We start from the raw sequence: 57671 nt of genomic DNA, 5'->3' as shown, positions 1-57671 counted from the left end.
AAAGCCAGGGCCGCATCGGGTGCGGTTTGGCGGATTTCCCTGAGATAAGCCTTCCGCTGCTCCCAGGTCCCTGTCTCCCATACCTGGTCCTCTGCCGGTGCGTTCAGGTGCTGCCACTGCGGGTTGATGCCAGCCAGCCAGGCTCCCCGGGTGCCGCAGGCCTGCAGTGTTTGCGTACGTTTCTGTTTTTTATCCGCGGCCCTGGCGAGCAGCTCCGGAAGCAGGGCAGGGAGCACCACCTTGTTTTGAGTGTTGCAGCGGTGAATAAAGTAGTCAATCAGGACTTCTTCTTTGGCCCGTAAAAACTGCTGCAAGAGGGCAGCTGCCGTTGCAGGGACAAAAGGTCTTGTTTCGGAAGGAGCAGGAGGAAGGGTTCCATGGCTTTGGGGCAACGTTTTGCCCGCCTCCTCCATGAGCAGGTAGGCGGCTGTCAGCTTGAGAAACGCATCTTCGCGGTTTTCGCTGGTGGCTTGCATGCGCTCATGCGCCTCTTGCAGCACAGCAGGGATGGCAGTGGGAACATACTTGCTGTTCCCGATCATGGCGGATTTTATGAGTTCCTGTAGCATGCTCAGGTCAGTGTGTAAAATTGATTATCAAACCAAAAGGCAAGGAGCCGTACGCCTGCGGGCTCATAGAGCAGAAAGGCAGTGCAGGGAGCTCCTCCTGTTATGGCCAGTGTCCGCCATCCATCTGTATCCGCGTTCAGCAAGGGCAGGCAGTTGGATGCTGCATCTGTCAGTTGCCACGACTGGTTTTGATAAAGGATGCGGACCGTACTTCCCATAAAAGGATGCTGTGTGGCAAAGGGCTGCACGGCCAACGTTTGGGTTACCTTGGTAAGCAGGGATGTAAAGGGCCCGGCATCAGGTAAGGGCACGGCTTTGCTGGCAGCTCCCTGCTGCCGGATCAGCGCGCGCAGCGGACTGGCAGAAGGGTAGAACACGAGCTCAGCTTCGAGCAAGGTGCCTGGCACCAGGTTATGCTGCGGGGCCTGCCCCGGACCGTAAAAGTTAAGGAGCAGGGCAAAGCGCTGATGCTGGTAACCGTAAAGCCACACCTGCTCGACGCTAAGGCGCTCTTCCGTTTCGTATATTTTTGCCAACACGGCCCATTGGTCCAGAACCCCATCGCGCAGCAAGACCTGCTCCTTGGGAATATTCCACCCAATCAGCGTCCGGACATCAGCCTGCAGGGCTTCATCCAGGGAAGGGAGCCGCTGGTATGCTTCACTTAGCAGGTAAAGTGAGGATATGCTGTGTAGGAAAGGTTTTTGCCAGCCATCCTGGTAATAGTTCAAATCGCTGAGGCGGCGCAGGTTGCCTGCCACGGCCGGGGCCTGAGCGTCCACCATGCGGGCTACAATATTTTTGTTGAAGGTGTAAGCCTCCGCCGGAACGTGGCTGATTCCATGGCGCACGAGGTCTTTGAGCCAGGTGCGGAGCTCCTCCATACCGGCTGCTACTTTCCTGTCGCGCCCTTCAGCCCGTTTTTCCTGTGCCTTCGTGTCAACAGGTTTACCGTTCTTGTCTGCTTTGGGTGCCTTTGCGGTAGCTTGATTTTCCCGTTTGTGCAACCATTCTGCTACCTGCGGTTCCAGGGTTTCTGCACTGGTAAATATCCCAGGCTGCCTGGCATAGAGAAAGAGCAGGCCGAGTCCGTGTTTGCAAGGGAATTTACGGCTGGGGCAGGAGCACTTGAAGGCAATTTGCTGCAGGTCCACCATGGTTCTGTAGGGGTTTTTCCCGCTGCCCTGACAGTCACCCCACATCGCCTGTTCGTGTACATAGCGGGAGACCCACTTAGCCTGGTTAGCCAATTGCTGGCCCGCCTTGACAGAGGCATTGTCGGGGGCAAGCTGTATAATCTGATCTTCGGTAAGCGTCATGAGTACTGTTGTGCTTCTTACCACGGCTATTCAAAGTGCCTGTGGCTACAGGAGCTGTGCTGAATGAATTAGTGGCTTTAAAGTACAATTTTTTCAGTACAGTAGGTAGCAGCCTGATCATTTTTCGCTTACTTTACTTGCCCTATCCCTGCTGCCCGGCCCAAGCTGGTGTGTAACATATTGGAAAGTAATATCCCCTCAGCAACCTGGAGCAAGTAGGGTTCTCTTATAATCGTATTCATTTATCCTGGTCTATGCCCGTAAACCGCAACGCCCTGATTCGTTACCGCACGCTCGACAACTGCCTGCGCAACAAGTACAGAAAGTGGACGCTGGAGGATTTGATTGATGCCTGCTCGGAAGCCCTGTACGAGTACGAGGGCATTGACAAGGGCGTGAGCCGGCGCACAGTGCAGATGGACCTGCAGATGATGCGCTCGGATAAGCTGGGCTACAATGCGCCCATCATTGTGATTGACAAGAAGTACTATGCCTATGAGGACCCAGAGTACTCCATCACGAACATTCCGCTCACGGAGCAGGACCTGGGCAAGCTGACCGAGGTAGCCGGTATCCTGCGGCAGTTCAAGGGCTTTACGCACTTCCACGAACTCAACGGCATGGTGCAGCGCCTGGAGGACCGCATCCATACGGCCAAGACGAAGCAGGCACCCGTCATTGATCTGGAGAAAAACGAGCACCTGAAGGGGCTGGAGCACATCGATGCCCTGTACCAGTCTATCATCAAAAAGCGGACGGTCCTGCTGACGTACCAGTCTTTCAAGGCAAAGGAGTCGCAGGCGTTCACGTTTCACCCGTACTTCCTGAAAGAGTACCGCAACCGCTGGTTTGTGCTGGGAATCAGGAAGCGAAGTCAGCCGGTGCTGCTCCTGGCTCTGGACCGTATCCTGGAAGTGGGGGAGTCGCACGAACCTTACCTGGAGAATGAGGGGCTCAGCCTGTCGGAGTACTTTCAGCACGTAGTGGGCGTGTCAGTCAATCCGAATGACGGGCCTGAGGAGGTGGAGCTGTTTGTGAACCGGGAGAACGCGCCCTATGTGCTCACCAAACCCCTGCACCACTCCCAGCAGCTGGTAGAGCAGGTGGGCAACGGCATTATCATCCGCCTGCAGGTGCAGCTTAACTTCGAGCTGGAACGGGAGATTCTTGGCTTCGGGGACTGTGTGAAAGTGCTTAAGCCATACAAGCTTAAGCGCCGGATACACGAGAAGATGCGCAATGCCGCCGAGCAGTACGACAAGGAGCTAAACCTGTCGGAGCTGGAGCATAGCATCACGAAAGTGAAACGCCGCGGCTATGCCGTGCTGGAGAATATCTATACCACGAAAGAAGTGGGTAGGATTCTTTCCACCATTACCAGGGCAACTGAAAGCGAGGAACGCTTCAGAAGGTCGGAGGATGTGTTTGCCATCCGGGGGCTCCTGCAGGAGGTACCGAACCTGAGGCAGCTGCTCTTCAACTCGAACCTGTGCACGCTCATTCGCGAAGGGTTCGGTGCTGATTATTTCCTGACCAAGGCAATTTATTTTGATAAGCCTCCCAAATCGAACTGGTATGTGACCTGGCACCAGGACGTGCCTATTAATGTGAAGGAAAAAGTGGAGGCAGCAGGCTTTAGTGGATGGACCAACAAGGCGGGGCTGGTGAGTGTGCGCCCGCCGCTGGAGTACCTGCAGAGTGCCTTTACCGTGCGCATTCATTTGGATGATACTGATGAGGAGAACGGGGCGCTGCGGATAATACCCAAGACAAACTTTGGTATCCTCACGGATGGGGAGATCGCTGAGCTGCGGGAAACGGCGGAAAGCAAGTGTTGCAAGGTCCGGAAGGGCGGCGTGCACCTGATGAAGCCCCTGACCCTGCATGCCTCCTCCAAGACGGAGAACAACAAGCACCGCCGGGTAATACACCTGGAGTTCAACAACCGGGAACTCCCCGAGGGGCTGGAGTGGCTGGAACTGGAGGCGGTGCCTGGAAATTCTCTATTCGCGAATCATGTATTGGATGAAACAACCAGGGGCTAACCCTGTAACAGAAAACCTGATTCAGGGATATAGAACAACTGATTGGATGAAGCCAAGTGTTGCCTGTTCCTGTCGGTGGCGTGCTGTTTTCCTGGCGTTGTCAAAGTCTTCAAGAGAACAAGAAGGGGAGTTAAACGCCAAGTTCTTTTAGCTTTTGGTTTAGCTGTTGCACTGATTGCTCCAGTATGGCCAGGCGTTCCTCCACCATTACGGGCGGCTTTAGGTAAGTGCTGTATACCCCAACTGACTCCCATAGCTCCAGTATGTCCTCTATTGGCACATCCACCGGGCTATACGCCGGATTATCAGCTCTGAACCGAAGTACAGTCGATGTTACAATGCCCGCAAACCTTCTAATTAATATTTCAGAGCGGGTGACGACTACGTACGGCTGCCCAGTCTGCAGGGAATCAGCCGCTTTTTTATCCGCAGCGGCACATAAAAGGATGTCACCAGGGTAAATTCCGCTTTGCTGGCACAGCATTTCGCTGCCTGTTACTTCAAAGGCACGGGTGTTTCTTTTCCCCTGGGCAGGCAGCTGGATGGTCTGCAAGTGCTGCTGCTGCGCAGGGCGTTGGTGATTTGCAATGTACTTAAGGAACTGACTGCCTTGCACAAGAAGGGTCGCCACTTCCGGGGAAGTTTCCGGGGTTGCTATCTTTTTGAGCAATTCCTCTCTTGAGTAGTCCCTTTTAAAAATATCAAAACCATAGAGGTCATTTATGGTAAGCTCCTTGGTCAGGAGCATGTCGATAGATATTCCGAAGTGCTTAGAGATCTGTACTAGAGTGTCAATTTTAGGCTCTGAACGCCCTTCTTCATATGCTCCGACACTTGGCCTGGCTAGATCGAAAAGCTCCGCAAAGGCAGCCTGGCTAAGCTTTCTGACGGTTCTAATCTTCTTGATGTTTTTCCCGATATACGACATAATAAAAAAATAACCTGCTAATATTTTGAGCGTATTTCTTTTTATAGTATTATTACATCAGCAAATAAAGCCGATTAAGTGGAATAAACCTAATGTGTTGCTATAAACATGAGCATACGCGCTGAAGGGTGATTATTCTTGATAAGATTGGCTTTTTAGAGGCTAAATAACTAACATTATCGCACCAAACAGCACCCTGTCTGGTGTTGCAGAAATTCTCGCGGCAGCCATCCACATCTTGTTTTTTGCAGCCGGTTACTAACCTGATTTTACAAAGCAAAGGAAGTTCCTGACCCTCCCTTGGGCCCGGTGTTTACAGCTATATCATCAGGTGCAAGTATGCCTTTTCAAGCTATACCCAAAGGGTTAAAAACGAACTTTAAAGAAACAACCATTCTTACTCAGCCTAAAATTAATCTATGGTAAACAACTACTTTCAAAAGGTGAGAAGTTTTCTGCTGGAGCTGGACTTTCAGATAATGCACGAAGACGAGCAGGAGCGTGTGTTCGTGGTGGAGAAAGAGAGCCTGGGCATCAAGAATCTGGTGATTGGCTGCACAGACCCGCTGCTGATCATAGAGCAGTACCTGCTGGAATTGCCTACGCAGACCACCGAGATATACCGCAGCCTGTTGCAGAAGAACCGGGACATCATCCATGGCGCCTTTGTGCTGGATGACACCGGGCGCCGCGTGATCTTCCGGGACACGCTTCAGATGGAAACGCTGGATCTTTGTGAAATTGAGGCCACCTTCAATTCCCTGGCGCTACTGCTGAGCGAATACTCCGATCAACTGATTCAATTCTCCAAAAACTAAATACAGAAGCATCATGAACATATTCAGACGCATATTCAAAATCGGGCAGGCAGAGGCACACGCTGCTGTTGATCAACTGGAAGACCCGATCAAAATGACGGAACAGGGCATTCGGGACATGAAAGAGGATCTCGATAAGAGTCTGCGTGCACTGGCCGAGGTGAAAGCCATGGCGATCCGTTCCAGAAACGATGTGGAAAATTACCATTCCAAAGCCCAGGAGTATGAGGGGAAGGCCGTGCAGTTGCTGCAGCGTGCCCATAAGGGGGACCTGAACCCGGCAGAGGCCGACCGTCTGGCGGGAGAGGCCTTGCTGAAGAAGGAGGAGAACGTGCAGCTGGCTACGCAGGCACAGCAGGATCGGCAGAAGTTTGAGGCCTCCGTTGCCCAGCTGGACCAGAACATCAAGCAGCTGCGATCCACCATCAGCAAGTGGGAAAATGAGCTGAAAACGCTTAAGTCCAGGGTAACGGTGAGTAACGCAACCAAAACCATCAACAAACAGCTGGCCCAGATCGACTCGCATAGCACCGTGGCCTTGCTGGAACGCATGAAGGAGAAGGTGGCTGTGGAAGAGGCGCTGGCAGAGTCCTACGGCGAGATCGCCCAGGAAAGCAGGTCGATCGACGCGGAGATAGACAAAGCCCTGCAGGGGAGTGACGCCAGAAAGGCTGCAGAAGATGTGGCTGCCCTGAAGGCAAAGCTAGGCCTAAGTACGGGCACCGCAGGGGAGCCCCAGGCCTGAGTGAATGCTGCATGCAGCCGGTGAAAACCTATGCATGACACGGGGGACGGCCTGTTAGCTGTTGCCGTCCCGTTACCTTTATCGTTTCAATTTTAATAAAAGTGTATGGCGGAACTTCTACAAGCCGCTTTTTCAGGTGTCAATCTCCTTCCAACCGCCTTCCTCGTGTTTGTGCTGCTCTATTGGGTGGCTGTGATTTTTGGATTGCTAGATCTTGAGTTCTTTAACATAGAGCTAGAGGCTAAAGTAGATGCAGACGGTGTTTCGTCTGTTACCTGGCTGAATTCCGCCCTGGCTTTCTTTAACTTGGGGAAAGTGCCCCTGATGGTGTTTCTGACCTTCTGGGCCTTGCCCTGCTGGGTACTCTCGATTCTTGCCAACCATTACCTGAACAACGATTACCAACTGCTGGGGCTGTTGTACCTGATTCCGTCCTTCATCGCGGGCTTGTTTGTCGCGAAGCTCCTGACAGCCCCTTTTGTAAAGCTGTTCGCTGCGCTTGAAAAGGAGCACGAGTCCAGCACAACAGTCATTGGGCAGGTGTGCACTGTCCTGCTTCCCGCAAGTGCCACTGAACTGGGGCAGGCTGCGGTAAAAACATCCGGCGCCCCGCTTTTACTTCATGTAAAGACGACCTCTGCTAACAGCATCAGAAAGGGTGACACCGCGCTGATCATAGATTATAATGCTGAAAACAAATTTTACCTGATAGAACCTTACGAAACAATTTAACACAAATGATTACAACCTTATCCTGGACTGTCGTCGTTGTCATGGCGGTAGTTGTACTTGGCCTCATAGCCATTGTTATCAAAATGTACCAGAAAGCCATACAGGGCGAAGCGCTGGTGCGAACCGGTTTGGGCGATACGAAAGTGTCTTTCTCCGGCATCTTTGTGATTCCGATCATCCACAAGCTGGAGGTGATGGATATCACCCTGAAAACGATTGTGATCTCCAGAACCGGTTCTGAAGGCCTGATCTGTAAGGACAACCTGAGAGCTGATATCAAGGTGAACTTCTTCCTGCGCGTGAACAAAACGCCGGAGGACGTGATCCAGGTGGCGCAGTCTATCGGCTGCAAGCGTGCCTCCGACCACTCGGCCCTGGAGAGCCTGTTTGATGCTAAGTTTTCCGAAGCACTCAAAACGGTAGGCAAGCACTTTGACTTCGTGGACCTCTACCAGAGCCGCGATGATTTCAAGCGCCAGATCCTGCAGACCATCGGCACCGACCTGAACGGCTACATTCTGGACGACTGCGCCATCGATTACCTGGAGCAGACCCCCATCACGAACCTCAACGAGAACAACATCCTCGATGCAGAGGGTATCAAGAAAATCATTGACCTGACGGCGCGCCAGAAAGTGCAGGCGAACCTGATTGAGCGCGAGAAGGAAAAGACGATTAAAAAGCAGAACGTGGAGGCCCAGGAAACCATCCTGGAACTGGAGAAGCAACTGGCTGAAAACGAGGAAAAGCAGAAGCGCGAAATTGCCAACATCAAGGCCCGCGAGTTTGCTGAGATGGAGAAAGTGCGCCAGGAAGAGCGTCTGAAGGCAGAGAAAGCCCGCATAGCCACTGATGAGGAAGTAAAGATTGCGGAGCAGAACAGGGACCGCCAGATCCTGGTGGCAGAACGCAGCAAGGAGCGCACCGACGCCATCGAGACCGAGCGTGTGGAGCAGGCCCGTTTGCTGGAGGCTAACGAGAAAGAGCGTATCGTGGCGCTGGCGCAGATAGAGAAAGAGAAAGCCATTGAGGAAGAGCGCAAGAACATCCAGGGCATTATCCGGGAGCGTGTGACGGTGGAGAAAGCCGTGGTGGAGGAAGAAGAGAAGATCAAGGACACGAAGGCAATTGCCGAGGCGGACCGTCTGAAACTAGTGGCCATTAAGAATGCGGAGAAAGAGGCGGAAGAGGCGCTGGTGAAAGAAATCAAGAGTGCGGAGGCGGCGCGTCAGGCAGCAGAGTACCGTGCCAAGCAGATGCTCATCGACGCTGAGGCAGAGCAAGTGTCGGCCAACAACCGGGCACAGGCCATCAAGACGATGGCCGAGGCCGAGGCGGCACAGGCGGCGGCCGTTGGTTTGTCAGAGGCGCAGGTGATGGAGGCCAAAGCCCATGCCCGTCAGAAAGAAGGAGAGGCTGAGGCGCTGGTCATCAAGGCCAAGGCTAACGCGCAAGCTGAAGCTGACGAGAAACTGGGCATGGTAACGGCCAAAGTGACCAAAGAGAAAGGTATAGCCGAGGCAGCTGTTGTAGAAAACCTGGCAGCGGCAGAAGAGAAACGCGGGCTGGCCGAGGCCCGTGTGATCGGTGAGAAGTTTACTGTGGATGCCAAAGGAATAGAGGAGAAAGCCGAGGCCATGCGCAAGCTCGATGGCGTGGGCAAAGAGCATGAGGAGTTCAAGCTGCGCCTGGAGAAAGACAAGGCCATCGAGCTGGCTCACATCAACATTCAGAAAGACATTGCCGCATCACAGGCCGAAGTAATCGCCGAGGCCCTGAAAGCAGCGAAGATCGACATTGTGGGTGGCGAGACCATGTTCTTCGACCAGATTGTGGGCTCCATCACCAAGGGCAAGCAGGTAGACCGACTGGTAGGCAACAGCGAAGTGCTGCACACTGTGAAGGAAACCTTCTTCCAGCCCAATGGTAACGGCCACGTGGACTTCCGTGAGAACCTGCAGCGTTTTGTGAATCAGTTCGGCATGAACACGGAGGATGTTCGCAACCTAAGCGTGTCAGCCCTGTTGCTGAAGATGATGCAAAGCAGCGCAGACGAGAGTACGCTCAACACACTGAAGCAGCTGACCACTGCGGCCACCGCCATGGGAATAGCTGATAAGCCTTACATTTCATTGAACTAACATTCCATCAAGCCCCCTCGCTAAGAAAAAGGGAGGGGGCTTCCTTTACCTGTGGCAGCCATTAGTACAAAATATTGCTATGAGAATAACTAAGGTTGTAGAGGCGCACTAAATAATGTTTCAAAAATATCTTTGAAAGCAATAGGAGCTATAATGCTTATGATAGCGGGATTATCATCTCTGTTTGGTTACAACGGGCAAGCACGTGAGGAGCAGCGGGATTCGGAAATGGATGCCATGAACAAATTTGCAGAAGCTTTTCAAAATAGGCCTATCTATAAGAGACTGACAGCTGAAATACTGCAAGCTGTGCCAGATGATCAGCTGGAGCAGACGGTTTTTGATAATATCTATGAAATTATCGGGGAGGACTATGAGAACGAACTCCAGAACGTCCAAAGGTTAACCAAGGGGCAGCAGGCCATCTTCTCTACCTGGATAGTGGAGGGAGAAGTCAATAATGGAGGTTTCAACCAGTTCTACTTCAACTCCAGCGGGCAGTACGCAAATATGGCTGTTGAAGGATTTGAAACTGTTGGGGCTATAAAGTTTGCTCACCTTATGAAAGAAGCAAACAAGTTGTATGCCTCTATTAGTGGAGACCTTGAAAAATTTGATGACGGCACCCTGGAGAGCTTCAGTGAGTCCTACAATGAAAATCCCTTGAATGAGCTGGATGATAAATTTTACGACCTGGATGAAGCAGAGCCGTTGTGGAAGTCAAGAGTGAGATACATCAGGGCGCATATCGATCAGTTTGTTTCATCTGAGGCTCATCCGGCTAAATAGGCACAGCCCTCAGCGTGACTGCGCCCCGCTTATCAGGTACATGTGCGCCATTTTCCTATCTTGAATTTTTAATCCTCCACCCACATGGAAGATACCAATACCACCGCCTCTTCAGTTGCCGGGAACGTGCAGTTGGAGGGGGGAACCTATGAAATCCTACGAAATCGCCTGCAGAAAAGCGGTGCCGAATTACGTGCGCAGCTGGAGCAGCTGAACCAGGAGCGGAAGAGCGTCTTTGGGGCGATCGAGACGAAGCTGATTACGACCGAGCGCATCACCACCGAGAACAACTGCGTGCCTTCGGACATGGTGCCGGTGGGCTATACGCTGCTGTTTGGCTACAATGTATACCTCGGCCTGAAGTCGGAGGTGGAGCTGTCGGATGTGTTCGGCGTCTATACCTACGAGGACCACAGCTTCCACCAGCAGCCACTCGATCTGCTGCAGGACAAGGTTTTCCTGGACGACTTTCAGAAGCTCTACAAGTACTACAAGCATACCCAGTTCGTTAAGTTTGCCGTCATCGGGAATTACCTGTACATGGTGTTCCGGGTGGGCAAGGGCCTTAACGACATTAAGACCTTTAAGTGGCTGCTCAAAGGCGACACGGTTACCTACATCGACAACCGCAGCGACCACGAGTATGTGTTCCCGAACCAGCACGACTTCAGCTGGAGGCGGGTGACGCGCGAGGCGCATCGTAAAGGCAAGTTCCCGCACGTGTCCATCGAAGACAAGGTGTTTGTGGAGACTGTCGGCGGCGACTTGACCATTAAGGTAGAAGACAACACCGACTCGGGCCACGGCATTTATTCCGAGGAGGTGGAGGAAAAGGACCAGACACTGGACGATTCGGAAATCTACTACGCCGTTCTGGGTAATATTATCCTTTTAAAAATCAGGCCCTACCGGGAGAACCACTACCGCTTCATCGTCTTCAACTCCAAGCTCAAAGAGGCGCGCCGCATCGACGCGCTGGAGCACAGTTGCGTGTTGTTGCCGGATGGGCAGGGCGTCATGTATGCCTATGGTTATTACCTGCAGACGGGCGAGTTCAAGCAATTTGACAACAACCTGCAGGACATGCTTTTCGAGAAGCGCATTGCTTCCCCGAACGGTGAGGATTTCCTGTACGTGTTCTATAATAAGGAGCAGAGCATCTACCTGTTGCTGTCCTATAACCTGATCACGCAGCAGATCGAGACACCGATCATCTGCCACGGCTACGCCATCTACGAGAACGGGGAGCTGTGCTATTTCCGGGCCGATGAAGAAGCGCAGAAACACCACGCCATTCAGATCTGGCAGACACCGTACATCGGGCCGAACTACACCATACCGGTTACGCAGGAGTCCTACCTCTACAAGATTGGCAATAAGGATATAGTGCGGGCGATGGCCGAGGGTAACGAGGTGCTGACGCTGTTGCACAAAGAGGATTCTTATGCCAACCTGTACCTGGACCTGATCAAGAAAACGACGGATGTGCTGGATTCTTACCACTGGCTCACCCGTCCCGAAACCTATAACCTGGCGGCTCCGCTGTCGGCTATCCGGCAGACGGGCACGGCGGCGGTAGAGGAGTACGAGAAAGTGCTCAGCATCAAGAAAAACACGCAGGCACAAATCGGAAAGGTGCTCGGGCAGGCCGATGCACTCATCCAGACGCTCAGGCACAGGAAGGCAGAAGTTATCAACGACTATGTGAAATACCTGGCCGACCTGCGGGGCGTACGCGGCGAGGTGATTTCGCTCAAGGAACTGCGCTATACCGACCTGCCGACCATTGAGAAGTACGAAACGCAACTTCAGGCTTTTGCCCAGGAAACCGCCAACGGAGCTGTGGCTTTCCTGTTGCAGCCCGATGCGCTGGCACCTTATGAGAAGAAGGTAAAGGAGATTAACACGGCTATTGAAGGGATAGGGAAGGTAATAGAAGCTGACGCAACGGACAAAGAAATTGCGGCGGTGTCGGCGGAGTTGGAAATGCTGATCGATGTGGTGAGCAATCTCAAGATAGACGATGCCACCCAGACCACCCGCATCATCGACACCATCTCGGCCATTTACGCTACCTTCAACCAAACCAGGGCCGCCCTGCGCCGTAAGCGTAAGGACCTGTTGAGTCAGGAGGGAAAAGCTGAGTTCAACTCCCAGATCAAACTCATCAGCCAGAGCGTAGTCAACTACCTCGACGTGTCGGATTCACCGCAGCGATGCGAGGAATACCTGGCCAAGCTGATGGTGCAGCTGGAGGAGCTCGAAGGACGTTTCCCTGATTTCGATGAGTTCATGGAGCAGCTCTCGGTAAAGCGGGAGGAGATTTACAGCGCCTTCGAGTCTAGGAAGGTGCAACTGCAAGAGGCACAGAACAAGCGGGCTAACAGCCTGCAGCAGGCGGCAGACCGTATCCTGAAGGCAGTTCAGAACCGTGCCGGCAAACTGGGCTCGGTAAGTGAGATTAACGGCTACTTCGCCTCCGACCTAATGATCGAGAAGGTGCGGAGCACGGTGGAGGAGCTTCTGGCGATTGGCGATACGGTAAAGGCCGACACCATCCAGAGCCGCCTCAAAACCCTGAAGGAAGACGCTATCCGTCAGCTCAAGGACAAGCAGGAGCTCTTTGTGGAGGGCGCCAACATCCTGAAGTTCGGCAAGCACCAGTTTACGGTAAACACCCAGCCGCTGGAGCTGAGCGTGGTGCACCGGGACGACGCCATGTACTACCACCTCACCGGCACCAACTTTTTCGAGAAGATCACCGACGACCGGTTCCTGAGCTACCGCCCGGTGTGGGAACAGTCGCTGGTGTCGGAGAACAACCAGGTATACCGTGCCGAGTACCTTGCCTTTAAAGTGCTGGAAGCGGCGCAGAACAAAGGTATAGGCGGGCAGCAAACCGAAAACAGCCTGCGCTACCTCACGCTGGATGAACTGCACAAACTGACCGGAGCAGAGCTGGCGGACTATGTAAACAAGTTCATGGCCGTTCGCTTCAACGAGGGCTACATGAAGGGGGTGCACGACCACGATGCGGCCCTTATTCTGGCAGCGCTCATACGCCTGATCAAAACAGCAGACTTGCTCCGTTTTACCTCCATTGACAGGGCCTGTGCGCAGTTGTACTGGAAGGTGTTCGCGCCGGAATCCAAAAAGAAGCTACTACAGCACCAACTCCAAGGGATAAGCGTTATCCTGCAGGTCTTCCCTGACACCCACGAGTTTGATGACGTGAAGTCCGGGCTGCAGCAGGAAGTATATACCTTTCAGCAAGAGACAGGGCTCTGCAAAGAAGCCATTGCGGCTGATGCGGGGGAGTACCTGTTTTATGAGTTGACCAGGGGCTATCACTTTGTCATCGACAGCCAGGCCGATGCGCTCTACAGCGGCTTCAAGCACTTTCTGACGGAGCGACGTGTGCTGGACCGCTTTGAGGAATCGATAAAGGGACTGGAGGAGAACGTGACGCACCAGTTCGAGCTGATCCAGCACTGGCTGAAGGCTTACATCGCGCAAGCCGGCCAGCACGACAAAGCCGAGTTTGTGGCCGAGGTGGCCACGCTGTTGCTCACCGACAGCTACCACACACAGCATGTGGTGCACACGGTCTTAAGGGAGAACATCCAAGGGATGCAGGGCGCGCACCAGCAGGTACAGGGCCAGCAATACCAGCTGCACTACCACAGCTTCATGCGTCGCCTGCGTGACTATACCTCCCGCACGGCCACGGCCTTTACGCAGTTCACAGAGCTCAAAAAGAATCTGACGCAGCAGGCTGAGCAGGCACTGCGTCTGAACGAGTTCAAGCCGCGTGTGCTCTCGTCGTTTGTGCGCAACAAACTCATCGATCAGGTGTACCTGCCGTTGATCGGCGCCAACCTGGCCAAGCAGATTGGTTCGGCAGGGGAGACCAAGCGTACCGACCTGATGGGCATGCTCCTGCTGATATCGCCCCCCGGCTATGGCAAAACGACCATCATGGAGTACATCGCCAACCGCCTGGGCATTATTTTTATGAAGATCAACGGTCCGGCCATTGGGCACCAGGTCACGGCACTGGACCCGAGTGAGGCACCCAATGCCGCTGCCCGCGAAGAGCTGGAAAAGCTGAACCTCTCCTTTGAGATGGGCGACAACGTGATGATTTACCTGGATGACATCCAGCACTGCAACCCGGAGTTCCTGCAGAAGTTTATCTCGCTCTGTGACGCCCAGCGCAAGATTGAGGGTGTGTACAAAGGCCGCAGCAAAACCTATGATTTCCGGGGCAAGAAAGTATGTGTGGTGATGGCCGGTAACCCTTATACTGAAACGGGAGAGAAGTTTCGTATTCCGGACATGCTCGCCAACCGCGCCGATATTTACAACCTGGGTGACATCATCGGTGATACGGAAGATGTGTTCCGGCTGAGCTATATTGAAAATGCCCTGACCTCCAATACCGTGCTGGCGAAGCTGGCGGCGAAGAGCCAGAAGGATATTTATGCGTTGATCCAGCTGGCTGAAACCGGCAACAGCGAGGGACTGGAGTTTGAAGGCAACCACTCGGCAGCGGAGCTAAGCGAGTATGTGCTGGTGCTTAAAAAGCTGCTCAGGATTCAGGACGTGATCCTAAATGTGAATATGGAGTATATTCGTTCGGCAGCCCAGTCCGATGAGTACCGCACCGAGCCGGCCTTTAAGCTGCAGGGCTCTTACCGTAATATGAACAAGCTGGCCGAAAAGGTGATGCCCATCATGAACGATCAGGAACTGCAGACGCTCATCCTCTCGCACTACGAAGCCGAGTCACAGACGCTCACTTCCGGCGCCGAAGCGAATATGCTTAAATTCAAGCAGCTCATCGGAATCATGACAGAAGCTGAAGCGCAGCGTTGGGAGGATATCAAAGCCACTTTTGTTCGCAACAACAAAGTCAGCGGCTTAGGGGGCAATAGCCAGGTAGGGCAGGTGCTTGCCCAGATGGAAAACATTTCCGGCGGAATTGAAGGTATAAAAGAGGTATTAAGCCAGTTTACGCCGACCAGGCTGGAGGCAGAGTAAGAAAGAATTGTTTGTTTGGATTGTTTCAGCCCCTGCAAGCGTATAGCTGCAGGGGCTTTTTTTTCTTACCATCGTTCGTTGGCTGGGTGTCATATACTTGTCAATTGCCTGGGGCCGCTGGGTGGCACTTTCCAAGAGATGACAAATTCCAGCCCGTGCAAATCTGCCGCAGCACTTCGCCGCCACATACCAGACTATGGGAGGCCGAAGCCCCCACCACTGCGTACTGTTTTACGATAAGGTCCTTTGCTTTGGAGGATCAAGGCAGTAGCAGAATCCCTTATCCTCCCCTTCAATTTCTTTATGGAAAAGGCTCCGAATTACCAACTTCGCAATCAACTTAGTATCTATTGATTATTAGGCCATCAATAATCCTATAAGAAATTACTAGGTTGGTTATCCTAAATCAAAGATGTTACACTTTACTGAAAATATTAAATAATAAAGCTCAAGAATAGTGTCTTTAAGCATTTATAATTAAAAGGATGTATAGGGATTGTTGCTAAAGTTTTGTTATTCCTTTTTATATTAACAATTACTTTTCTGGATAGATATTCCTTAATTGCTTAAAGGTTTATGTATAGATTTATATATCGATACATGTATATATTTTATATGTCTGTAAGATTTCTTTACATAAAAGTTACCCCTGAGAGAGAGCATTATCCATTCTGATACTCCAAGTAGAGGATATCTCCTATTAATTTAAAAAGTGCATAGCTTTTTATGTTGCCACTCTCCTTTTTTTGATCACTCGAACCTAAATTATATATGAAAACAAAGCATTCTCTTCCACATCCACTGTTCACCAGACAACAAAAAACCTATAATATTTTAATATTATAGACACTTCTGGGAAATTCCGTCATATGCTTTCTGCTCAAGTAGAGCCTATTTCGTGTTATCCAATTTTGAGTCAATAAGTTAGTTAAATATTAAAGCATCATGCCTTAATGTTTAACTCAATTCATTGATTCCTCTGGTTTAGTTCAATGGTAAATTTTTTTAACAATTTTATGAGTTTCTTGAAATATTTGAATAGAGTTGAAAGGATGGACTCTCTTATACGCAGGAAATCAACTGGTACACCCGAGCAATTCGCAGATCGCATGAATTTGTGTCGAAGTGCTCTGTTAGAATATATAAGAGAAATGAAGTCTCTAGGAGCCCCAATTGCCTACTGCAAACATAGAAGGACGTACTACTACCAAGAAGATAAGAGTTTACACATCGGGTTTAAATAGCAGAAAGTGCCAGTAAATAGATAAGAACCATTAGGAGATGTTATAATTGAACCCAGGAGCATTTATGTCAAATTGAGAATCAGCTAATACTGTAGTTCAATAATTATCAGCGTCTTTTAAAGTGTACCTTTTACTATATACAAAGGCTCAGTTCATAATGACTGTCAAGTTAAATCTGCAGGTCCAAATATAGTGGCTTTTAGTTACATATATTGCTCGGGCGTTCCCAGTAATAACTACATTAGTTAATGCCGCGAGAGCCATAATATATTCAAATATGTTAAAGAGCCACTCAGATAGGTAACTAGATAGACATGTAATTACATAATGGTGTAAGCCGAACAACTTTGACTCTACCAAGCTTATGCGATTATGTAAAATTTTTCTGCTGGAGGGTAAAGTGTAACTATCATATTTGTTTATCAACTCTATGCGAATTTGTAGCTGGTTGATTAAAACGAGAATCTTTTATATCAAACGGGCTTTAGAAATGGCTCTTATTCCTCTGCTATGAAAACTTTTACCTTTGAACAAATTACAGAAATTAAAGACTATCAGTTTATAACTGACTCATCTGGCTTTATACTTGATCATGAAGGGAACTTGTATCAATTTTCAGGTAATAAAGTAGAACAAATTGTAACACCTGAAGATTTTTTAATTTCTGATTTTCATTTTATTACTGAAAGTCATGGAGCAATAATTGGAAATAGCAGAGTTGTTAAAGACGCTGTGCAGGAGGGGGCAATAGGCGATCATGTCTTTATATTATTTCTTGTGTTTGCTATACCCCTCATAAGTAAATTAAATTCCTTGGGAAGCAGAACACTGAAGCGTTTATCCTCTTTCATCGCAATTACTATAATGACCATTTCATGTAGTAATAATTGGCAGATGCACAAGACTATGGATACAAGCTCCCAATATGTGACAATTATTACCAGCAACCAGTTAAAGAATGGACAACATTATTATCCAGCCATTAAAGGACAAGCTTCCTATGTTTCTATAACTAATGACAATTGCAAAAGTTGGGTGACTTCAAAGGTGCCTACAAATTTTCACCTTAGTAATGTCACTGCTATAGGTGAAAATTTTATTTTGAGTTCCTATGCCAATAGTAAAGAAGGATCTATTCCAATACATGGAGATGGAGATATTTGGATTTATGGGAATGACACAACATATAATAAGGAACTAATTAAAAACTCTCCTGATAATCCATTAGTAATTTTTGCTCAGAGAGGTATTGAAGGACTCAAATACTTTCCAGAACATTCTCTGATTTTTGCATTCGGTACAGAAACCCAACCAGCATTCCCAAAGAATGAAGTTAACTCTACTAAAGGGAATATATATCAAATTCCTGTTAACCTTAAGCCTAAATATAAGATTATAGATGTTCCAGACACTGTTTCTGTTCGGTCACTTTCAATATCTGGCTCAGGTGACCTGTGGGTAACTCTTGATAACAAAAAACCTTATGTAAGCAAGGGGACTCTAAAGTACAAGATTCTTGATAGTAAAAGATTACTGCGTTTTCGTAACGGAAGCTGGGATGATATACACGTTAAGAATGTAAATGGTTTCGAACAAGTAGAATTTATACCCAATTCCAATATAGGTTATGTGCTGACTGAACAGGGGGAAATTTTCAAATCTCTGAATAATGGAGAAAGCTGGGAATTTTACAATCTGTCAGGAATTAGAAAAATTGCTACCATTAACAACTCAATTACTTTTCTTAAAGGGAAAAATACACTATTACTTTTGAGTAACTGAGAAGCAATTCATTGAACATTTCACCAATCAGCAACATAAAGGAGTCCAGAGAAACTCATCCAATTGAGCTGGAACAAACATTACATGATTACAATGCTTCCTGGTACAAATACATATAAAATACGGCAAATATAGAATTTACAGTAAGATAATTATTGCCGTAATAAATGTCTCTGAATGGTCTGCTGTTACAGGTCTCACTTTACTTAAGTTTTCAAATGATTGTTGTTCTAAGTTATAACGGCGATGTAGCTACTAATGAAGTTATGGACTGGCTACATTATTTTAGGTGTGATTATAAGCGGATCAACTTGTCAGATGAGGATTATAAAAAGATTTCTTTAGAAATTCACGATGATGAATGTAAACTGCAATTGCAGTTGCATAATGATGATATTTTAGATGTAAATGAAGTTAGCTTCTTTTTATATAGGGGAGGGCAATTTGTTTTTGATACCAAATCATGTTACAGCAAACAGTTACCCCATGCTATAGCTGCTGCTCATCAAAAGTACGAATTTGAAACTCTAACAAAGTTCTTTTATAAAGAGGTATCTAAAAAGTGTTTAGGAAACCCTCTGTATAATCCCTTGAATAAACTTGAACAGTTGAAACTTGCTGGTGAATTAGGAATTAAAGTACCAAACACATTTATAGGTAGTTCTAAATCACAGTTTTATAATAGTATATTAAAGGACCAACAAAGCTATATTACCAAATCAATACAAGAAAATATTCTTAATGGCAGTCAAAGCACTGGGTACGATTTGAAGGTAAATCAAGTTCATGCATCAGAATTGGAGGAATATTTTTTCCCTTCTCTTTTTCAAGAAAATTTAGAAAAATCTATTGAGATACGTTCATTTTATCTCAATGGCAAATTTTACTCCATTGGCATGCTTACTTCTGCTAATGAGACGTGTGATGTAGACTTTAGGAGTAGCATTGGTAATCTACGTTACTGTAAATATACCCTGCCCGATATGGTAGAAAATAAACTTCATCAACTAATGCTGAGCTTAGGGCTCAACACTGGTTCTATAGATCTTATTTTAACAAATAACGGGGAATATATATTCTTAGAAGTGAATCAGACGGGTCAGTTTGGATGGGTTTCAGACTTTGGTAATTACTATATTGAACGTGAAATAGCGCAATTTCTAACTAAAAAGGAAATAGAATATGCAAAATATAAAAGATGCAAAAGTAGAGCCTGTTAATTATAGATTCATCACATCTATAGATTTATCAAAATTTAAAAATGTTAATATTATCTGCAAATTTTATAATGATTCTGATTTTAGAATATCCCCTTATTATAAGCCTGTATTTTTCCTTAAGCCATGAAGTTGTATCCAAACTGTTTACCTGTAGTGGGTTATAAGAAGATTGCTTTTTATGATTTAGATAGACAAACCTTTTTGTCACTCCCTAAAGAGTATTTACTTAAGGATGAAGACTTCAATATAAAAATTTTAGATATAAAAAAGCTGACCCCGCAAGGTGTAGAAATACTTAGGAGTGAAGGGTTTATACTTGATGACCCATTAATCACTAGTAATGATTGTATTGCTTTAACAGATGATATTCAATGGTATTCACCAGCTTTAATAACGAATGCTTTTATAGAAGTAACTGAACAAAATGAGCTTGGTAACACAGGTCGTATGATAAGACTATTAGACTTTCTAGCGAATATATTGTGCAAACATATTGTGATACATATTAAATCAGAGTTAAGCTTACCATATCTGCAGACAGTTCTTTCTAAGATTGATTCAAATAATACCAATTCATTACAATTAATTCTCCATTATAATGATGAATACTTCTCTGATGCTTTTGGAGATTTAATTATAAATAACAGTAAAATACAATACGTAATTATTGAATCTAGCCCTTTCGAAAAGAATTACGAGGATAAGATCTTCTTTACCGAGGATAAGCTAAGATTGGGGAAGATTAGTAATGAAACGCAATTTAAAGCAAATATTAAGTTATATAGCGAATCACAAAACCATCATACTTATTTCAATAGAAAGCTCTTTATTGGTTCAAATGGAGAAATTAAAAATGCTCCAGAATGCGAAGAGGTTTTTGGAAATATACAGCAGGTTGATTCATTTGAACATTTTAAAGATATTCTAGAGAGTCCTGACTTTCAAAAGTATTGGTATGTACATAAAAATATATGCGAGATATGTTGTGATTGTGAATATAAACACATGTGTATTGATACTAGAATACCATATCGAAAAATGAACGGATTATGGTATCATTTAGAGAAATGTAATTACGATCCTTATAGTTCTTCATGGAATTAGAAAGATATTCTAATTAAAATATTTATAGTAACCTTCATTAATGTTGATTAAAATAGGGTATTTATAGTGTGAAAAAGTTTGTGTTTTATCACCAACAAGAGGCTAAAGATTGTGGCCCCAGTTGTCTTCGAATGGTAGCTAAATACTATGGGAAAGTTATCTCACTGGCAAAAATTAGAATTCTTTGTGAAACTACTCGAAAAGGTTCTAGTTTAGCAGGTATCAGCGAGGCAGCGGAGAAGCTTGGCTTCCACACCTTGGGAGTTGCACTTGATTACAAAAAATTTAGTCAGGAGGCACCACAACCTACAATTGTTCACTGGCAAGGTAACCACTTTGTGGTTGTGTACAAGATTACCGCAAAGAAGGTTTTTGTTGCTGATCCTGCTCATGGCCTTTTGACATATTCTCCACAAGAGTTTATTACAAGATGGATAGGGCCTAATTCTACAGAGAATACAGAAGAGGGTATTGCTCTTTTATTAGAGCCTACTGCTGAATTTACCCAGCAAGAAGAAGAAAAGGATGAGCATGAATATGGATATAGAATATTCAGGAATTATTTTAGACGTTATCGCGTTTTTTTTATTCAGCTGATTATAGGGCTCATAGCGGCAAGCTCGTTACAGTTGCTTTTTCCCTTCCTTACCCAGAGCATTGTAGATATAGGTATCAAAAACCAAGACTTAAGTTTCGTTTATCTAATCTTAGGGGCTCAGCTCTTTCTATTCTTTGGGCGTACAAGTGTAGAAGTCATTCGTAGCTGGATTGTTTTACACCTAAGCACGCGCATTAATATTTCACTTGTCTCAGACTTTTTCATAAAGCTGATGCGCTTACCTATTAATTACTTTGATACCCGTCTTTCCGGTGACATTTTGCAACGAATTAATGATCATCAGAGGATTGAGCAATTGCTTACAACATCTTCATTAAGTACTCTATTTTCGATGGTTAACCTGGTGGTATTTAGTATAGTACTGGCATGGTACCATCTTACAATTTTTCTAATCTTTATTATTGCTGTTAGTTGCTATTTTGCCTGGATTGTTCTTTTTCTGAAAAAAAGAAAAGATCTAGATTATAAAAGGTTCTCACAGATAAGCACAGAACAGAGCAAGGTTATAGAAATGATAGGTGGCATGCAAGAAATAAAACTACATAATGCTGAGCGCCAAAAACGTTGGGGATGGGAGTATCTTCAAGCTAGGCTATTTCGGCTAGAGATTAAAAGCTTAAGGTTAGAACAAGCTCAAACGGTAGGTTCGAGCTTCATTAATGAACTCAAAAATATTTTAATTACCGCTTTTGCCGCAACTTTAGTTATTAAAGGACAACTCACATTAGGTATGATGTTAGCTGTTTCATACATTTTAGGACAGTTAAATGGACCTATACTCCAACTAGTGAGTTTTACGCATTCATTACAAGACGCTCGCATTGCTTTAGAGAGGCTATCAGAAATACATAATAAGGAAGATGAGGAACCGGATAACCTAGCGAAAGTACATCACATAGATGAAAAAGCAGATATGGTTATAGATCAACTGGAGTTCCGCTACACAGGATCAGCCGAACCTATCATACGAAACATATCTTTTACTATACCCGCACAAAAAGTTACTGCTATTGTCGGCGCAAGTGGTAGTGGAAAAACCACACTTCTAAAGCTACTCCTCAAGTTCTATGATCCAGATAGTGGAAGTATAGCTCTAGGAAATACAAACCTTGCTACCATTAGTCAACATGCCTGGCGTTCTGAATTTGGTGTAGTTATGCAGGAAGGCTATATTTTCAATGACACGATAGCTGGGAATATTGCATTGGGTGAAGATGAAGTAGATTACTCAAGGTTATTATGGGCTGCAGATGTTGCTAGTATTAGAGAATTTATAGAAAGCTTGCCTCAAAGTTATAATACTAAAATAGGTGTTGAAGGCATGGGAATCAGTACGGGTCAAAAGCAACGCTTGTTAATTGCTAGGGCAGTTTATAAAAATCCTAACTTTTTATTTTTTGATGAGGCTACCTCTGCTCTTGATGCACGCAATGAGCGTATTATAATGGAAAACTTGCAGGAATTCTATAAGGGGAAAACAGCAGTAATTATTGCACACAGACTTTCTACTGTTAAGAATGCAGATCAAATTGTTGTATTAAACAGTGGTGAAATCACCGAAATCGGTAATCATAAAACTTTGATAGCATCAAAGGGAGCGTATTACAATCTAGTTAAGAACCAATTAGATCTAGAGGAGTTAAAAGTTGAAGTTATTGAAGACGCGCCTTATGCCTGATAAGAACCCCCCTATTAAACTTCGATCTGAAGAAATACAAGATATCTTGTCAACTGTACCTCATTGGATGATTCGCTGGGGTAATACTTTTATACTTACAGTACTTTTTGGAATTCTATTTTTATCGTGGATAATAAAGTATCCTGATACTATAACTGGAGAGGTTGTCTTTACAACTCAGAAAGAACCTATATACCTATATGGTAAAACAAGTGGGAATTTATCAAGGCTATATGTTAAGGAGGGGGAGTGGGTTAACAGAGGTCAATTACTCTCTGAAATTATTAGTACGGTTCAAAAGAATCAAATAGATTATTTGCAAAAGAAGCTTAATGAAATTAATAGTTATTTGAAAGGAGAGATAACTAATATTGAATTTGAACCTAATGAACCTTCTTTTGGTGAGTTACAGAGCAATTACAATATATTAAAAGAGAATGTTAAAGATTTAATGCAACTGAAATCTAGATACCATCAAGCTGAAGTTGAGCAGTTAAAATCTAATATTAATAAATATAGCCGCTTAGAAGTTATACTTAAAGAAAAGCTGGTAATTGCTAAAAGAGAATTAGCTAATATGGAAAGCATTTTCACGATAGATAGGCACTTACATGCAGAAAAGGTGATATCTTCGAATGAATTAGTGGAAAAAGAGAGTAATCTTAATGATAAACTAATGGTTGTACAAAATCTTAAGCAAGATATAGTACACAATGAGTTGGCCATGGCAGAAACAAGAAGGCTACTTGAAGAAAAACTTTATCTGCAAAAAGAATCAGAAAGGAAAATTAGAGAAAGTATAGTAGCAGAAAAGAAGATCGCAGAAAGTTTTATACTAAACTGGAGACAGAATTATGCCCTTGCCTCCCCTTCCGAGGGAGAAGTAGTCTTTTTGGAAAGTATTTCTGAAGGATATTATATACGGCCTGATAAACCAATAATGGCAATTATACCTCAGGTATCGGAAGTAATGGCAAAGGTTAAAGTGTCCTCTTCTAAGTATGGGAAGATAAAAGAGAGCCAAAAAGTCATACTTGAACTGGATAATTATCCCTTTCAAGAGTACGGCCGTTTATATGGGATAATATCAAAAACAAGTTATATTCCTCTAGAGAATAAGTATGAACTTATCGTTACTCTACCTAATAAGCTTAAAACTTCATACGGAAAGACTCTTGAATACAAGCCAAATATGATCGGTAAGGCAGAAGTTGTAGTTGAAGAACAGCGTCTGATTGAAAAACTCTTATACTCTTTTCGCGATTTAATGAAGAGAGACCCTATCAAGTAAGATGTAAGTAGGGGATATATTCTTCACTTAAATATCTAAAACTGATGAACGGCTAGAGATGGATCATTACGAGCCATCAGTAAGAAAATGTTATAAACTAATAGTATTTGTGCTAAAACCCAAGACAAGTATTATGAGAAACCTTAGTGAGTCTGAATGCATAACTATTTGACTTCATTGAGTAGTGGATAATAGAGTTTAACTATTGTTCCTTAACTACTTTTTACAATAATTTTATCGGACAATATAGTGTTAGCATCATTAAACATTGCCGAACGCGTCCCTAATTTAACGCTTGAACGAAGTGCTAAGCTGACAGGTGAATTTGAACCTCCTGCTAGCTTTGGACCTGCTAGGTTATTCTGTAACAATTATGTTCTTTGGGTACAAAGCTTTATATATTATAAGTTAATTTTTTTTCTTGGGTCCAAATATAGTGGAGTTTAGTTATATATCTTGCTTGAGCATTACCACTGATGGCCACAGTAGTTTATGCCGCGAAAGCCGAAAAGCGTATGAGTAAGCATTAAAAACTTAATGAGAAATCATGAAAAAATTTAAAGAAAACCAACTGAAAAGCTTAGACAAAGTAGTAGGTGGCAGCGAAGTAGTAATTACTATTTCAGGTGTACTTGATGGAGTAAAAAAGAACACTGATTTTAAAATAGAGAAGCCTTCTGAGCTTGAGCAAGCTTAGTAGGAAATATCTGTAAAAGATAATACTTGATTTAAGGCAGTGGCATTTCTTAAACTAAAGTTTGAGATTGTGCCACTGCTTTTGTATTAAAAGCAGTTAAATTGCCAGTTTTTTGTGCAAATGCTCAATCTAGAATAATGCATTTTATGCCAGGTTTTTAATTTAATGCATTGCTTCATTTGAACCTGACATATTCGATATGAATTGTAAGTTTTATGTAGAATAACTTTACCAAAAGCTCAGCAAAACTAACCACTCAGAAAATTGTCATAATTCTTACTTCAAATAAGATGGTATTTCTACGGGGACAGATGCAGTAGTACTGCCAGATTTGAGTATCCAACATGATCTAATACCTTATCCCATCATAATTTTAATAATAAAAGAACTCTCTTTAGGCAAAGCAGAAGTAGTTATCAATAAAAAAAGCAATCAGTACCATACCTCTCATCTCACGAAGGCACTCTGCCATTGCCCTCTCTATTGTAGTGTATCCCTGCTCATTCAGTCTTAGTCTCTAATGTCTGCAGTTTTTATCATCTGCAGCTGCCCTGCTAAAACTTAAAACTTTTCTCGCCATATTCCGCCTTTCAAATCAAGCCTTTTAGTGCCACCTGTAACTAGGTTTTTTTATCTCCTCCCATAGCTTATTTGTCAACTTAATTTCTAAATAACAACTTTACATCAAATCAATTTCCTTTTTTTGATGGCTTCTAGCGTCATAAAAAGCAGGTTTTCCATGCACCCTCAAACTCCCTCTAGATTCTGCTATAAAATAACAGATACATTACCTCTAGGAGGATTAGACTGCTTACAAACGTATTTTGTCTTGACAGCTGACGCTACAAGTTTTAATTAGCAGACGAGGGGCTACAGGAGCCCCTCGTCTGCCAGGGAGTAATAGCCCTCGCTGGTGAGGATGAGGTGGTCTAGGACGGCGATGTCGAGCAGCTCGCCCCCCGCCTTTATCTTTTTGGTCAGCTGCAGGTCGGCCTGGCTGGGTTTGAGGTTGCCCGAGGGGTGGTTGTGGGCGAGGATGACGGCCGAGGCGCAGGCCTTGAGGGCGGCCACGAAGACGAGCTTGGGGTCTGCCACGGTGCCCGCCACGCCGCCGGTGGAGAGCTCGTAGACGCCCAGCACCCGGTTGGCTCTATTGAGCAGCAGCACCTTGAACTGCTCGACAAACTCGAGCTTGCTTTTGTAACAGCCCTCTTGGAGCACCTTATAGGAATCAGCCGAGCAGGTGACCTGCGGGCGCTCACTGGGCTTGACGCGGTTGCGGTAGGAGAGCTTGACTTCGGCTACTCTGGGGAGGGCGGATTTCGATGTCTTTTCCATAATCATTTGGTTTTAGAGTGAGGAAATGGATTATGGTGCCCCGTGAGCCTTCGGCGCCGGACTAAAGGCAAGGTGGAGCCAAAGAAAATGCGGAGGGTCCGCCACGAGGCGGATACCCATTTTGTTTGGACGACCTTGGCGCAGCGCACCTGTGTCCGGACCGCAAGGCTACCTTTGTGCCGGAATGAATGACGATGGACTTTTGTGTTGGAGTGGGCCTAAGGAGGCTTTCTACCTTCCCCTTGCTATTGGTAAGCTGACATGGAATCTACTCCTTTGAAAAACTTGATGAGCCGATTACTTAGGTTATTCGGCTCATGTATTAATTGTATTTGAGCCGAATGTGTGTTATATTCGGCTCATGATCTACAATTGGCAACAACCCGACTGGCCTGAATTCAGGTATGATGTAAGGGAGGTGGAAGATATGCTCTTTGAGTTCGCAGAGCTGACGGGCCATGTCAGTGGGGTGCTGAAGGCTCTGCCCGAGGCTATTCGGTTAGAAGCTGTGTTGGACATGATGGTGGCCGAGGCCATCAAGACGTCGGAGATAGAAGGCGAGTACCTCAGCCGGCGGGATGTTGTGTCCTCTATCCGCAATCATCTCGGTCTTAACCAGCCCCCTGAGGCCACAAAAGATAAAATGGCGCAGGGGGCGGGTGAGCTGATGGCCGATGCACGGAGAACCTATGCTGATGCCCTGACAGCAGAAAAGCTCTTCCACTGGCACACGATGCTTTTGAGGGAACAGAAGCGCATTCTGGTCGGTGCGTGGCGCAGCCATGAGGAACCGATGCAGGTTGTCTCGGGCGCTCTTGGCAAGGAAAGAGTGCATTTTGAGGCGCCTCCTTCTTCCCGCATACCGGATGAGATGAGTCGGTTCATTCAGTGGTTCAACCAGACTGCGCCGGGGGGAAGCAGAGCGATTAGGAAAGCCCCCATCCGCTCGGCAGTTGCCCATTTATACTTTGAGACCCTGCACCCCTTTGAGGATGGCAATGGGAGAATAGGGCGTGCCCTGGCAGAAAAGGCCTTGTCGCAGACCCTGGGCCGGCCGGTGTTGCTTAGCCTTTCCAGGACGATAGAGGCAGATAAGAAGACGTATTACCAGGCCCTGGAGCAGGCCCAGAAGAGCAATGACATTACGGCCTGGGTTATCTACTTTGTCCGCGTCATCCTGGAGGCACAGCGAGAGGCCATCTGTCTTGTCGATTTTATTCTGAAGAAAGCCAGGTTCTTTGACAGGTTCCAGGACGTACTGAATGAACGGCAACTAAAGGTGATAAGGAGGATGCTTGACGCAGGACCCGAGGGTTTTGAGGGAGGCATGAACGCCAGGAAGTACGTGGCTCTTACCAAAGCCTCCAAGGCTACTGCCACAAGGGATTTGCAGCATCTTCTGGAGTTAGGGGCGTTTATCCAGGAAGGGGGCGGCCGGAGTACCCGCTACCTTTTGCATATTTAAGTCAAACAGGTAGCTAGCCCCCGTACGGCTTTTGAATCAAACTAAAACTAATACTCCTGCTGAAGAAAAACCAGCTGCGCCTTACCAAGCAGGGAGAACATGGCCAGTATATTCTCAAGCCGATTCCGCGTGACGTGAGGCTCCCGGAACAGGTGCCGGCCAACGAGCACCTGACCATGCAGATCGCCCGTCAGGTATACAAGCTACAGGTGGCGGAGAATGTCATTGTCTTCTTCCGGAACGGAGAACCGGCCTACATTACGAAACGCTTTGATCTGAAGCCTGATGGGATGCGGCATGGGCAGGAGGATCTGGCCTCCCTTGCCGGCCGGACGAAGCACACGGCCGGCAGTGATTTCATATATGAGGGAAGTTACAAGGAGATAGCCGGGATTATTAAAGCAACCGTACCCGCCTTCCGGGTGGAACTGGAAAAGCTGTTCTCTCTGATCGTGTTTAACTACCTCTTCTCGAATGGCGATGCGCACCTGAAGAATTTCTCCCTGATCGATACAGCCTACTGTGACTATGTGCTAAGCCCTGCGTACGACCTGATTTGCACCCGCCTACATGTGATACGTACTTTGCCCTGAAAGGCAGGCTTTTCTCGGATGACTATGAAACGGAGAGCTTTCGCGCCAATGGGTTCTATGCCTATGACGACTTCTATGAGTTCGGGCTGAGGATTGGGCTGCTGCCAAAGCGTACGACAAAGATATTAGGATCTTTCCGGCAGGACCACGCCGCTGTACACCGGTTGATTGACCATTCCTTTCTGCGGGAGGATATGAAAGATGCATACAGAAAGTGCTACCTGGAACGCTTAATGATGCTCAACTACTCATTTGCTGGAAGAAGTGAGCCATGAAAAGGTTACCATTGGGAAAGTTCAAGATTTTTCCTCCTCATTTGCGGGTTTGATGGAGCGGCACCGATACAGTTCCTGCAGCAGGTGAGCAACAGCCTTTAGAATCCCACGGGTTTAGCTTCCAGTTCCGCTACACTCTATCTAGCGACCATCCTTCTGGGATTAGTCTGTCAAAAAAGGGAACATTATCCTGTTGGTAAAGAGCGCTTCCTGCAATGGCAGCGTGAGGCTGACCGGTTCTGGTGCAGTTGACTGCAGGTAGGAGGGGATATACACAAAATGATAGCCTTTTTTGTCCCAGGTGAGCCAGCCTGCTGTTTTGTTATGGATGTTTATCTTCGCCTTCCGCATCAGGTATCTGTATTCATATTATAGGTCATCGGTACAGGTCCAACTTGGTGCCCGAAGAGCTGCAACACTTGATTCACCTTATCCAGACGAAGGGTCTCTTTTCCCTGCTCCAGATCCCTTATAAACCTGAGGCCAACTCCCGCCTTTACTGCCAACTCCGGTTGTGTCAGGTTCGCTTGCTTGCGCCTTTCCTTTACAAATTCATTTAACTGCATGGCTTATACCTTATCGGGTATAAAAATAGCTAGTGTGTTATTATTTATACCCGATAAGGTATAGGAACTTGTTGATCTATGGAAGCTTAACAGGCTATTGTTTGAGGTTAATGGAACAACGTGTGCTTTTTGATTATAACTAGTAGCTTATCTTTTTACAAAAGAAGACCTCCTTCCTCTCACAAAGTTGTAGAAGTGTTAGGCTCTGCATTTATCTTTGAAGCTGAATGGCATACGGTCAGCGCCCGTCATTCATGTTCACTATTTCTAAATGTTCATTATGTGTGAACGCTTATAAATAGTGAACACCTTTAATAAGGTAAAGAGTAAGCTATTCAAATGGTACCAGGTTCAATAGTTCAGGTTTCCAAAGCAAGCTCTTCAAAGGCCGTCAATTTTGAGATTACCTGCCGTTTGGCATCCGTCTCGAAGCTGTCCAGATAGTTCTGGGTGGTCTTCTCGTCGGCATGCCCCAAAGATTCTGAAATAAAGGAGGTGGAAACCCCTGCTCGCTTCAGTACAGTGGAGAAAGAATGCCTAGCCGTGTAGGTCGTAACTTTCTTTTCAATGCCGACAGCCTCCGCGATGCGGGCCATGTACGTGTTGATGTTCTTGATAGCCTGTTTAATATTAGCCTGCTCCTGTTCCGCTGTTAGTCCAGACCTCAGGATAGGGAAGACATAGCTGTCCGATTTGCTGGGTTTATTGCCCCATTTGGTGATGATCTCCAAGGCTTGTGGAGATAGAATGGCTACAATCGCCCTGGATTGGTGGCGGTTCGAGTGTTCGGTTTTGGCTCTTGTGAAGGTGACGGTATCCTTATCTATTTGCCGGTATTGAAGCCTGGCAATATCCTTGACATTGATCCCATTGCAGAGATAGGAAAAGATCCAAAGGTCCCGGCAGCGGGCTTCGCTCTCACTGGTAGGGGTATAGGAGAATATTTTTGCTATTTCTGCCATGGAAAGTGCTTTCTTCACGTTCACGCCTGATGGTATCTGGTATTTTCGCTTTCCAAACGGGTACAGCTCTGCACTGACATCACCAGCTGCAATAGCGTCATTGAAAAGTGTCCGTAGCGTCCGAAGGTACATGCCGACCGTGGTGATGGAGCGGCCACCTTTGCGCATCCATTTCTCATAGTCTTTCAGTAACTGGACAGTTATTTGGGTGAAAGGGAGGGGCTGGTACTGTGCCCCTCCCTTTCATGAGGGCGGCTATTTTCTTCTTTGTGGTGCCTTTGATCTTCGTGAAGGGAGCCCCGTGCACGAAGCACCAGAGCGAATTGCGGGCGCTTTCGAAAAAATTAGCATTGCCCAGCCTTCCTTCTTCTTTCAGGCGTGCAATCGCTTCTTCATAGGACGAGAAAGCCTCATGTTTAGACGAGTTTTTGAGCAGCCTTCTATCCAACTCATTGAAACTGAAATGCGGAAGCTTTTGGATGATCTGGTTTATCTTGTGCTCTGCCGCCTGGAGTTTGAGCTTATCCTCCTTTAAAAATTTGCCTGGCTTGGCAGACATCAGCTTTTCGAAATCCTCCGGGGTAAAGCTGAACTTGGTGGGATAGTACTTTTGCTTACGCTGGAAAGTTACTCTTAACTTGACTGGATAAGTGCCATCTTTTAGTGCACGTCGGGTATCCAGAATGATGGAAGTGACAATGCTTTGCATGAGCGTATGACTACTAAAATGGGGTATTTATTTGCATACAAGTTGCATACAAATTATGTAAAAAGCAATGATGTAGTAAAATTGATTTTAGTTAAAATTTATGTAAATATCTGATAATCAATAAAAAATAAAAAATGTAAAAATATATAAAATAGGACTTTTTCGACTCATAATCAGTAGGTGGCTGGTTCGATTCCAGCTGGGCCCACTGAAAATCAAGCACTTACGAGATGAAACTTGTAAGTGCTTTTTTCATTTCTATCCATCTCGATTAGATAAAAGCTAACCCTCACACCATCCCGGTAATACCTAAAACATGTAAAGTATAGCCTAGTAATCCTTTAAAGGGTGGCTGCTACAATCGCTTCTGAAATTCTCTACAGTGTGTTTGCGGTATGCTAGGCTGCTATACTTCGTCCTCCCATAGAAATCAGTCACCCGGCTATAGTATTCCCCAAATCTAGCCCATGTTGTTGCCCTACAAGCAGTCTCATATAACAGCCTGCAGTTAATGAAAATCGACCTGCAAATTCGGGAGTCAGAGGGGAAGGAAATTAAAAAAAGTTAAAAAGCATCTAACTTTAGTATTATTCGGAGCGTAATATCTCAGCATGAGGAGGTTACAAACCTTTTGTATAAGGATGGCAGCAAGAGCACCTGCACTTCCAGCCGCATAGCCAGTACCTTCCCTAAATCTTTGACTTAACAGGTATGTCCTTTTTACATAGGACAGGTACGCATGGCCGGCCTCAGGGTCACCCTTAGGAAGCTTCTGCGTGATGGCTAAGGTTAAGGAAATCTTCCTTGGCAAATGAGCGCATAGCACTACGGCTGGCTGATATTGATTTCGGAGTTACTGCATTAAAGCGAGGAAAGTATGTGCGGAAGGTCTACAAGTATACTCCAGTTTAATTTAGGTTCAAGCCCCCTCGGGCTGCCCGCTGTAAGCACCCAACATGCCCCTCTATACCTTGGAGGTGTCGGGGTAAATTTCACCTCAAGCTATCTTTCCTACACACGCAAGCCCACGTATTCCACCACCCATCTCATCAACGAATACCGATCAATTTCAGGCTCTTCATTTATCATCCATAATTACGACTACATGTATGCATTTAAATCCGGTAGAACATGAAAAACTGATGCTTCACCTTGCAGGAGAACTCGCTGCAAAAAGACTTAAAAGAGGTGTAAAGCTTAATCACCCCGAGTCCATTGCTTACATCTGTGGCATTTTAATGGAGGAGGCCCGGGATGGCAAAAAGTCCGTTGCGGAGCTTATGAAGTACGGCGCCCAGCTCCTGAAGAAAGACCAGGTAATGGAGGGCGTAGCCGATATGATACATTTTGTGCAGATAGAAGTGACCTTTCCGGATGGGGTGAAACTGATCACTGTCGATAATCCGATTCGCTAACTAACACAAAGCACATCTAAAGTACTAACGATATGAGACCAGGTGAATACATACTAAAGAAAGGGGATGTAAAGGCAAATGAGGGACGCAAAATAGTGCGTTTAGCTGTGGCAAATACCGGAGACCGTCCTATACAGGTGGGTTCACATTACCATTTTTTCGAAGCCAACAAGGCGCTCGATTTCGACCGGGCGGCTTCTGTAGGCATGCGGCTTAACATTCCGGCTGGCACTGCCGTGCGCTTTGAGCCTGGGGAGAAGAAAAATGTCTTTCTGGTGGAGTTTGGAGGTAATAAACTGATACATGGTTTTAATAATCTGACCGAAGGCGATGTGTCGAAGAAGGATGTAAAAGATAAAGCACTGGAAAATGCCAGAAAGCAAGGCTTTAAGGGCGCAGGAGCTACCGGAACATCCAGGAAAAGGAAATAAGTAAAAACCATTTAATCAGGAAACCATGTCAAACTGGAACAGACGCGAATGGATGAAAGTGGTGGGGCTTTCTACTGCCGGGCTTTCATTGCTAGGCTTCGACGCATTGGGGAGCGACTCTTCTTCGGTGAAGTATATAGATGGGGAATTATACATACCGCGCGACCGCTATGCCGCCCTGTTTGGGCCGACCACAGGCGATAAGGTACGGTTAGCCGACACAGAACTTTTCATCGAGATTGAAAAAGACTTCACTGTATATGGGGAAGAAAACAAGTTCGGGGGTGGCAAGACAATCCGCGACGGCATGGGACAGTCTGCCAGGGCCACCCAGGACGAAGTGCTGGACCTGGTTTTGGTGAACGCCATTATCCTGGACCATTGGGGTATTGTGAAAGCGGATATCGGCATCAAAAACGGCAAGATTGTGGGCATTGGCAAGGCCGGCAACCCGGATACCCAGCAGGGGGTAACAAAGGGGATGATCATAGGACCGGCTACGGAAGTGCAGGCCTGTGAAAACACTATCGTCACCGCAGGAGTTGTGGATACACACATCCACTTCATCGTGCCGGATCAGATAGAGGTAGCGCTTTACAGTGGCGTTACCACGTTGATAGGCGGTGGTACCGGGCCATCCGACGGTACCCTGGCCACCACGGTAACACCAGGCAAGTGGTGGATAGAGCGCATGTTGGAGGCCTCAGAAGCGACCCCTATGAACCTTGGCTTTACAGGCAGAGGCAACACCTCTTCCTTTAAGGCGGCGGCTGAACCCGTTGAGGCTGGCGCACTTGGCTTAAAGCTCCACGAAGACTGGGGTTCCACACCATCAGCTATTGATATAGCCTTGCAGGTGGCCGACAAGTATGACGTGCAGGTGGCGCTTCACGCTGACACGCTGAACGAAGCAGGTTTTCTGGAAGATACAGTGAAGGCTATTAATGGCCGGATAATCCATTCTTATCACACGGAGGGTGCTGGTGGCGGCCACGCGCCGGACATCATCAAAATTGCCATGTACCCGAACGTACTGCCTGCATCCACCAACCCGACCAAGCCCTATACCGTCAACACGGCGGATGAGCACCTGGACATGCTCATGGCGGTGCACCACCTGGACAAGAGCATCCCGGAAGACGTGGCCTTTGCCGAATCCCGCATCCGCCCTACCACCATCGCTGCCGAGGATATCCTGCAGGACATGGGCGTTCTTAGCATCATGTCGTCCGATAGCCAGGCCATGGGCCGAATCGCGGAGACTGTACTGCGGACCTGGCAAACGGCTCATAAAATGAAGCTGCAGCGAGGTCCGCTACCGGAGGATAAAGGCAAGGACAACGACAACTACCGTGCGAAGCGCTATGTAGCTAAGTATACCATCAACCCTGCCAAAACCCATGGCATAGGCGAGTATGTGGGCTCGGTAGAGGTAGGCAAATACGCTGATTTGGTGGTGTGGACCCCTGGCTTGTTTGGTGTGAAACCAGAGGTGGTTTTTAAAAATGGAATGGCCGTGGGAGCCCGTATGGGTGACCCGAACGGAGCCATCTCCCTGCCCCAGCCTGTTATTTACCGCCGGATGTATGGTTCTATTGGCAAGGCAGCAAATAGGAACGGGTTCAACTTTGTTTCCGCCATCTCGCTTGAGAATGGCAACATCAATCGCTTGGGGCTGGCTAAGGGTTGCTTGCCCGTAAAAGGCTGCCGAAAAGTCACCAAGAAAGACATGGTCCATAACACCGCTACCCCTAAACTGGAGGTAAACCCGGAAACGTTTGTGGTAACGGCTGATGGACAGGTGCTGACTTGCGAGCCCTTAAAGGTGTTGCCCATGGCACAGCGTTACTTCTTGTTTTAATCAGTTAAACATGTGCTCCCGGCAAGGTTATACTTTGCCCGGGAGCACGTTTACAAATATGCTATTAGTAGAAAAGGTGCTAGGTAACCTGTCTGACACCACCACTGACAGCCTGGGGCTGGATTACCTGGACCTGGATTGGTTTGACACAGGCAAATCCATACTTCGGAAACGAACACGGGCTGGTCAGGAAGTAGGCATCCGAAAGGATACCACCCCGCTGGAGGATGGCGATATCCTTTATATGGATGCGGAGCGGGCGATTGTGGTCAACATACTTCCGTGTGAGTGCATTGTGTTTAAGCCTACTACTTTCAAAGGTATGGGAACCGTGTGCTTCGAGATCGGAAACAAACACATCCCCATCTTCATCAACGAAGCGGCAGAGGTGCTGGTGGAGTTCGAATACCCGTTGTACCGGTTGCTGGAGCGCGCTGGTTACGAGCCGCGGCGGGAGGTACGCAAGCTCTTGAAAACACACGCACTGCGGGTGCGCCGGCACGAGAGCAACTACAGCAGAAAAATAACCCTAAAGTAAATACGCCTATGCAGCCCTTGTTAACCTTGCTCCAAATTAACGACTCGATGTTTCCCATTGGAAGCTTCACCCAATCCTATGGCCTGGAGTCTTACGTGAGCCAGGGCATTGTGAAGGATACGCCTTCGGCAACTGTTTACGCGAAAAACATGCTGCGCCATAGCATTTACTACAATGACGCCGCTTTCCTGCAGATGACCTGGAAGCTACTGGAGGAGAAAAAACCAGCCCGGGAGTTTCAGAAACTGGATGAGTTCATCACTGTGATTAAAGGACCTGCCGAGATTCGGATGGCTAGCAAGAAACTCGCTATTCGCTTCCTGAAGCTGACGCAGACGCTGCACCCGGTCAAGCGCTGCACCAACTACCTGAAAAGTATTCAGGAAGGAAAGCTGCATGGGCACTATGCAATTGCCTTTGCCATGTTTGCACACGCCCACGGCATCACTTTAAAGGAGAGCTTATATGCCTTGTACTATAACATGCTGAACGGCATTGTGACTAACTGCGCCAAGCTGGTGCCCATCAGCCAGAACGATGCGCAGAAGATCCTTTTTGATTTGCAGCCGACCATACAGCAACTGGTGGAGGAGCAGGAAAGCCTGGATGAGGACATGGTGGGGCTGTGTTGCATTGGGCAGGACATTCGGTGCATGCAGCACGAGAAGCAATATACAAGACTATACATTTCCTAAAGAAACAGCACAACCTAACCAGATACCTTATGCCGAAGAAACATGTGAGAATAGGGGTAGCAGGGCCGGTAGGCTCTGGAAAGACAGCCTTGATAGAAAGGCTGACGCGCAAAATGGGGGAGGAGTACAGCATCTGCGTCGTGACCAACGACATCTATACCCGGGAGGACGCAGATTTTCTGATAAAGAATTCCAGTCTGCCTGCCGACCGGATCATAGGGGTGGAGACAGGCGGCTGTCCGCATACGGCTATCCGTGAGGATGCCTCCATGAACATCGAGGCGGTGGAAGAGCTGGTAGAGCGCCATCCGGATACAGAAATTGTTTTCATTGAGAGCGGCGGCGATAACCTCTCAGCTACCTACAGCCCGGACCTGGCCGATGTGACCATTTTTGTGATCGACGTGGCAGAGGGCGACAAGATGCCCCGCAAAGGCGGCCCGGGCATTACCCGCTCCGACCTGTTGATCATCAACAAGACTGACCTGGCCCCTTATGTGAATGCGGATTTGGGCGTAATGGATAGGGACTCGAAGAAAATGCGGGGCGATCGCCCCTACATCTTCACCAACCTTATGAAACTGGAGGGCCTTGATAAGGTGATCAACTGGATCAAAACGTATGCTTTGCTCGAAAGAAGGGAGGCGCATGTTTAAAAGTAGCATAAAGATTAGCGCAGAGCGGGAAGGGGAGCACACGTTGCTGAAAGAATGCGGCTATACTGCACCCTATAAAGTGATCCATTATGGTTCCCGGCATTTGCACGAGCACCTGGAGCTCATCATGATGAGCTCTTCTCCGGGTATTCTGGAGGGAGACGAGATCGATATCACGGTAGAGGTGCAGGAAGGGGCGCAACTGAAGTTTTTCACGCAATCGTTCGGCAAGCTCCACCCGATGGAAAAGGGCGCGACGCAAAGGACGCAGGTGCAGGTAAAGCAGGATGGTATCTACAAGTATATTCCCCATCCCATCATCCCTTTCGCCAAGTCTGATTTTAAGGTCTACAATGAGATTCACCTGGATGAAAGCGCCACATTGATTTGGGGAGACATCATTGGTTCGGGAAGGGTGCATTCGGGGGAGTCGTTTGAGTTTACACGCCTGCACAGTGTCACCAAAGTATACAGAGATAAAAAGCTTGTGCTGTTAGATAACCAGTTGCTGGAGCCCGGGCGTCAACCGCTTAATTCCATTCTGTTTTATGAGGAAGGTTATACGCATCAGGCTACCCTGATCTACGTTTCGCCATTTGCCGTGGAACTGAAGGAGGAACTCGATGAAATTCTGGCGACGCAGTATGAAGGGTTAACCTTCGGCTTTACGCAGCGTGGTTCTAACGTTGTAATGATCAGGGCGATGGGAGACCAGGGCGCCCTGCTATACGACTGGCTGAGTGCCATTGGACAACTATGCTGGCAGTTTACGAGGCATAAACAAGGGTTGGATGAAAGCGAGCCGGAGGAGGTGCATGTTGTTGAACCGACAGCAGCAGAGGCAATCCCGGTTGTTGAAAAACAGACGAAACGTTCCGGGGCAAAACGGGTGAAAAAGGAAGTGGCAGCAAACGGCGCGGCCAAGAAAGCTGCCGCCATGGATGAAGCACCAGTTGAAAGTGTATTGGAAGAGACACCTGCCGAAGCAATTGTAGTGATTGAAAAGTAAGGAGTAGCCCAAGCAAGCGAAGCCATGCACGAAGCGTCGATCGTCAGGAACGTTTTTGAAATGCTGCAGGAAGCTTATCCGGATAAGTATAAGCGGATAATAAAAGTACAGATTGAGGCGGGATTGCTGAGCAACATCCAGCCCATCCTCATACAGAACGCCTTCGAGGCGCTCATCGTGGAGGAGCCCACCCTGGCAAGTATAGAACTGGAAGTGCTGCTGCTGCCTATCATGGCACATTGCCATACTTGTGATAAAGATTTTGAAGTGAAGCGGCACAAGTTTGTGTGTGAATGCGGGACTCCCTCCAGGAATATTGTGCAGGGGGAAGAGCTACAGATCAGCCGGGTTGAGTTTTTAGAGAATTAACCACAGGACTTAAAGTATAACGATATGAGTACACCCTCCATTCCCAAGAGCAATCGAATGCCGGTGGGCTCGGTGCAGTGCGACAACACGACGCTGAACCTTTTGAAGGCCAACGACTTTGTGGCCAAGGCCATCCGCGAGAAGCTATCCGACGTGCTGGTCATCAACGTGTGCTCCTCGCCGGGCAGCGGCAAGACGACCCTGATGCAGGAGACGGGCAAGCGCCTGAGCGACAAGTTGAACCTGGCCGTGCTGGTGGGCGACCCGGAGACCGACCGCGACGCGGTCAGGATGAAGGAGGTGGGCATCAACGCCCTGCAGATCGTGACCGGGGGCATGTGCCACATTGAGGCGCAGATGATTCTGCAGGCGCTCGACCACATCGATTTGGCGGGCGTGGACCTGCTCTTCATCGAGAACGTGGGCAACCTGGTGTGCCCGGCCGCCTTCGACTTGGGCGAGGACATCCGCGTGACGGTGCTGGCCGCCACCGAGGGCGACGACAAACCAAAGAAATACCCGCGCATGTTCCTGACCAGCGAACTCATGGTAATTTCCAAAGCTGATCTGTTGCCCTACGTGCCCTTCTCCGTGGAGGCTGTTACGCAGGACGCGAGAGAGGTTAATCCAACCATCGAGGTAATGACTATCAGTAGTCTGAAGGGCGAGGGCCTGGACGAGTGGTGCAACTGGCTGCTGGAAAAGGTAGCAGAAAAGAAAGCCAGGTTGGCAACTACTTAATAGGGTACGACCGCCCTGTTACAAGTATAGCCAGGTATACTATAATTCTAAAAGCAGACCGATCCTTTAGTAACGCAAGGAACAGTCTGCCTTTTGGTATTCTATGATGTTGAACATGAACGACTGCTCCGTATGATGGTCTCAAAAGGAAGGATACAGCAATTTTGCGAAGTAAGTATGGCCATTTGGAGAAGTATGATGGTTGTTCGGTGGGTTATAGTCATCAGTGTCGGCTTACTTGTTCTAGGCGCTTGCCATCGTAAGAGTGGCGAAAGTACGGCAGCGGATGGCGCAATTGCAGTAACCGACATACGGGGAAAGGAGATACGCCTAAGCGAGCCGGCCCATCGCGTGGTGGTGCTATATCAGGGTGCGTTAGATGGCATGTACATGTTGCATGCGGAGCATTCCGTGGTGGGCATCCAGAACAACATCTATACGAATCCCGAGACCTTTAAGTATTTCAGTAGGCTGGACCCGCGCATTGCCAGAAAGGAGCTATCGGCGCCGGGGAACTGGGAGACTTCAGCCAACATCGAAAGTATACTGGCGCTTAAACCGGACCTGGTGATCATTGCCTCCGGGCAGACGGATGCCATTCGTTTGCTGGAGAGTTTAGGCATTCATGTGTTTGCCGTTTCGCCACAGAACAATGAGCAGTTGTTTAAGGAAATTGAAAACATCGGCAAGCTAACTGGTACCTATGAGCGGGCGAAGGAATTGCTGGCTTATACCCGCCACAAACTAAACGAGATACAGGAAGCCACTGAGCACATCGGGCAGAAGAAGTCGGTTTACTATGCCTGGTCGGGTGGCCGTATCTACTCCACATCGGGCCAGAACAGCCGCATGAGCGAGTGCTTCCGGCTGGCAGGCGTACGAAACGCCTGCACCTTCGCTGTGGATCAGCCCAACATCAACCCGGAAACGCTGATCTCCTGGGACCCGGACCTTATCCTGCTCTGGAACACAGACCCGCAGGAACTCTATAGCAAAAAGGAGCTTTCGGTGCTGAAAGCCGTCAGAAACAAGCAGGTGCATGTGCTGGAGCCGCCTTTTTTCTACGACCCCCATACCCTCAAGATCATGTATGCCGCCATCGAGCTGCATAATATCTGCTATGGCCAGAAAGAGAACTTCGACCTCGAAGAGAACCGAAGGGACATCATGACGAATCTGTATGGGGACAAAGCTGTAGCACTTCTTGAATGAGAAAATTCCTGACAGCCTTCCTGATCTACGGTCTGCCCTTACCGCTCCTGCTGTATTCCTTGACGGTTGGTCCGTCGCAAGGACTCCACTTTGCAGATTATTGGGATTGGGGCAGGGCTGCGCTGGCAGGCAATGTTGATGAAAGCTCTACAAAGCTGTTTATGATCAACAATATCATCGAGAACGTACGACTACCCCGGGTGTTGCTCACGTTCATCATCGGGGCTGGGCTGGCTTCCTCGGGAGGAGCCTTGCAGGGTATTTTTCGGAATCCGCTGGTAGATCCCTATGTGTTGGGCATCTCCTCGGGCTCTGCTTTTGGGGCTGCGCTGGCCATTGCGTTTCCCTTTATCAACATCAACCTGGCTGCTTTTGCGCTGGGTATAGTTTCCGTCATCCTAACGTACTCTTTCGCCTTCTCCAACAAAAGCGCCTCCATTGTTGCAGTTATACTTTCCGGGATGATTGTTTCGGGTATTTTCACGGCCTCCCTCACCGTCGTGCAGTATATCAGTGACCCTTACAAGCTGCAGGCCATCGTGCAGTGGACAATGGGCAACCTGCACCACGCCTCCTGGGACAAGCTTAACACCGCTGCCTTGCCGGTGGGAGCAGGAATAGGGGGAATGTGCCTGATGCGCTGGCGGCTTAATCTGCTGGCCTTAGGGGAGGAGGAGGCGAAAGCCGTTGGCGTGAACCCAACTGCCGATAAAGCCATACTGGTATGTCTGGCTACGCTCACCACCTCTACATCGGTGGCGGCGGCTGGTGTCATTAGCATGTATGGCTTGTTCATACCGCACCTCACGCGTATGCTGGTCGGGCCGGACAACCGGAGAGCCATGCCGGCAAACATATTTTTTGGCGGGTCTTTTCTGGTTATCATCGACAACTTCTCCCGCTCGCTGATGGAGTTTGAGATTCCGATCGGCATTTTCACGATGTTGCTGGGAGCACCCTTCTTTCTGTTTTTAATGAAGAAAAGCAAAATCAACTGGGTATGACAGAAGCAGCAATTGAAGTAAAAGGCCTCAGCTTCGGGTATGGCCAAACGCCGGTACTGGAAGAAGTAAGCGTGGCTTTCCCAGCCAACAGGTTCTCTGTTTTGCTTGGCCGCAACGGCAGCGGCAAGTCTACGCTCTTCAACATCGTGGCGGGTCTGCAAAAGTATAAGAAAGGCTCTGTGAAGTTGATGGGAAAGGAACGAAGCAACATGTCCTTCTCGGATTGCGCCCGTGTGCTGGGCTTTTTGCCGCAATTTCATAAGTCGGTATTTCCCTTTCAGGTGAAGGATGTCGTGCTGACGGGTAGGGCGGCTTTTTCCGTCTTCTCACCCGGTAAAAGCGACAGAGAAAAGGTGGTGCAGGCCATCGAAGAACTAGGGATCAGCCACCTGGCCGACAGGCCCTATACCGAACTCTCGGGTGGTGAGCAGCAACTGGTGATGATTGCGCGGGTGCTCGTGCAGCATCCCCGCATCATTCTGCTCGACGAACCCACCAACCACCTCGACGTTTATTACCAGACCTATGTGCTGGAGAAGCTCAAAAAACTAACGGAGAATAACCTGACAGTCATCGCCATCATGCACGACCCGAACATGGCTTTTCTGTATGCGGACCAGTGCTACTTCATGAAAAACCGGACGGTGGTTATGCCAAGTATAGAACCCGACAACCATGCCGACACCTTTCTGGAGTATGTATATGATGTGCGTTTTACCACAGTTATGGTGAACAATAAGTTGATGGTGGTTCCCAAAGTATAGCTGCAGTGAACGTGCTGTTTTAAAGTATAATATCTTCTTCGGCACATAACTGTAGCGCCAGTCCCAACTGCTGGAGGTAGCACAAAATTGCACATCACTGCCACATTCCTTGCTTCTAGCTGATCTGAAAAACTCGCCTGAAGCTCCCTCACTACATACTTGCTTTTATGAAGAGCTTTCGAAGCAGCATGTCTATACTTTCCTCTCCTTTTTTATAGCTCTGTAAAGTTGGCTAACCTTTCGATTTGATTGAGCTGTATCATTGTGGACCTAGCCTGCATCCATAAGTAAGCCTTTTAAGGCAGTTTCCTCTTATTAAGTATAGTTTTAGGGATTTAAGCATACTTTGTGTTGCAGTATCATCCGATTAAACTGTCCTCCAAAGCATAAATTTAACTAAAAACGATAAAAAAGTGTCCTTGTATTTGATTATTAAATAGTTTCTTTTACTTTTAAATCGAAATAAATAGTAAATAAATAAAACACGCATTTAGGTGCTAGGAAACGAAAAGAAATATTCTGAATCTCTGTTCAACAGGGCCACACTCGCGAAGCAGCTGGAGCAGACGGATTTGGAATGGGATGTGATTGTAATTGGAGGTGGTGCTACCGGGCTGGGAGTTGGTATTGATGCGGCATCCAGGGGTTACCGGACCCTGCTTCTGGAGCAGGCTGATTTTGCCAAAGGTACTTCGAGCAGGAGTACAAAGCTGGTGCACGGTGGTGTGCGCTACCTTGCGCAGGGGGATATTAGCTTGGTTTACGAAGCCTTGTATGAGCGGGGCCTGCTGTTGCAGAATGCCCCGCATTTAGTGCATGTGCAGCCTTTCGTGATACCGAGCTACAGCCTGTGGGATAAAATGTTCTATGGCATTGGCCTGAAAGTATACGACTGGATGGCGGGCCGCTACAGGTTTCAGAAGACCTCTCTTGTTGGCAAAGACACGGTTATAAACTTGCTGCCGAATGTGCGGCGGGATGGCCTAAAAGGAGGCATCGTGTACTACGATGGCCAGTTTGACGATGCCCGGCTTGCGGTAAACATGGCCCAGACCTGCGTGGAGCAGGGTGGGGTGGTGTTAAATTACATGCGGGTAGAGGGGCTGGTGAAAGATCAGCAAGGGAAAGTTGTGGGGGTAGAAGCCTGTGATTTGGAGAGCGGCCGCAAGTATAAACTGAAAGCAAAGGTGGTGGTCAATGCCACGGGCGTGTTTGTGAACGATATCCTGCAGATGGATGTGCCCAAGCAGCATCCGCTGGTGCGTCCAAGCCAGGGCGTGCATGTGGTAGTCGACCGCTCCTTTTTGAAAAGGGACAATGCGCTCATGCTACCCAAGACGCCGGATGGAAGGGTACTATTTGCGGTGCCGTGGCATGGGCACGTGCTGCTGGGAACGACGGACACGCCGCTTAACGAGAATAGCCTTGAGCCAACAGCCCTGGAAACGGAGATCGACTTCATTTTACATACTGCCGGACAGTACCTGGAACGCAAGCCAACGCGCCAGGATGTGCTGAGTGTGTTTGCCGGTCTGCGTCCGCTGGCCGCACCCACAAAGGATGCCGGAAGCACCAAAGAGATATCCCGCAGCCATAAACTCATCGTTGCCGCATCAGGCCTGATTACCATAACAGGCGGTAAATGGACAACTTACCGGAAGATGGCGGAGGACACTATTGACAAGGCAATTGCTGTCGGGAAGCTGGTATCAAGACCATGTAATACAACAAACTTACGAATACATGGTGCGGTAAGTGAAAAAAGTAATATATTGAAACCACTTTTATATTATGGGACAGATGCAGCGGGAGTTGAAGCACTTGTAGCGCAGCATCCGGCATTAGGAAACAAATTGCACAGGTCTTTTTCGCACATAGGTGCTGAGGTTGTGTGGGCGGTGCGACATGAGATGGCCAGAACAGTGGAAGATGTCTTGGCAAGAAGGCTAAGGGTACTGTTCCTCAATGCAAAAGCTGCTATTGAAATGGCACCTCAGGTGGCTGCCCTGATGGCAGGCGAAATGGGGAAAGACGAGGAGTGGCAGCAAGAACAAGTCAGAGATTTTATAAAGTTAGCAAACAGGTATTTGCTGGAGCCATACAACAGCGCAGCTCCAGCAGCAGTGAATCATATCTAACCTTACATAGGCGCCTATGCAGAAATTTATACTTGCTTTCGACCAGGGAACCACCAGCTCCAGGGCTATTATATTTGACCAGAAAGGTGCTCCTGTATCGGTTGCTCAGAAGGAGTTTACGCAACATTACCCGCAGCCGGGTTGGGTGGAGCATGATCCTAATGAAATCTGGTCTACACAGGTAGGTGTGGCTGCCGAGGCCATTCTGAAAGCCGGTCTGCAGGCAAAGGATATCCAGGCCATCGGCATTACGAACCAGCGGGAAACCACCGTGCTGTGGGACCGGCAAACCGGCGAGGTAGTATACAACGCTATCGTGTGGCAGGACCGCCGCACCTCTGAGTTCTGCGACCAGCTGAAGGAGCAGGGACTGGAGGAATACATCAGAGAGAGAACCGGGTTGGTGATTGATGCCTATTTCTCGGCTACCAAAATCAGGTGGGTTCTGGAGCATGTGCCGGGCGCTCGCGAGAAAGCAGAAGCCGGTCGCCTGATGTTCGGCACCATCGATACCTGGCTTATCTGGAAAATGACGGGCGGTAAAGAGCACGTCACCGATGTAACGAACGCCTCCCGCACCTTACTGTATAATATCCATACGCTAGCTTGGGACGAAGAACTGCTTCAGATTTTCAATATCCCTTCCAGTATACTTCCGGAGGTCAAAAGCTCCAGCGAAGTAGTGGGCCACACGGCCACCTCTCTTTTTGCTACCCCTATTCCGATTGCCGGAATTGCCGGGGATCAGCAGGCCGCCTTGTTCGGGCAGATGTGCACCAAGCCGGGTATGGTGAAGAATACCTACGGCACCGGCTGCTTTATGCTGATGAACATCGGCGACGCACCCATCATTTCCAAACACAGACTTGTCACCACCATCGCCTGGAAAATTAACGACCAGGTGCACTATGCGCTGGAAGGCAGTATTTTCATAGCCGGTGCGGTAGTGCAGTGGCTGCGCGACGGGCTAGGCATCATCTCGTCTTCTGCGGAAGTAGAGCAACTTGCCAGAAAAGTGGCCGGAAGCGACGGAGTATACTTAGTGCCCGCTTTTGTGGGAATGGGAGCCCCGCACTGGGAGCAGCACACCCGTGGCACCATGGTGGGCATGACACGCGGCACCACTTCGGCGCACATTGCCCGGGCTGCCCTGGAAAGTATAGCTTATCAAACTTACGAAGTACTGAAAGCCATGGAAGCCGACGCCGGCATAACCATAAAAGAGCTGCGAGCAGATGGCGGCGCCACAGCCAACGATCTGCTCATGCAATTCCAGGCCAATATCCTGGGTGCCCATGTTGTTAAGCCGAAAGTAACGGAAGTGACCGCTATTGGGGCGGCTTACCTGGCAGGCCTTGCCACGGGTTACTGGAACAGCATTGATGAAATTCAGCAGCAGTGGAACATTGATAAAAGCTTTGAGCCGGATAGCAGCTTAGCGGTGGATGCCCTCCTGAAAGGATGGCACCAGGCGGTAAAGGCGGCCAAAACCTGGGTATAATTTAACAAATCAGCAACCAAAGCAACAGGAAAAACCGATGACAGCATTTATGGCCGAGTTTATTGGCACCATGCTTCTGATACTACTAGGTAACGGTGTGGTGGCTAACGTGGTCCTGAAGGGGACCAAAGGCAGTGAGAGCGGCTGGATTGTAATCACTACCGGCTGGGCGCTTTCGGTGTTTGCAGGCGTGGTGATAGCCGCACCTTACAGTGGCGCGCACCTGAACCCAGCCGTTACCCTGGCCCTGGCCCTGGCGGGCAAGTTCAGCTGGCAGGAGGTAGGGGCTTATGTGCTGGCACAGATGCTTGGGGCCATGCTGGGGGCACTGCTGGTATGGCTGCTATACAAACCGCACTTCGATGCCACAGAGAATGCCTCCTCGAAGCTGGCTGTATTCTGTACGGGTCCCGCCATCCGGCACCGGTTCTCCAATATCTTCAGCGAGGCGCTGGGCACCTTTGTGCTCATCTTCGTGATTTTCTACTTCACCAACCCGGAACTGGGCGATGACAAAACACCAATCGGAATGGGATCGCTGGGAGCAATTCCGGTGGCTTTCCTGGTGTGGGCAATTGGCTTATCGCTGGGTGGCACCACGGGCTATGCCATCAATCCCGCCCGCGACCTGGGGCCAAGACTGGTGCATACGCTGGTGCCCATCAAGGACAAGTGCCACAGCGACTGGAGCTACGCCTGGGTACCAGTGGCCGGTCCTTTGCTGGGGGCAAGTATAGCTGCGGTTCTTTACCTATTCTTGAATAGCTGATACTTTAAAGTGTCAGCTACTGGGCTTTCTTCACAAGTTAAGTGAGGATAAATGCCGGGGCAGAAGTATAAGTTGGCCTCCTATTGAAGGTAAGTATAGTGCCTCTATTAGGGAGTAACTGTGTTTAACAAGGCAAGTGATTAATCAATTTTATAGAATTAACTCCAAAGTATAAAGTATAATTTTTACCACTTATTACAAGTATAACCGCGTACATGAACCTTATCTCACCCGCCAAACACGCCGACCGCCTGCCGCTTGAGCGCATCGACCCCGAGTACAAGCGCCTGCGCTTTCAGGTTTTCTTAGGCATTTTCCTCGGCTACGCCGGCTACTACCTTGTTCGTAAGAACTTCTCGCTTGCCATGCCAGATCTGATAGCACAAGGCTACTCCAAGGCTGATCTAGGGATAGCCCTATCGGGTGTATCTGTTGCTTATGGCCTGAGTAAATTTTTGATGGGAAATGTCTCGGACAGAAGCAATGCCCGTGTGTTTTTGAGTGTGGGACTCCTGCTTTCGGCACTCACCATGTTTGTAATGGGTACGGTGCCCCTTGCCACCAGCTCTATCACCATCATGTTTGTGCTGCTGTTCCTGAATGGCTGGTTCCAGGGTATGGGCTGGCCTGCCTGCGGAAGGGTAATGGTGCACTGGTTCTCCACCAAGGAGCGGGGCACGAAGATGTCGATTTGGAATATTGCGCACAATGTGGGTGGCGGTCTTGTAGGGCCGCTGGCGATTGCGGCAGTAGCCATATTCGGAACCTGGGAAAGCAAGTTATACTTCCCGGCCATCATCGCCCTGCTTTCGGCTATGGTTGCCTATATGCTCGTGCGCGATACGCCTCAGTCGTGCGGACTGCCTACCATAGAGGAGTATAAAAACGACTACCCCAGCAATTATACTTCCGATCACGAGAAAGAGCTAACCGCCAGGGAAATCTTCTTCAAGTATGTGTTCACCAGCCGGGTGCTCTGGTACATTGCCTTTGCCAACGCCTTTGTATACCTGGTGCGCTACGGCATTCTGGACTGGGCTCCAACCTACCTCGAGGAAGCCAAAGGGTTCTCGGTGAAGGAAACGGGCTGGGCATACTTTGCTTACGAGTATGCCGGTATACCGGGCACACTGCTCTGTGGCTGGATCAGCGACAAGGTGTTTCGCGGCCGACGGGCCCCGGCTACTATCATCTACATGGTGCTGGTACTGGTTGCGGTGCTTATCTACTGGAAAAACCCTGCGGGTAACATCTGGGTCGATAATGCTGCTTTGATAGCCATTGGCTTCCTGATTTATGGCCCGGTGATGCTTATCGGGGTGCAGGCACTGGACCTGGTGCCCAAAAAAGCTGCCGGAACCGCCGCTGGCTTAACCGGACTCTTTGGGTATATGGGAGGCGCCTTGTTTGCTAACGTCGCCATGGGCTTTGTAGTGGACGGCCTGGGCTGGGATGGAGGCTTTATGGTTTTAGTGGCTGCCTGCGTCCTGTCCATCTTCTTCACTGCCCTTACCTGGAAAAAGGAAATCAACTTAACAACCTAAATAACATCAACTAACCTAATCACTAAGCTCAAGTCAGATGAGAAAACATTTACCACTCTCCCCAAAGGGCCGGCACCATTTGGGCAGGGCAGCTATGCTCTCCCTGTGCCTCTTTGCTGCAGGCCCCTCCCTTACAGCTGCCCCGGTAGGGCCATCGCTGACGGAGTATCTCCCCCAAGGCGAAAGAATTTCTGTCCAGGGAACTGTCATGGATGATACCGATGGCATTCCTTTACCAGGCGTTTCTATTGCTGCCAATGGCACCCCTGTCGGGGTAACCAACATGGATGGTAAGTTTCAGGTAAATGTAGAAAAGGGCGCTGTGCTGTCCTTTACCTATATCGGTTATAAGCAGGGAAGCGTAACTGTCAACCAGGCGAGCGATAACCTTACCGTTAGGATGCAGACAGACAACCAGCAACTCTCTGAGGTGGTGGTGACGGCACTGGGTATCAAACGGGAAGAAAAGGCCCTGGGCTATGCTACCCAAACAGTAAGTGGAGAGAGCGTTACGTCTGCCCGTTCCAACAACTTTGCGAGCGCCCTATCGGGTAAAGTGGCGGGTTTGAACTTGGTTTCTCCAGGCTCCGGTCCCGTAAACTCCACACGCATCTCCCTAAGAGGGGATAACTCCCTCAATGCCAATGGCAACAACGCGCTTATCGTGCTGGACGGCGTGCCGATGAGCAGCGAGATGACCAGCTCCGGTGTGGACAACGCTTACGGGGCGGGCTCGGGCAACGACATCCCGGTGGACTTTGGTAACGGCATCGCCGACATCAACCCTGACGACATTGAAAGTATAACTGTGCTGAAGGGAGCAAGTGCGGCAGCACTTTATGGTAGCCGCGCCGCTAACGGTGCCCTCATCATCACCACCAAGTCCGGCAGCCGTCGCCAGAAGGGATTAGGCGTAACGGTGAACACCAACGTCAGTTTTAACGATGTGCTCCGGTGGCCGGATTACCAATATGAGTATGGCCAGGGAACTGGCAAGTCCTTTAACAAAGAAGGTGTACCCTACTACTCCTACGGTGCCTCCGAGGATGGGGCTAACACAGGAAGTACCAGCAGCGCCTACGGCCCTAAGTTCGATGGGCAGTACTACTACCAGTACGACCCTACACTGGAGGGGCAGTCGGCCGAGCGCCAGTTGTGGAGACCTTACAAGGACAACATCAAAGGTTTCTTCAAGACCGGGTATACCGTTACCAATAACGTGTCTGTAGAAGGCGGCAATGAGAAAGGTTCAGCGCGCGCCTCTATCACACACTCCAAGAACGAGTGGATTATGCCCAACACCGGCTTTGAGCGCATGTCGGCGGCCCTGAGCCTGAACTATAAGGCGACAGACAAGCTTAGCCTTAACTCGAAGATTAACTTCACGCACAAGAAAAGCGACAACCTGCCGGGCACCGGCTACAGCAACCAGTCCATCGCCTACTTCATGATTTTCCAGAACCCGAACGTTGACCTAGCCTGGTACGAGCCGAGATGGAAAAGCGGCAAAGAGCAGATAGAGCAGATTCACCCTTTCAGCTCCTTTATCGACAACCCTTACGTGATTGCCTATGAGATGACCAACGCCCTGAACAACTACTCTACTGTGGGTAACCTCTCGGCCACGTATGAAATCTCTCCTAAGTTTGATCTGATGGTTCGCTCCGGGGTTGATTTGAGCAGCGAAGATCGCGAGCAGCAACGCCCGTTCAACACGGCCAACTTCCCCTTCGGCTACTACAAGGAGCAAAGCATCTTCGACTATGAGATTAACTCTGACGCCTTGATTACCTATAAGGAGAAGATCGGAAGCGATATTGATGTGCGCACCTCTATTGGTGGCAACATTATGAAGCGCAAGTATAGGCTGACGAATGGCGTTGTGGACGGCCTGGTGATTCCGGGAGTATACAAGCTCTCCAACGGTATCGGCAACCCGATGATGACGACCGGGCACAGAGATAAGCAAGTAAACAGCGTTTATGGTTTGGCTTCCTTCTCTTACCAGGACAAGGTGTTCGTGGACGTGACAGGCCGTAACGACTGGTCTTCCACGCTGCCGGTGCAGAATAACTCCTTCTTCTATCCTTCTATCAGCTCCAGCTTTATCCTGAGCGATATCTTCATGTTGCCGCGCCAGGTTTCCTATGCCAAGTTAAGGGTGTCGGCAGCGCAGGTGGGTAACGACACAGACCCATACAAGACCAGAAAGTACTACGGACAAAGCGACTTCCCTGGGGCCGGCTCAGTACCGACGACACTGCACAACGTGGACTTTAAGCCGGAGATCACCACCAGCTACGAGGCTGGCCTGGAGTATAGCCTGTTCCAGGGCCGCATCGGCATGGACCTAACCCTGTACAGAAGCTTTACCAAGAACCAGATCCTTGAAATCCCGCTTGACAGAACCACGGGTTACAGCAGGGCGGTAATGAACGCTGGAAAAGTAAAAAACCAGGGTATAGAGCTCATGGTGAATGGTACGCCAATCGATAACGGCAACTTTAAGTGGAAGACCACTCTCACCTGGTCCAAGAATGATAATGAGATTTTGGAACTGGCAGAGGAACTTGGTGTAGAGGAGCAGGTAATTGCCACGGGTGGCCAGGCAAGTGTTATCGCCAAAGTGGGCGGCTCTACGGGTGACATCTACGGCTTCGGCTTTGTGAGAAGCCCCGAAGGAAAGATAGTATATGACAACGCTGGTCTACCTGCTTATCCGGACGAGACGCAGTACATTGGCAACGCCTATGCTGATTGGAAAGGCGGCTTCCTTAACGAGGTATCATACAAAAATTTCCGCTTCAGTGTACTTGTAGACGGACAGTACGGAGGCATCATTTACTCCCAGACGCACCATAAAATGGCCGAACAGGGCAAGCTGAAGAGCACGCTGATGGGCCGTGAGGAAGGCTTTATCATTGGCGATGGCGTGGTGGACAACGGTGACGGCACTTTCTCGCCAAACACAAAGCAGGTAAACCCGGCAGACTACTACACGCGCTACTACCGCCGTGCCAACGTGGAGTCCAACTCCTTTGATGCCTCCTACCTGAAGCTGCGCGAAGTGCGCCTGGAATATAACCTGCCTGGGTCGCTGCTTTCCCGCACCAAGTTCTTGCAAGGGGCGAGCCTGGCACTTTTCGGCCGCGACCTGGCTATGATAACCAAGTTCCCAATCTTTGACCCGGAGACTGCCGCATTGAATGGTGGCACCATTATGCCGGGTGTGGAAATGGGGCAGCTGCCGTCTACGAGAACCTATGGCGTTAACGTGACACTTAAACTCTAGGCAGGAATTGTATCAGGTATAAACAGTTCGTCTTAAAAAGATAAAATCATGACACTTAATATAAAAAAGGGATTTGTTTTACTCGTGGCACTAAGCTGCCTGAACGTATCCTGTACCGACGATTTTGAGGAGATAAACATTGATCCGAACCGGATTGAGAAAATTAGCCCCGGCACACTGCTCAATCCTACTCTCTATGAAATGGCCAGCTTCAATACCACCAGAAGCAATGACTTCACATTTGAAATCATGCAGGTGGGGCTTCCTTTTCCGAGTGCGTCGGGCGGTGAGCACCGTTATGACATAGGTGAAAACGCGGGGAGTTCCACCTGGAACACCTACTATCGCTGGCTTACCAACATTAAAGAGATGCATGCTGCGGCCGTGGCTGCGGAGGACCCGAACTATGAGGCGATAGCCCTTACGCTGAACGCATGGGTTTACTCGCTGCTGACGGACTCCTTCGGGGATGTTCCCATGGAGGAGGCAGCCCGTGGAGAGGAGGGAATCTTTAACCCGGCTTTTAACTCGCAGCAGGAAGTTTATACTAAAATACTGAGCGATCTGGATTATGCCAGCACCTTGTTCGACAAGTCAAGAACGATGATCTATGGTACGGACATCCTCTATGGCAACGACGTGAGCATGTGGCAGCGCTTCAGCAACTCGCTGCGCCTGCGCCTGCTGCTCCGGGTGTCGAAAAAGTCTGAGATAAACGCTGAGTCAAGAATGGCTGAGATTATCAATAACCCGGATCAGTACCCTGTATTTACCAGCAATGCGCATGCCGCCATACTTGAAATCACGGGTATTCCGCCGCTTATCTCGCCGTGGGGCCGCGCCGTGGACTTCAGAACGGGGCGTGCCGCCGCAGCCTTCTTCATCGATAACATGAACGAGCTTAATGACCCAAGGCGCGAGAAGTTCTTTACACAGGCTACCTCAAAGGATGGCAAGACGCAATTAGGGTTTAAAGGCATTCCGAGCGGGTATGAGGGAAGCGACACACAGTTCGATTATACGCCATCCACGATGAACATAGCCCTGGTAACGGCCCCGATGATCTCTGTTATCATGAGCTATGCGGAAGTAGAGTTTATTAAGGCGGAACTAGCCCAGAAAGGCATCATCGCCTCCGACGCACAGGCACACTACGAGAAAGGCGTGAAGGCTGCCATAGAGCAATGGGGTGCCGTGGTGCCAGCCGATTATTTCGAGAACCCAGCTGCTGCCTATGACGGAACGTTTGAGCGCATCATGCTGCAAAAGTACCTGGCTTTATACTTTACCGATTACCAGCAGTGGTTTGAGTATCGCCGTACGGGCTTGCCTGAGCTGCCCAAAACAGAGGCCATGCTCAACGACAAGCGCGTGCCCGTTCGTTTCCGCTACCCGTCTACGGTGCAGCAAATGAACGCTGAGAACTACAGGAAGGCGGTAGAAGCCATGGGAGGAGATGACATCAACACCAAAGTATGGTGGGAAAGAGAATAGTTAGAATAGTTTAAGGTGATTATTACAGGCAGTGTTGTGTAGCTGCCTGATGTTAAAACCGGTAAGGCTGCCTCTGATAGGCAGCCTTACCAAAACTAGTCCTATGCAGCATCTACGTTTACTCTTTTTTTACGCTTTTATCCTTCTGATTGCTGCCTGCGGTAGCGCTAAAGACGATCCGGAGACTCCGCAGCCGGAGGAGCCTGCAGCGGCAAAACCTGTTACGGCTTCCTTCCCGGAGGTCCTGTTTACGGACCCGGATCAACTAGCGCGTGGGGCTTCTTCCACTCAGATCCTGGATCGGCTGATTGCCCTTATCGATGCCAGCCCAAAGGGGGCCACGGTACATCTTTCTATTTATTTATTTGACTACGCCCAGCTGGTGGAGGCGCTCGACAGGGCAGATGCCCGTGGGGTGAAGCTGCACCTGATGCTGGACCTGAGCAGGGACGAGAGTCAGAAATGCAATCCGTATACTATCAATCAACTGAAAACAAAGCTTTCCGATAATGCAGTGCTTGTGACGGTGGATAGCGATGCCGGAAGCATTGCCATCAATCACAACAAGTTCGTGCTTTTTTCAAAAGTGCTCACCGGGTCCGGTGAAGCCACTAACCTGGTACTACAGACATCCCACAACTTTATACTTTCGGGTTCCAGAAAAGTACAGGATGCCGTGTTCCTGACCCACCAAGGACTGTACGACGCCTATCTTGGCTACTGGCAAGACATGGCGCAAAGGGCACAGCAGGGGATGAAAGCCTATAACTATAAAGAGTACCACGACCCTGCAACCGGTATCTCGGCTTACTTCCTGCCAAAGCGGCGCGGGGGAGCTACTTTCGGAGAGGACTCCATAATCGAATTACTGGAAAAAATCACAGATCCATCCGCCGCAGTTATTCGCATTGGCATGTCTGACTGGACGAGCACCCGCATAAATATTGTGGAAAAGCTGGATGAACTGCTTGAGAAGGGAGCGACTGTAGAACTGGTGGTAAAGAGCAGCATCAGCGAGGATGTCCTGGCGGGCTTGCGAAACCTGGAAGAAAAGGGCGCCTACCTTAAAGTATATAACATGACCGAATCTGGCAAGCTGCAGATGAACATCCACGCCAAGTTTATACTGGTGGAAGGTTCCTGGGAGGGGCAGGCCTCCAATGTTATCATAACGGGCTCCCATAACTTCACCCTGAACGCGCTCCGCAACAACAACGAAACGATTCTGCTGCTGAAAGACCACGCCCTTTACAGCACTTATACTTCCTACTTCGAGAAGCTTAAAACTATCCCCGGCCTGTAAATTTTAACCTCTGCATGATGAAAAGAAGAGACTTTATAAATCACGTTTTACTCGTTTCTGGTGGCCTTTTGGTTAGTACCCGCTCGGTGCTGGGACTTAGTATACCTGCCAAGACAAGTATAAAAGGTACGGTAAAGGCATCGGGAAAAGGCGTGGCAAACGTTGTGGTGTCAGACGGGTTTAGTGTGGTGAAAACAGACAGGAAGGGGCGGTATGAGATTCCTTACCATGAGCAGGCGTCCCTTGTCTTTGTATCTGTTCCCGCAGGGCATGCCATACCGCATGAAAACGGCATCGCCAGGTTCTACCACACCATAGCCGGAAAGCAACGGTATGACTTTGAGCTTACGCCGCTGCAGCAGGACGATAGCAACCATAAATTTATTGTTTGGGCAGACCCGCAGGTAAAAAATGAGGAGGATGTACGGCAGATGCTGACACAATCAGCACCGGATGTGCAGCAGCTGGTGCAGTCTTTCGGACCGGAGGCATTGGTGCACGGCATCACCGTTGGCGACATTGTTTGGGACGAGCACCACTTGTTCGCTAGCTATGACAAGGCCGTTGCCGCTACCGGTGTTCCGTTCTTCCAGGCGCTGGGCAACCACGATATGGACTATAACAAGGGCGGGGATGATGCCTCTGACGACACCTTCCAGAAACTATACGGGCCCACGCACTACTCCTTTAACCGGGGCAAAGTGCATTATGTCGTGCTGGACGATGTGCGCTACCTTGGCAAAGACCGCAACTATGACGGACACCTTTCTGAGCAGCAGCTGGCATGGCTGAAAAAGGATTTAGCGTTCGTGCCGAAGGATCACCTGGTCGTGATTGGCCTGCACATACCGGTGCACAATGGGGTGGCAAACAACCAGGAGCTGTATGATATCCTGGAAGACAGGAAGGTGCATATCATGTCGGGCCACACGCACTACAACCTCAATGTCATAAAAGGCAATGTGTATGAGCACGTGCACGGCACCCTGTGCGGCGCCTGGTGGACCGGACCTGTCTGCGGAGATGGCACACCGAGAGGGTATGGGGTGTATGAAGTGAAGGGCACCGAACTAAGCTGGTACTATAAATCGACGGGCCATCCGAAGGAGCACCAGCTGAGCGTGTACATCGATGACAGCCAGGACGAGAAGCGCCTGATAGCCAATGTATGGAATTGGGACCCGGAATGGAAAGTAGAGTGGTGGACTGATGGAACGTACGCCGGTACCTTGAAGAATGCGCCGGGCTTTGACCCGCTGGCCTATTCGCTTTATCTTGGGAAGGAGCTTCCTAAAAAAAGAGGGTTTGCCGAGCCAAAAGAGACAGAGCATATTTTCGCTACGGCTGTATCACCAGAAATTAAAAGTATAAAAGTAGTTGCCACCGACCGCTTTGGGAACAAGTATGAAAGCACGGCAAGCGTGGCTTAAACTTCCTGAGCACCATTTGTAAAGTATACTTAGCTTTAGTCATGAATAAAAAATTACGCAACCTCGCCCTATTATCCCTTATCTGCGCTTCCGCCTGTAAAAGCCCGGAGCAAACAGCTCAGGAACAACCCCAGCAGCAGCAGCAGCAGCAGCAGCAGCTCAGCCAGGAACTGCCAAAGTTTGACACCGAAGGCCACCGCGGCGCCCGCGGCCTGGCGCCGGAGAACACCATCCCTGCCATGCGAAAGGCCATTGACCTGGGCATGACAACCATCGAGATGGATGCGCATATCACCAAGGACCATAAGGTGGTGATCACCCACGACCCGCACATCAACCCCCTGTATGCGCAAACGCCGGAAGGGAAGGACCTGACAAGCGAGGAGAAAAACAAGTATGCCATCTACCAGATGGACTATGCGCAGGTGCGCCAGTTTAAGATGGGAACCAAGTTCTTCGACCAATTCCCGCAACAGGAACTCACCGAGACCTATATTCCCTTGCTGTCTGAGTTGATTGACTCCGTGCAGTTATATCTGGACAAGAAGAACCTGCCACAGGTATTTTATAACATCGAGACCAAGTCCAAAGAAAAGGGCGATAACCAGTTGCACCCGGAGCCGGCTACTTTTGTGAAGCTGCTGATGGAAGTGGTGGATAGTAAAGGCATCACGCCGTGGGTGATCATCCAGTCTTTCGACTTCCGTACGTTGCAGGAACTGCACAAGAGCCACCCGCATGTAAAAACCTCGCTGCTGACAAACAACAAGAAGACCTTTGAGGAAAACCTTGCCGATCTGGGCTTTACGCCTACCATTTACAGCCCGCACCACACGCTCGTAACTGCTGAGCTGGTGAAGGCTTGTCACGACCGCAATATCAAGGTTGTACCCTGGACAGCAAACACGGCTGAGGATATAGCCAGACTGAAGGAGCTGGGAGTAGACGGCATCATCACCGATTACCCGAACCTGTTGGCAGAGCAGCTATAACAGGAATATCCCAAAGTATAAATCCTAAAAGATAACAGCGTACGAGAAGTATGAAGTATATCGCGAAACTCGTGGGCGGCTGCCTGATGTTTGCCTGCGTGCCGATGCTTTCGAACAAGGCGGTGGCGCAGGAACTGGCCGCCTGGGACAGCACCTACCGGCCGGCAACCTATCAGGTGCAGGTAGACCAGTTCAAAGCCTACCTGAACTCTAAAAAAGACATCGTATTTCTGGGCAATAGCCTGACAGCGCACCCAAACTGGAACGAATTGCTCGAATCCAAGCGCGTTCGAAACAGGGGTATCTCAGGCGATATCACCTTTGGGGTGCTGGAGCGCCTGGACGAGGTGACTGAAGGGAAGCCCGCCAAAATCTTTCTGCTGATTGGCATTAACGATGTGTCCAGGAACATTCCGGACAGCCTGATCCTGAACAATTACAGAAAGATCGTCCGCAGGATAAAAGCCGAGTCGCCCACAACCAAGCTTTACCTCCAGACCCTGCTGCCCACCAACAACAAGTTCACTAAGTTTCCGAGGCACTATAACCGTGAGGAGCATGTGTTCTGGCTGAATAACGAGCTGAAGAAGCTGGCCGCCGAAGAGCGGGTGACGCTCATTGACCTCTACCCGGAGTTTGTGGATGGCGAGGGGCGTCTGGTGGAAGCCTACACGCACGATGGCCTGCACCTAACGCATGAAGGGTACAAGAAGTGGGCGGAAGTTCTGAAGAATGGCGGCTACCTGAAATAAGTTGAAGTATAATTTATACTTTTGGCTCGTATCCGCGAAAGAGATTTCTAACAGCTTAGCTAAATGAATATGCTATTAAGACTCCAACCAAAGTTATACTTTATGCTGGTGCTGTTCCTGCTATGGGGCTGCAGCGGTTCTCCGGTTGTGGAGACGGAACAGACAAGTATGCCGGAGTTCTTTAAAGTAGGGCACCGGGGCACAAGAGGGTATATGCCTGAAAACACGATCCCCTCCATGAAAAAGGCCATAGACGACGGGGCCAATGTGTTGGAGGTCGACATACAGATCAGCAGCGACAAGCAGGTGGTCGTGGCGCATGATCCTCACATCAACCCCCAGATAACGCTTACCCCCGAAGGCGAGGAACTGACACCGGAGCGGGCAAGGCAACTGTTGCTTTACCAGATGCCTTATGCCGAGATCCGCAAGTATGACGTTGGCACCAGGTACCATAATGGCTTTCCGGAGCAGCAGAAAATGCAAGCGTACATGCCGCTTTTGGGAGAGTTAATAGATTCGGTAGAGCAGTATACTTCCGCCAAAGGGTTACCGCCAGTCATCTATAACATAGAGATAAAAGCGAACCCCGATCAGGATGGGGTGTATCAGCCAAAGCCGGAAGAATACGTGGCGCTTGTAATGGATGTGGTGCGAAAGCAAAACATCACCGGGCGTTTTTACATCCAGTCGTTCGACAGGAGGCAGATACAACAGGTGCACCAGCGTTATCCTGAGGTAACTACGGCCCTTTTGGTTGGTGACGCCAACATGAGCTTCGAGGAGCACCTGGAGAAGCTAGGCTATAAGCCCCAGATCTACAGCCCCCACTTTAGCCTGGTTACCCCCGACTTAGCCGCAAAATGCAAAGAGCAAAGTATAAAGCTGGTGCCGTGGACGGTAAATACGCTGGAAGATATGAAGAAGTTGAAAGCGATGGGAGTGGATGGTATTATTACAGATTACCCCAATCTTCTAACTCAGCTGGATTAGTGACAGTGTCCAGAAAAGTGTGTAAGTGAGTTCGGGCTGGTGTTTTAGAATCTACATCTTTCCGGGTATAAAGTTACAAACTGGTTCATAATCAGG

The 57671-nt window shown here is 48.8% G+C and carries 46 protein-coding genes (1 of these 46 running past the window's edge); 38 read left to right on the top strand and 8 right to left on the bottom strand.

The window, feature by feature from the left end; translation table 11 throughout:
• Nucleotides 1–569 carry the 5' portion of a DUF5691 domain-containing protein gene (locus tag BM040_RS19895; RefSeq protein ID WP_092105249.1) on the bottom strand. 901 nt of this gene lie to the left of the window's left edge, so only the first 569 of its 1470 coding nucleotides appear in the window; the start codon lies at nt 567–569; the stop codon falls past the left edge of the window.
• Between the two features lie 2 nt (nt 570–571).
• Nucleotides 572–1888: an SWIM zinc finger family protein gene (locus tag BM040_RS19890; RefSeq protein ID WP_092105247.1), complete on the bottom strand. Its 1317-nt coding sequence runs from the start codon at nt 1886–1888 to the stop codon at nt 572–574.
• Between the two features lie 254 nt (nt 1889–2142).
• On the opposite strand from BM040_RS19890, the gene BM040_RS19885 reads away from it, so the two are divergent.
• Complete coding sequence (locus BM040_RS19885) at nt 2143–3933, top strand: phytanoyl-CoA dioxygenase family protein (RefSeq protein WP_092105245.1); 1791 nt, start codon at nt 2143–2145, stop codon at nt 3931–3933.
• A gap of 130 nt (nt 3934–4063) precedes the next feature.
• Here the strand turns inward: BM040_RS19885 and BM040_RS19880 are convergent, their stop codons facing one another.
• Nucleotides 4064–4861, bottom strand: coding sequence for an XRE family transcriptional regulator (locus BM040_RS19880; protein WP_092105243.1), 798 nt, complete (start codon nt 4859–4861; stop codon nt 4064–4066).
• 419 nt (nt 4862–5280) lie between these two features.
• On the opposite strand from BM040_RS19880, the gene BM040_RS19875 reads away from it, so the two are divergent.
• The 12 genes from BM040_RS19875 to BM040_RS21870 all read left to right on the top strand — a co-directional run bounded on the left by BM040_RS19875 (nt 5281) and on the right by BM040_RS21870 (nt 24764).
• Nucleotides 5281–5679 carry a YbjN domain-containing protein gene (locus BM040_RS19875; protein WP_092105242.1) on the top strand — a complete coding sequence of 133 codons (399 nt, stop codon included), beginning with the start codon at nt 5281–5283 and terminating at the stop codon, nt 5677–5679.
• Between the two features lie 13 nt (nt 5680–5692).
• Nucleotides 5693–6424, top strand: coding sequence for a PspA/IM30 family protein (locus BM040_RS19870; RefSeq protein WP_092105240.1), 732 nt, complete (start codon nt 5693–5695; stop codon nt 6422–6424).
• 105 nt (nt 6425–6529) lie between these two features.
• Nucleotides 6530–7156: an OB-fold-containig protein gene (locus tag BM040_RS19865; RefSeq protein WP_092105238.1), complete on the top strand. Its 627-nt coding sequence runs from the start codon at nt 6530–6532 to the stop codon at nt 7154–7156.
• 5 nt (nt 7157–7161) lie between these two features.
• Nucleotides 7162–9297, top strand: a complete 2136-nt coding sequence (locus tag BM040_RS19860) for a flotillin family protein (RefSeq protein ID WP_092105236.1) — start codon at nt 7162–7164, stop codon at nt 9295–9297.
• Between the two features lie 132 nt (nt 9298–9429).
• The gene (locus BM040_RS19855; protein ID WP_245756312.1) at nt 9430–10086 is read left to right on the top strand and encodes a DMP19 family protein; all 657 of its coding nucleotides are present in this window, start codon (nt 9430–9432) and stop codon (nt 10084–10086) included.
• An 84-nt stretch (nt 10087–10170) separates the two neighbouring features.
• Nucleotides 10171–15129 (top strand): DNA repair ATPase, encoded by a 4959-nt coding sequence (locus BM040_RS19850; protein ID WP_092105234.1) that lies wholly within the window; start codon nt 10171–10173, stop codon nt 15127–15129.
• Between the two features lie 1754 nt (nt 15130–16883).
• On the top strand, nt 16884–18155 hold the full coding sequence (locus BM040_RS19840) for a hypothetical protein (RefSeq protein ID WP_092105230.1): 1272 nt from the start codon (nt 16884–16886) through the stop codon (nt 18153–18155).
• Nucleotides 18156–18373: 218 nt separating this feature from the next.
• Nucleotides 18374–19375, top strand: coding sequence for an ATP-grasp domain-containing protein (locus BM040_RS19835; RefSeq protein WP_092105228.1), 1002 nt, complete (start codon nt 18374–18376; stop codon nt 19373–19375).
• A gap of 123 nt (nt 19376–19498) precedes the next feature.
• A complete protein-coding gene (locus BM040_RS19830) occupies nt 19499–20479 on the top strand; it encodes a hypothetical protein (RefSeq protein WP_092105226.1) in 981 nt (326 codons plus the stop codon).
• A 68-nt stretch (nt 20480–20547) separates the two neighbouring features.
• Nucleotides 20548–22776, top strand: coding sequence for a peptidase domain-containing ABC transporter (locus BM040_RS19825; protein ID WP_092105224.1), 2229 nt, complete (start codon nt 20548–20550; stop codon nt 22774–22776).
• A complete protein-coding gene (locus tag BM040_RS19820) occupies nt 22769–24067 on the top strand; it encodes an HlyD family secretion protein (RefSeq protein WP_092105222.1) in 1299 nt (432 codons plus the stop codon). The genes BM040_RS19825 and BM040_RS19820 overlap by 8 nt, the downstream gene beginning before the upstream one ends.
• A gap of 547 nt (nt 24068–24614) precedes the next feature.
• Entirely contained in the window at nt 24615–24764 is a 150-nt protein-coding gene (locus BM040_RS21870) for a hypothetical protein (protein WP_175491137.1), read from the top strand.
• A gap of 870 nt (nt 24765–25634) precedes the next feature.
• Here the strand turns inward: BM040_RS21870 and BM040_RS19815 are convergent.
• On the bottom strand, nt 25635–26102 hold the full coding sequence (locus tag BM040_RS19815) for a JAB domain-containing protein (RefSeq protein WP_092105272.1): 468 nt from the start codon (nt 26100–26102) through the stop codon (nt 25635–25637).
• Nucleotides 26103–26463: 361 nt separating this feature from the next.
• Between BM040_RS19815 and BM040_RS19810 the strand changes: the two genes are divergently transcribed.
• Nucleotides 26464–27567 carry a Fic family protein gene (locus tag BM040_RS19810; protein ID WP_092105220.1) on the top strand — a complete coding sequence of 368 codons (1104 nt, stop codon included), beginning with the start codon at nt 26464–26466 and terminating at the stop codon, nt 27565–27567.
• A 35-nt stretch (nt 27568–27602) separates the two neighbouring features.
• Nucleotides 27603–28160 carry a HipA domain-containing protein gene (locus BM040_RS19805; RefSeq protein ID WP_217646808.1) on the top strand — a complete coding sequence of 186 codons (558 nt, stop codon included), beginning with the start codon at nt 27603–27605 and terminating at the stop codon, nt 28158–28160.
• A 437-nt stretch (nt 28161–28597) separates the two neighbouring features.
• Here BM040_RS19805 and BM040_RS22040 read toward each other — a convergent pair whose 3' ends face one another.
• The 4 genes from BM040_RS22040 to BM040_RS22030 all read right to left on the bottom strand — a co-directional run bounded on the left by BM040_RS22040 (nt 28598) and on the right by BM040_RS22030 (nt 30672).
• Nucleotides 28598–28786, bottom strand: coding sequence for a HipA N-terminal domain-containing protein (locus BM040_RS22040; RefSeq protein ID WP_245756311.1), 189 nt, complete (start codon nt 28784–28786; stop codon nt 28598–28600).
• Complete coding sequence (locus BM040_RS19795) at nt 28786–29001, bottom strand: helix-turn-helix transcriptional regulator (RefSeq protein WP_092105218.1); 216 nt, start codon at nt 28999–29001, stop codon at nt 28786–28788. The genes BM040_RS22040 and BM040_RS19795 overlap by 1 nt, the downstream gene beginning before the upstream one ends.
• A gap of 359 nt (nt 29002–29360) precedes the next feature.
• Complete coding sequence (locus BM040_RS22035; RefSeq protein WP_245756310.1) at nt 29361–30131, bottom strand: tyrosine-type recombinase/integrase; 771 nt, start codon at nt 30129–30131, stop codon at nt 29361–29363.
• A 7-nt stretch (nt 30132–30138) separates the two neighbouring features.
• Nucleotides 30139–30672 (bottom strand): Arm DNA-binding domain-containing protein, encoded by a 534-nt coding sequence (locus BM040_RS22030; RefSeq protein ID WP_245756309.1) that lies wholly within the window; start codon nt 30670–30672, stop codon nt 30139–30141.
• 1109 nt (nt 30673–31781) lie between these two features.
• Here BM040_RS22030 and ureA point away from each other — a divergent pair.
• The 23 genes from ureA (at nt 31782) to BM040_RS19675 (ending at nt 57575) form a co-directional block, all read left to right on the top strand.
• Complete coding sequence (gene ureA / locus BM040_RS19785) at nt 31782–32087, top strand: urease subunit gamma (protein WP_092105216.1); 306 nt, start codon at nt 31782–31784, stop codon at nt 32085–32087.
• A 32-nt stretch (nt 32088–32119) separates the two neighbouring features.
• The gene (ureB, locus tag BM040_RS19780; protein ID WP_092105214.1) at nt 32120–32518 is read left to right on the top strand and encodes an urease subunit beta; all 399 of its coding nucleotides are present in this window, start codon (nt 32120–32122) and stop codon (nt 32516–32518) included.
• Between the two features lie 25 nt (nt 32519–32543).
• Nucleotides 32544–34379: an urease subunit alpha gene (gene ureC, locus BM040_RS19775; RefSeq protein ID WP_092105212.1), complete on the top strand. Its 1836-nt coding sequence runs from the start codon at nt 32544–32546 to the stop codon at nt 34377–34379.
• A 58-nt stretch (nt 34380–34437) separates the two neighbouring features.
• A complete protein-coding gene (locus BM040_RS19770; RefSeq protein ID WP_175491136.1) occupies nt 34438–34917 on the top strand; it encodes an urease accessory protein UreE in 480 nt (159 codons plus the stop codon).
• 8 nt (nt 34918–34925) lie between these two features.
• Nucleotides 34926–35612 (top strand): urease accessory protein UreF, encoded by a 687-nt coding sequence (locus tag BM040_RS19765; RefSeq protein ID WP_092105210.1) that lies wholly within the window; start codon nt 34926–34928, stop codon nt 35610–35612.
• Nucleotides 35613–35641: 29 nt separating this feature from the next.
• Entirely contained in the window at nt 35642–36268 is a 627-nt protein-coding gene (ureG, locus tag BM040_RS19760) for an urease accessory protein UreG (protein ID WP_092105208.1), read from the top strand.
• Nucleotides 36261–37277, top strand: coding sequence for an urease accessory protein UreD (locus BM040_RS19755; RefSeq protein WP_092105206.1), 1017 nt, complete (start codon nt 36261–36263; stop codon nt 37275–37277). Before ureG ends, BM040_RS19755 begins: the two co-directional genes overlap by 8 nt.
• Nucleotides 37278–37301: 24 nt before the next feature.
• Nucleotides 37302–37646, top strand: a complete 345-nt coding sequence (locus BM040_RS19750) for a hydrogenase maturation nickel metallochaperone HypA/HybF (RefSeq protein WP_092105204.1) — start codon at nt 37302–37304, stop codon at nt 37644–37646.
• Nucleotides 37647–37670: 24 nt separating this feature from the next.
• Complete coding sequence (hypB, locus tag BM040_RS19745) at nt 37671–38387, top strand: hydrogenase nickel incorporation protein HypB (protein ID WP_092105202.1); 717 nt, start codon at nt 37671–37673, stop codon at nt 38385–38387.
• Nucleotides 38388–38564: 177 nt separating this feature from the next.
• Entirely contained in the window at nt 38565–39599 is a 1035-nt protein-coding gene (locus tag BM040_RS19740; RefSeq protein ID WP_175491135.1) for an ABC transporter substrate-binding protein, read from the top strand.
• Nucleotides 39596–40603 carry a FecCD family ABC transporter permease gene (locus tag BM040_RS19735; RefSeq protein ID WP_092105198.1) on the top strand — a complete coding sequence of 336 codons (1008 nt, stop codon included), beginning with the start codon at nt 39596–39598 and terminating at the stop codon, nt 40601–40603. The genes BM040_RS19740 and BM040_RS19735 overlap by 4 nt, the downstream gene beginning before the upstream one ends.
• The gene (locus BM040_RS19730; RefSeq protein ID WP_092105196.1) at nt 40600–41367 is read left to right on the top strand and encodes an ABC transporter ATP-binding protein; all 768 of its coding nucleotides are present in this window, start codon (nt 40600–40602) and stop codon (nt 41365–41367) included. The genes BM040_RS19735 and BM040_RS19730 overlap by 4 nt, the downstream gene beginning before the upstream one ends.
• 494 nt (nt 41368–41861) lie before the next feature.
• On the top strand, nt 41862–43505 hold the full coding sequence (locus BM040_RS19725) for a glycerol-3-phosphate dehydrogenase/oxidase (protein WP_245756308.1): 1644 nt from the start codon (nt 41862–41864) through the stop codon (nt 43503–43505).
• A gap of 16 nt (nt 43506–43521) precedes the next feature.
• Nucleotides 43522–45006 (top strand): glycerol kinase GlpK, encoded by a 1485-nt coding sequence (glpK, locus tag BM040_RS19720; RefSeq protein WP_092105194.1) that lies wholly within the window; start codon nt 43522–43524, stop codon nt 45004–45006.
• Between the two features lie 37 nt (nt 45007–45043).
• Entirely contained in the window at nt 45044–45775 is a 732-nt protein-coding gene (locus BM040_RS19715) for an MIP/aquaporin family protein (protein ID WP_092105192.1), read from the top strand.
• Between the two features lie 215 nt (nt 45776–45990).
• On the top strand, nt 45991–47319 hold the full coding sequence (glpT, locus tag BM040_RS19710) for a glycerol-3-phosphate transporter (RefSeq protein ID WP_092105190.1): 1329 nt from the start codon (nt 45991–45993) through the stop codon (nt 47317–47319).
• A gap of 37 nt (nt 47320–47356) precedes the next feature.
• A complete protein-coding gene (locus BM040_RS19705) occupies nt 47357–50611 on the top strand; it encodes a SusC/RagA family TonB-linked outer membrane protein (protein WP_175491134.1) in 3255 nt (1084 codons plus the stop codon).
• Nucleotides 50612–50659: 48 nt separating this feature from the next.
• Complete coding sequence (locus BM040_RS19700) at nt 50660–52105, top strand: SusD/RagB family nutrient-binding outer membrane lipoprotein (RefSeq protein WP_092105188.1); 1446 nt, start codon at nt 50660–50662, stop codon at nt 52103–52105.
• Between the two features lie 103 nt (nt 52106–52208).
• Nucleotides 52209–53408: a phospholipase D-like domain-containing protein gene (locus tag BM040_RS19695; RefSeq protein WP_175491133.1), complete on the top strand. Its 1200-nt coding sequence runs from the start codon at nt 52209–52211 to the stop codon at nt 53406–53408.
• 14 nt (nt 53409–53422) lie between these two features.
• On the top strand, nt 53423–54838 hold the full coding sequence (locus BM040_RS19690) for a calcineurin-like phosphoesterase C-terminal domain-containing protein (protein ID WP_217646800.1): 1416 nt from the start codon (nt 53423–53425) through the stop codon (nt 54836–54838).
• A 41-nt stretch (nt 54839–54879) separates the two neighbouring features.
• Complete coding sequence (locus BM040_RS19685; RefSeq protein ID WP_092105182.1) at nt 54880–55830, top strand: glycerophosphodiester phosphodiesterase; 951 nt, start codon at nt 54880–54882, stop codon at nt 55828–55830.
• A gap of 50 nt (nt 55831–55880) precedes the next feature.
• Nucleotides 55881–56582 carry a GDSL-type esterase/lipase family protein gene (locus BM040_RS19680; RefSeq protein ID WP_092105180.1) on the top strand — a complete coding sequence of 234 codons (702 nt, stop codon included), beginning with the start codon at nt 55881–55883 and terminating at the stop codon, nt 56580–56582.
• A 69-nt stretch (nt 56583–56651) separates the two neighbouring features.
• Nucleotides 56652–57575: a glycerophosphodiester phosphodiesterase family protein gene (locus BM040_RS19675; RefSeq protein ID WP_175491132.1), complete on the top strand. Its 924-nt coding sequence runs from the start codon at nt 56652–56654 to the stop codon at nt 57573–57575.
• Nucleotides 57576–57671 lie beyond the last annotated feature (96 nt).

It is taken from the genome of Pontibacter chinhatensis, assembly GCF_900113285.1.
Classification (GTDB): domain Bacteria; phylum Bacteroidota; class Bacteroidia; order Cytophagales; family Hymenobacteraceae; genus Pontibacter; species Pontibacter chinhatensis.
Note: the sequence above shows the minus strand (reverse complement) of the source record. Positions and strands in the feature narration are given on the sequence as shown.

Bases quoted from the DNA above. Each gene is read 5' to 3' on its own strand.
- BM040_RS19860 (WP_092105236.1), top strand. From the start codon at position 7,162: ATGATTACAACCTTATCCTGGACTGTCGTCGTTGTCATGGCGGTAGTT.
- BM040_RS19880 (WP_092105243.1), bottom strand. From the start codon at position 4,861: ATGTCGTATATCGGGAAAAACATCAAGAAGATTAGAACCGTCAGAAAG.
- BM040_RS19885 (WP_092105245.1), top strand. From the start codon at position 2,143: ATGCCCGTAAACCGCAACGCCCTGATTCGTTACCGCACGCTCGACAAC.
- BM040_RS19750 (WP_092105204.1), top strand. From the start codon at position 37,302: ATGCACGAAGCGTCGATCGTCAGGAACGTTTTTGAAATGCTGCAGGAA.
- BM040_RS19700 (WP_092105188.1), top strand. From the start codon at position 50,660: ATGACACTTAATATAAAAAAGGGATTTGTTTTACTCGTGGCACTAAGC.
- BM040_RS19815 (WP_092105272.1), bottom strand. From the start codon at position 26,102: ATGGAAAAGACATCGAAATCCGCCCTCCCCAGAGTAGCCGAAGTCAAG.
- BM040_RS19680 (WP_092105180.1), top strand. From the start codon at position 55,881: ATGAAGTATATCGCGAAACTCGTGGGCGGCTGCCTGATGTTTGCCTGC.
- ureG (WP_092105208.1), top strand. From the start codon at position 35,642: ATGCCGAAGAAACATGTGAGAATAGGGGTAGCAGGGCCGGTAGGCTCT.
- BM040_RS19735 (WP_092105198.1), top strand. From the start codon at position 39,596: ATGAGAAAATTCCTGACAGCCTTCCTGATCTACGGTCTGCCCTTACCG.
- BM040_RS22040 (WP_245756311.1), bottom strand. From the start codon at position 28,786: ATGCGGAAGGCGAAGATAAACATCCATAACAAAACAGCAGGCTGGCTC.
- BM040_RS19890 (WP_092105247.1), bottom strand. From the start codon at position 1,888: ATGACGCTTACCGAAGATCAGATTATACAGCTTGCCCCCGACAATGCC.
- ureC (WP_092105212.1), top strand. From the start codon at position 32,544: ATGTCAAACTGGAACAGACGCGAATGGATGAAAGTGGTGGGGCTTTCT.
- BM040_RS22035 (WP_245756310.1), bottom strand. From the start codon at position 30,131: ATGCGCAAAGGTGGCCGCTCCATCACCACGGTCGGCATGTACCTTCGG.
- BM040_RS21870 (WP_175491137.1), top strand. From the start codon at position 24,615: ATGAAAAAATTTAAAGAAAACCAACTGAAAAGCTTAGACAAAGTAGTA.
- glpT (WP_092105190.1), top strand. From the start codon at position 45,991: ATGAACCTTATCTCACCCGCCAAACACGCCGACCGCCTGCCGCTTGAG.
- BM040_RS19715 (WP_092105192.1), top strand. From the start codon at position 45,044: ATGACAGCATTTATGGCCGAGTTTATTGGCACCATGCTTCTGATACTA.
- BM040_RS19705 (WP_175491134.1), top strand. From the start codon at position 47,357: ATGAGAAAACATTTACCACTCTCCCCAAAGGGCCGGCACCATTTGGGC.
- BM040_RS19765 (WP_092105210.1), top strand. From the start codon at position 34,926: ATGCAGCCCTTGTTAACCTTGCTCCAAATTAACGACTCGATGTTTCCC.
- BM040_RS19835 (WP_092105228.1), top strand. From the start codon at position 18,374: ATGATTGTTGTTCTAAGTTATAACGGCGATGTAGCTACTAATGAAGTT.
- BM040_RS19840 (WP_092105230.1), top strand. From the start codon at position 16,884: ATGAAAACTTTTACCTTTGAACAAATTACAGAAATTAAAGACTATCAG.
- BM040_RS19850 (WP_092105234.1), top strand. From the start codon at position 10,171: ATGGAAGATACCAATACCACCGCCTCTTCAGTTGCCGGGAACGTGCAG.
- BM040_RS19690 (WP_217646800.1), top strand. From the start codon at position 53,423: ATGATGAAAAGAAGAGACTTTATAAATCACGTTTTACTCGTTTCTGGT.
- BM040_RS19820 (WP_092105222.1), top strand. From the start codon at position 22,769: ATGCCTGATAAGAACCCCCCTATTAAACTTCGATCTGAAGAAATACAA.
- BM040_RS19695 (WP_175491133.1), top strand. From the start codon at position 52,209: ATGCAGCATCTACGTTTACTCTTTTTTTACGCTTTTATCCTTCTGATT.
- BM040_RS19870 (WP_092105240.1), top strand. From the start codon at position 5,693: ATGAACATATTCAGACGCATATTCAAAATCGGGCAGGCAGAGGCACAC.
- BM040_RS19875 (WP_092105242.1), top strand. From the start codon at position 5,281: ATGGTAAACAACTACTTTCAAAAGGTGAGAAGTTTTCTGCTGGAGCTG.
- BM040_RS19675 (WP_175491132.1), top strand. From the start codon at position 56,652: ATGCTATTAAGACTCCAACCAAAGTTATACTTTATGCTGGTGCTGTTC.
- BM040_RS19770 (WP_175491136.1), top strand. From the start codon at position 34,438: ATGCTATTAGTAGAAAAGGTGCTAGGTAACCTGTCTGACACCACCACT.
- BM040_RS19795 (WP_092105218.1), bottom strand. From the start codon at position 29,001: ATGCAGTTAAATGAATTTGTAAAGGAAAGGCGCAAGCAAGCGAACCTG.
- BM040_RS19865 (WP_092105238.1), top strand. From the start codon at position 6,530: ATGGCGGAACTTCTACAAGCCGCTTTTTCAGGTGTCAATCTCCTTCCA.
- glpK (WP_092105194.1), top strand. From the start codon at position 43,522: ATGCAGAAATTTATACTTGCTTTCGACCAGGGAACCACCAGCTCCAGG.
- hypB (WP_092105202.1), top strand. From the start codon at position 37,671: ATGAGTACACCCTCCATTCCCAAGAGCAATCGAATGCCGGTGGGCTCG.
- BM040_RS19730 (WP_092105196.1), top strand. From the start codon at position 40,600: ATGACAGAAGCAGCAATTGAAGTAAAAGGCCTCAGCTTCGGGTATGGC.
- BM040_RS19830 (WP_092105226.1), top strand. From the start codon at position 19,499: ATGAAGTTGTATCCAAACTGTTTACCTGTAGTGGGTTATAAGAAGATT.
- ureB (WP_092105214.1), top strand. From the start codon at position 32,120: ATGAGACCAGGTGAATACATACTAAAGAAAGGGGATGTAAAGGCAAAT.
- BM040_RS22030 (WP_245756309.1), bottom strand. From the start codon at position 30,672: ATGCAAAGCATTGTCACTTCCATCATTCTGGATACCCGACGTGCACTA.
- BM040_RS19685 (WP_092105182.1), top strand. From the start codon at position 54,880: ATGAATAAAAAATTACGCAACCTCGCCCTATTATCCCTTATCTGCGCT.
- BM040_RS19810 (WP_092105220.1), top strand. From the start codon at position 26,464: ATGATCTACAATTGGCAACAACCCGACTGGCCTGAATTCAGGTATGAT.
- BM040_RS19755 (WP_092105206.1), top strand. From the start codon at position 36,261: ATGTTTAAAAGTAGCATAAAGATTAGCGCAGAGCGGGAAGGGGAGCAC.
- ureA (WP_092105216.1), top strand. From the start codon at position 31,782: ATGCATTTAAATCCGGTAGAACATGAAAAACTGATGCTTCACCTTGCA.
- BM040_RS19740 (WP_175491135.1), top strand. From the start codon at position 38,565: ATGGCCATTTGGAGAAGTATGATGGTTGTTCGGTGGGTTATAGTCATC.